The organism is Streptomyces sp. NPDC056479 (assembly GCF_042795335.1).
GTDB lineage: Bacteria > Actinomycetota > Actinomycetes > Streptomycetales > Streptomycetaceae > Streptomyces.
This window is the reverse complement of sequence record NZ_JBHTRZ010000003.1, coordinates 780,987-838,155: the sequence shown is the minus strand read 5'-3', so window position 1 is coordinate 838,155 and position 57,169 is coordinate 780,987. Positions and strand designations below refer to the sequence as shown.

Here is a 57,169-nt window from a genome sequence, read left to right as displayed (position 1 = left end):
GGCCGATTCCGGCCAGCATGCCTTCGACGACGGAGACCGAGATGGCCCGGAACCAGCGCCCCAGCTTCAGGGCGCCCATGAGGAGCTGGAGCAGGCCGGTGGCCAGCACCAGCACACCGAGGACCGGCAGTCCGAACTCCCGCACCGCCTCGAACACCAGCACCGTCAGACCGGCGGCGGGCCCGGAGACCTGAAGGCTGCTGCCGCGCATCAGGCCGGTGACGATGCCGCCGACTATGCCGGTGACGAGCCCCAGCTCGGCCGGCACTCCGGAGGCGACGGCCACGCCGACGCACAGCGGCAGCGCGACCAGGAAGACGACCAACGAGGCGGCGAAGTCCTGCCGCAGGTGGGGGAACTTGGTCATCATGCCGATCACAGAGCCTCGAACGTGTCGGTCTCGGCGCGGTGGGCGCGCACGGCGCCCTTGTGCACCTCGTAGTACCAGGCGTGCAGGGTCAGTTGACGCTCCTTCAGTTTCCGCTCGATGAACGGGTACGAGCGCAGCCGCAGCAGCTGCGTCAGGACATGGGCCTGGACGCCCTCGGCGACCTCCGGGTCCTCGGCGACGCCGGCCGGGCGCGGGGTGGCGTGCGAGAGCCAGTCGCGCACGGCCGGTACGGCGTCCAGGTCGTCGCCGCGCACCAGCGCGCCGACGGCTCCGCAGTGGGAGTGGCCGCAGACCACGATGTCGCTGACGCCGAGGACCTCCACGGCGTACTCGATGGTGGCCGCCTCGCTGGTGGGGTGCTCGGAGGCGTACGGCGGGACGATGTTGCCCGCGGTGCGCAGCTCGAAGAGCTCGCCGGGGCGGGCGCCCGTGATCAGGGCCGGTACGACCCGTGAGTCGGAGCAGGTGATGAACAGGACCTGCGGGGACTGCCCTTCAGCCAGCTTGGCGAACTCCTCAGGGCGCTGTCCGAACGTACGGGCGTTGTCGATGAGGGGCTGCATGTGTGGTGACTCCTCCTGGCGCGCCGCCATGGCGCGTCGGGGTTTACATGACAGGGGTGGGGGGACTGCTCCGCTGCTCAGCAGCGGAAGATCTGAAGCCCCGCCGGAGTGTGGGACGTCGAGGATCTCGACGTGCGCCGGTGCGCGGCGCCGGCTTCGGCCGGCTGGTGCGCGGACGCGGAGTCCCGGTTGAGCAACGGTCGGTCGGGCGCCTGAGGCCCGGAGTCGGCGAAGCGCCGATGCTCACGGGTGCGCAGTGGACCGGTCGGGTCCCCGTCACCCGACGGGACGCAGTGGCGTGACGTGAGGGTGTCGTCGCGCAGCGCCTTCCCGGAGAGCTTGATTCCGGGCTGGGCCTTGGCCTCTGCCTGACTCGCTGTGTATGCGTGTGCGAAGGCAGCGCCAGGTGCGAAGAACTGAAGGGCGAGCAGGACGGCGGCGAGGATCGAAATCGGGGTCCGGGCCGTCGTACCTCGAAACATGCGCCCCCCTTCAGTCGGTCCACACCTCATGCACGTGCCAACACTTGGTCAACCGTTGGTCAAGAAACACGTTAACCCGGCAACGTTGTTTGCAGGGTTAACTTAACGTTTCGAGCTGAAGAGAGCCTGAAAGGTGAGGGTGGCTTGGCTTGAACTCCCCCTTGACCGGGGGGAGTTACTGGGTTACCAGGACCTTGGCGTCGCGCGCCAGCGCGGTGAGTCGCGAGATCGCGCGGAAGTACTTCTTGCGGTAGCCGCCCTTGAGCATGTCCTCGCTGAACAGCTGGTCGAACGGCAGTCCGGAGGCCAGCACCGGGACTTCACGGTCGTAGAGCCGGTCCGCGAGCACGACGAGCCGCAGGGCCGTCGACTGGTCGGGAATCGGCTGCACGTCGGTGAGACACACCGCCTTCAGGCCGTCGGTCAGCGCGCCGTACCGGCTGGGGTGGACGCGGGCGAGGTGCTCCAGCAGATGCGGGAAGTCGTCGAGCGAAGCGCCCTCGGTGGCGTACGCCGCCTTCGTCACCTGTTCGTCGGAGTACGGCGCCGGCGCCTCGGGCAGGCCGCGGTGGCGGTAGTCCTCGCCGTCGATGCGCAGGGCGCGGAAGTGGGCCGACAGACCCTGGATCTCGCGCAGGAAGTCGGCGGACGCGAAGCGGCCCTCGCCGAGCTTGCCGGGCAGGGTGTTGGAGGTGGCGGCGAGCGCGACGCCCGCGTCGACCAGCTTGCCGAGCAGGGTGGAGACGAGGACGGTGTCGCCCGGGTCGTCGAGCTCGAACTCGTCGATGCAGAGCAGACGGTGACCGGACAGGGTCTGCACCGTCTGCTGGAAGCCGAGGGCGCCGACGAGGTTGGTCAGTTCCACGAAGGTGCCGAAGGCCTTGAGGGAGGGCTCGGCCGGTGTGGCGTGCCAGAGGGAGGCGAGCAGATGGGTCTTGCCGACGCCGTAGCCGCCGTCGAGGTAGACACCGCGCGGCCCTGCCGGGGTCTTGGGGGCCTTGGGCCTGCCGAACCCGAGGAAGCCGCGCTTGGCCTTTCCGGCGCCGCTGGCGTGCGCACCGCCCAGTCCGGCCGCGAAGCCCTCCAGGACGCGGACCGCCTCTGTCTGGCTGGGCTGGTTCGGGTCGGGGAGGTAGGTGCTGAAGCGGACCGAGTCGAAGCGGGGCGGCGGCACCATCTCGGCGACCAGCCGGTCCGCCGGGACGTGCGGCTCACGGGTGCACAGGGACTGCGGACTCGCTTCGGCTATCGGGCTCCGCCCGGAGGCGGCGGTGGAGGACGACACGGGTCACCATGCTAATCGCCGTGCCACACTCCATGACATGCGACGCCTGTTCCCTGTGACCGATGAGACAGCAGCGAGGGCCTCCGGCGGTCCGGCCGGGGGCGAGGGCGGCGGGGAACCGGTCGACGGGGAGTGGAGCCTCGCCGAGCTCGCCGTCGCGTACGCCTATCCCGAGCCCGGCCCCGGCGGCCGGCAGCCCTGGCTGCGGGCCAACATGGTGTCCACGCTGGACGGGGCGGCCCAGCACGACGGCCGTTCGCAGCCCATCTCCACCGCGACCGACATGCGCATCTTCGGCACGCTGCGGGCGCTGGCGGACGTGGTGCTCGTCGGCGCCGAAACGGTACGCCTGGAGGGGTACCGTCCGGCACGCGTACGCGCGGAGTTCGCCGAGGCGCGCGAGGCGGCAGGACAGGGTCCCGCGCCGGCCATCGCGGTGGTCAGCGCGAGCCTGGACCTGGACTACGACCTGCCCCTGTTCACCTCACCGTCCGTGCCCACCCTGATCCTGACCGGTGCCGCCGCGGCCCCCGACCGGGTCGCGGACGCGGAGAAGGCGGGCGCCCGGGTGGTGATCGCCGGTGACGGCGTCGGTGTGGACCCCGTCCGGGCCGTTCAGGCCCTCGCGGAACTCGGGCACACCCGCCTGCTGACCGAGGGCGGGCCGCGGCTGCTCGGCCAGCTGGTGGCGGCCGAGGTGCTCGACGAGCTCTGTCTGACGATCTCCCCGATGCTCACCGCGGGCGACGCCCAGCGCATCGCCGGCGGGCCCTCGGTGGCGGTCCCGAAGCGGTTCGCGCTGGCGTCCCTGCTGGAGGAGGAGGGCTTCCTGTTCGGCCGGTACCGGCGGACGTGAGGTTAGGCGGTTCGGAAATGGGTTCTATGAATGCCGTGCCCCTGAAACGGCGGAATCTACCGTTCCGGTTAGCTTTCGCCGGGCACACTAAAACTCGCAGTCCCCGTGCGAGCACGGGGCAGGATGGTTTCCGCAGAAGGGGCGCCCGGTGTTCACAAGCGTTTTGATGATCGAGAAGGCCCTGACATCCGCCGACGTGGAGTTCGTCACCACCTTGCACGGTGACGAGGAGGTCGCCTTCCACGTGCTGCTCCAGCCGCGTGGCGAGCAGGCCGACAGATTGCTGCGCGCCATCGACGACATCGCGCTCGGCGAGCTGGACGAGGCGGTCCGGGAAGGGGAGACCCCGGAGGGCCAGGAGGCGCTGAGCACGGGGGAGCGGGCGCTCGAGGTGTCGCTCACCGCGCTGCGCACGGCCGGGGCGGAGGCGGGCGGGCGGCTGCTGGAGGACCATCCGCTGGACGCGCTCAGGGCTGTGGTGGACGAGGTCGGGGCGGACGAGGTGATCGTGCTGACCGATCCCCACTATGTCGAGGAGTTCTTCCACCGGGACTGGGCTTCAAGGGCTCGGCACAGGGTGGGGGTGCCGGTGCTCAAGCTGTTCTCGCACAGCAAGGCGTAGCGCCCCTGGGCGTCGCAGTCGGCGCCAGCCAATAGGCTGAGGGCTCACCGTCGTATCGCACTTCTGGGAGAACACACATGGCACCCGGCATTCCCACCGCCATGGACCGACCGCACTTCATCGGCATCGGCGGGGCCGGGATGTCGGGGATCGCGAAGATTCTCGCGCAGCGTGGGGCCAAGGTGGCCGGCAGTGACGCCCGGGAGTCCGCGACCGCCGAGGCGCTGCGTGCCCTCGGTGTGACCGTGCACATCGGGCACGCGGCCGAGCACCTCGCCGACGACGCCAGCTGTGTCGTGGTGTCGTCGGCGATCCGGCAGGACAACCCCGAGCTGGCCCGCGCCGCCGAGCTGGGCATCCCCGTGGTGCACCGCTCCGACGCGCTCGCCGCGCTGATGGGCGGGCTGCGTCCGATCGCCGTCGCCGGCACGCACGGCAAGACGACCACGACCTCGATGCTGGCGGTCTCCCTGACCGAGCTGGGCCTGCAGCCGTCGTACGCCATCGGCGGCGACCTGGACGCCCCCGGCTCGAACGCCCTGCACGGCGACGGCGACATCTTCGTGGCCGAGGCGGACGAATCGGACCGCAGCTTCCACAAGTACGCGCCCGACGTCGCGATCGTCCTGAACGTGGAGCTCGACCACCACGCCAACTACGCGTCGATGGACGAGATCTACGAGTCCTTCGTGACGTTCTCCGATCGCATCGCCGAGGGCGGCACCCTGGTGATCTCCGCGGACCAGGAAGGGGCGCGGGAGCTCACCAGGCGGGTCACCGCTTGCGACGTGCAGGTGGTGACGTACGGCGAGGCCGAGGACGCCGACGTACGCGTGCTGTCGGTGCTGGCGCAGGGGCTGAAGAGCCAGGTCACCGTCCTGCTGGACGGCCAGGAGCTCACCTTCGGGGTCTCGGTCCCCGGCCGGCACTACGCCCTGAACGCGGTGGCCGCCCTCGCGGCGGGCGTCGCCCTCGGGATCCCGGCCGCCGAACTGGCCCCGGCGCTCGCGGCCTACACCGGAGTGAAGCGGCGCCTTCAGCTGAAGGGGGAGGCCGCGGGCGTCCAGGTCATCGACTCCTACGCCCACCACCCGACCGAGATGACGGCCGACCTCGAGGCGATGCGCGCGGCCGCCGGTGACGCCCGGATCGTGGTCGTCTACCAGCCCCACCTGTTCTCCCGCACCCAGGAGCTCGGCAAGGAGATGGGCGACGCCCTCGCCCTGGCCGACAGCTCGCTGGTCCTGGACATCTACCCGGCCCGCGAGGACCCGATTCCGGGCATCACCAGCGAGCTGGTCATCGAGGCGGCCCGGGCGGCAGGCGCCCAGGTGACGGCGGTCCACGACAAGAGCGAGGTGCCCTCGCTCGTCCCGGGAATGACGGAGCCCGGTGATCTCGTTCTCACCATGGGCGCGGGCGATGTCACCGACCTCGGCCCGCTCATCCTGGACCGCCTGTCGAAGTGAGGGGCAACACCCATGTCGTACGACGTCGAAAAGCCGGACGAGCAGTGGCGCGCGGAGCTGACCCCGGCCGAGTACGCCGTCCTCCGCCAGGCCGCCACCGAACCCGCCTTCACCGGTGAGTACACCAACGCCAAGACGACGGGCGTCTACTCCTGTCGTGCCTGCGGCGCCGAGCTCTTCACCTCCACCACGAAGTTCGAGTCGCACTGCGGCTGGCCGTCCTTCTACGACCCGAAGGACACCGACGCGGTGGAGCTGATCGAGGACCGCACGCACGGGATGGTGCGCACCGAGGTGCGGTGCGCCCGGTGCGGGTCGCATCTCGGGCACGTCTTCGAGGGCGAGGGGTACGCGACGCCGACCGATCAGCGGTACTGCATCAACAGCATCTCGCTGCGGTTGACTCCCGACGAGAGCTGACCGCTTCAGGGGTGGGGCGGCGCCGCCCCACCCCCCGCGCGCTGGCACGCGGGATGCGGGTGTTCCTAGACTCGTAGGACGGAGGTCCGGCCTCGGCGGTCTGTCCGGTACGGGAAGGCGGTGACGCCTCATGGCGTACGTCGCGGTGAGTGCGATCAGCCATCCCGGGCTGCTGCGGGAGCGCAACGAGGACAGCCTGGCCGTGGGGCCGTGGACGCTATGCGGCACCGTGACCGAGAATCCGCAGACTCTGGTCTTCCCGCTCGGCACGCCCCTCGTCGTCGCCGTCGCCGACGGTCTCGGCGGGCATCCGGGCGGCGATGTGGCCAGTTCGCTGGTCGCCCGCCGGATCGCGGCGCTGGGTCCGGCCATGGGCAGCGAGGTGGCGGTCCGTGAGGCCGTGAACGCCTGCAACCTCGCCGTGTACCAGGCGGTGGACGGCGAGGAGGGGGGCGAGCTGTCCGGCATGGGGACGACGGTCGCCGGGGTCGTCGTGCAGCCCGGATCGCTGCTGGTGTTCAACGTGGGCGACAGCCAGGTCTTCGCGACCTCCGACGACGGGCTGCGCCAGCTGAGCGTCGACGACAGCCCGCCGCATCCGCCCGGCCGCACCACCACCCTCGTCACCCAGTGCCTCGGCGGCTCGCTCACCTACCGCGCCGTCGCTCCGCACGTCATGACCGAGCCCCTGTCGTCCGGCGACCGCTATCTCATCTGCTCGGACGGTCTGACGGACCCGCTCACCAGGGACGTACTGGAAGAGATCCTGCGCGAGCACGAGGACGGCCGGGCGGCCTTCGAGCTGTGGAAGGCCGCCATCGAGGCGGGCGGACCCGACAACATCACGGTGGCCGTGGTGCGGGTCGGCGAGGAGTGAGCGCGCAGCCCCCGGCTCAGAGGATCTTGCGCTGGACCATGATCGAGAGAACGAGCGCGCCGGGCAGCAGCGGCACCCAGACCGTCAGGACGCGATAGCCGATGACGGTGGCCGCGGCCAGGCCCATCGGGGCGCCGAAGGTGACCATCGTGAAGACCAGGGCCGCGTCCACCGGGCCGATGCCGCCCGGTGCGGGCACGGCGCCGACGGCGGTGCTGGCGAGGAGGAGGGCCAGCGTCACCTGGGTCCAGGACAGCGGCAGGCCGAGCGCGAAGCCGACCGAGGCGATCACGCTCGCCTGGAGCAGCGGAGTGGCGGCCGCCCCGCCCCACAGGGCGAGGATCCGGCTGGGCCGGGTGTGCAGGATGCGTGCGTCGGTCAGGGCGGTGCGTACGAAGCCGAGGAGGGGGCGGCGCAGCGGTCGTACGGTCGTCACGAGCACGGTCGCCGTGCCGAGGACCGCCACCACGCCCGCGGCCACCAGGAACAGCGTCCGCCGGTCCGGGACGAGTTCGCCGAGGTGGAGCAGCTCGGGGAAGCCTATGAGGAAGCCGAGCAGCACGACCGTCTTCGCGATCGGTTTGACCAGCGAGTACAGGGCGAGCGAGGCGGTGCCCCGGGCCAGCGGTATGCCCTGGCCCTGGAGGAAGCGCAGGGTGACGGCGTGCGCGCCGATGCTCGCCGGCAGCACGTGATTGGCGGCGCCGGCCGCGAACTGGGACGCGAGCAGCAGGCCCGGCGGCAGCCGGTCGGGTATCGACCCTTGGCGGACGAGCGCGGCCACGACCCAGCCCGTGCAGGTGAAGAACAGGCCGGCCAGCAGCCACCAGGGGTCGGCGGCGGCGAGCCGGGCGGCGCCGTCGCGCACGGTGCGCCAGTCGGCCGCCGCCCATGCCCCGATCAGCAGGAGCGGGAGCAGGGTCAGCGTGTGACGGGCGAGGCGTGCGGGGGCGTAGGGGGAGCGGGCGGGAGCGGCGGGGGCGGGGAGTGCGGGCAGCGGTCCGGGGAGATCGCTGAGCGGGAGCGAGGACACGGCGCGGTCGTCCTTCCGCGTCGCACCGCGCGGACGCGGGGCGGACGGCTAGAGGGCGAGGGCAGGAGGGGACGACGAGAACGTGCCCGTCCGGCATGACGCCATGGTGTCCGGGAGCCGAAGGGGCGTCGGCGGGTGGGCGACGCGAGCGCGGTCGCTCGCCGGGTGAGGTCCGGCGGCCGGCGGGTACGGCTGTCCACATGGCGAGCTGGTGAATCAGTCATCCACCGGATGGTTGACTTTCGGCTGATCGAGCCGGAGCATGCGAGGGGTGAGCCACTTCGAGCACACGTCCCTCGGGGCGGCCGGCCTCCCGGCCGACCTGGACGAAGCCGCCCACCGCTGCCTCGTCGCCGGATTCGACGGGGCCACGAGCGTCCCGGACCCGCTCAAGGAGCTCGTCGACCGCGGCCTCGGCGGCGTCATCCTCTTCACCCGCAACATCCGCGACGCCCGGCAGGTGCGCCGCCTCACGGACGAGCTGCGCGCGATACGCCCCGACGTGATCGTCGCCATCGACAACGAGGGCGGCGGCATCGGCCATCTGGTCGCGGCCGGCGCCCCCGGCGCCCCCGACGTCCCCGGCTCCTACGCCCTCGGCGTCGTCGACGACCCGAACCTCACCGCCCGCTGCGCCGACGCCCTCGCCGCGCACCTGGCCGGCCTCGGCATCACCGCCGCCTACGCCCCCGTCGCCGACCTCCGGCACCGGCCGGACAACCCGATCGTGCGCACCCGCTCCTTCGGCGCCGACCCCGAGCTCGCCGCCCGCCATCTGCGCGCCTGGATCACCGCGACCGAGGCCCGCGGCATCGCGTCCTGCGCCAAGCACTTCCCCGGCCACGGCGGAACCGTCACCGACAGCCACCTCGGCATGGCGGTCGACCCACGGCCGTACGACGCACTGGGCGTCGACCTCGAACCGTTCCGCGCGGCCGTCGACGCGGGCGTACCGATGCTGATGAGCGCCCATGTGGTCTTCCCGGCCCTCGACCCCAACCGGCCCGCCACGCTCAGCCGCCGCATCCTCGGCGATCTGCTCCGCCACGACCTCGGCTTCGACGGCGTCCTCGTCAGCGACGCGCTGGAGATGAAGGCCATCGCCGACGAGTACGGCGAGGCGGCCGGCGCACGCATCGCGCTCGCCGCGGGCGCGGACCAAGTGATCGTCGCCGTCTGCGACCTGAACGTCACCCTGCACTGCCGGGACGCCGTGCTCGACGCGCTGCGGACCGGAGTCCTGGCGGAGGAGCGGATCCAGGAGGCCGCGGGACGGGTGCGACTTCTCGCCGGGCGGTACGCGACGCCCCCGACCTCGGACCCGGCCGGCTGGGACGCGGACGCCGGGATCGAAGCCGCGCGCCGGGCCGTCCGGAGCCGGGGCGTGCCGCCCGCCGTGCGCGGGGCCCATGTCGTCGACCTGTTCCCGCCGCCGCACCCCGCGCTCAACTGGGGCGGCGAGGACCTGCTCAGCGAGATGCGCGCCGCCGACCCCACGGCCACGGGCACCGCGGTGACGGGCGAGTGCGCGGACCCGGACTCCCTCGTCGAGGGGATCGTGCGCCGCTGCGGGGCCGCTCCGCTGGTCGTGGCCACGTGCGACGCCGGGCTGCACCCCTGGCAAGTGCGGCTGCGGGACGCCCTGTCGGTCCGACGGCCGGATGCGGTGCGGGTGGACACAGGGCTGCCGGAGGGCGGCGTGCTGTGCTCGTACGGGCGGGGGCGGGTCAATCTGCGCGCGGTGGCCGAGGTGCTGGCCGGCCTCTGACGGCGGCGCTGTGCGTACTCCAGTTCCGGGAAGTCGGCCGGCGACCGGCCCGCGTCGTGCGAGCACCACCGGGTCACGGCCCACAGCCCCGTGCACTCGGCCGCGTGCCCCACGATCGCACGCGCGCGTGCCGGGTGGTAGTCCTGCCAGGAGTGGAAACAGCCGTGGCGGGGCGCGTGGTTGACGCCGAATCAGAGCGTATGGATGGGATCCTCCTCGGGTCGGGCCCGCCCGCGGGTTCGGCGTTCGGCTCTTGTCCGTCGCGAATGCGCCAACCGCCATGGTCGTCAATGAACAGTGATGTGAACCCGGCCTCGCCCGACCTCGGTCCGGCGTACGTCGTCGGCCTGGACGCCGGTGGCACCCGTACGCGCGCCGTCCTGGCGCGGCTGGGCGGCGGCGGCCCCGAGGGCGAGGGCGTCTCCGGGCCCGGCAACGCGCTGACCGTCCCGGGCCACCAGCTGACCGAGCACCTCGCCGAGGCCCTCGCGCTCGCCGTGCCGGAAGCGCTGCGCGGCAGGGTCGTGGCGGTGGCGGGCGGGTTCGCGGGCGCCTCGCGGACCGCGCCGGACGAGCCGGGGCGGATCAGGGCACACGCCGCGCTCACCGTCGCACTGAGCCGGCTGGGCATCGAGGCCGGTTCGGTCGAGATCCACAGCGACATCGAGGCCGCGTTCGCCTCCGCCGCCGGCACTCCTGCCGACGGGCTCGCCCTGGTGGCCGGTACCGGCGCGGTGGCGGTGCGCATCACCGGCCGCGTCTGCGCCGAGACCGTCGGCGGCGACGGCTGGCTCCTCGGCGACGACGGCGGCGGCTTCTGGATCGGGCGCGAGGCGGTGCGGGCGGCGCTGCGCATGGCGGACGGCCGGGGCGGGCCGACGGCACTGGGCGCGTCGGTCGGGCGGGCGTTGGAGGTGCCGGAGGACGTCGTGCCGCCGGACGCTCCGGGCCCGTACGACACCGGGACCTGGACCCGGGCCCGGCGCGAGGCCTACCGCATGCATGTGCTCCCCGCCGTCATGGACGGCCCACCGGTCCGACTGGCCCGCCTCGCACCGCTGGTCGCGGAGGCGGCCCGGCACGAGGACACCGTCGCCGCGCGCATCCTCGAAGCGGCCTCCGACCACCTCACCGACACCGTCCGCGCCCTCGAACCCCGCCCCGGCGAGCGGATCGTCGCGTCCGGCGGCCTGCTCGGGCCGGCCGGCCCGCTCACCGGCCTCCTCGCCACCCGGCTCCGGCCGCTCGGACTCGCCCTCGACTGGGTGGTGGACGGCTCGCGCGGTGCCGTCGCCCTCGCCCGTCTGGGGTATGGCGGATGAGCGACTCGGCAGCCCGCCCGCTCTACGGCGACCCCACCGCCCCCGTCGAGGCCCGGGTCCGCGCGACCTCCTCGCCCGCATGACCCTGCGTGAGAAGGCCGGCCGGCTCAACCAGCGCATGTACGGCTGGGACGCCTACTGCCGCGCCCCCGGCGGCCGCTGCGAGCTCACCGACGCCCTGTACGCCGAGACCGACCGTTTCGAAGGACAACCGGCTGCCCTCAGCGGGTGCGCCGGGTCTTCACCGTGTGCTGCGGGGTGATGTGGTCGGTCAACGCCAGCGAGGCGCTCGCGCGCTGGTAGGAGAGCTGGGCGACCCGGACGTAGAGACAGTCGATCAGCACCAGGACCGAGTGCCGGCCGCCGATGCCGGTGAGGAAGTTGGTCTCCGAGGCGGTCGAGATGAGCCGGATGTCGGCGGCCCTGGCGAGTGGTGAGCGCGGGTCGGAGGTGATCGCCACCGTCGTCGCCCCGCGCTCCTTGGCCAGCTCCAGCGGCTCGACGGTCTCCCGGGTGGCCCCGGAGTGCGAGATGCCGATGGCCACGTCCGCCGGGGTGAGCAGGGCGGCGGACGTGGCGGCGGCGTGCACCTCGGTCCAGCCGCGCACCGCACAGCCGATGCGGAACAGCCGGGTCTCGGTCTCCTGCGCCACGGCCCCGCTGCCGCCGACGCCGTACACATCGACACGGCGGGCCCGCGCGGTGGCCTGCGCGGCGCGCTCGACGGCGTCGAGGTCGATCCGGTCGATGGTCTGCTGCACGGCCCGCAGGTCCGTGTTGCCCACGACCTGCACGACCCGCTCCAGTGAGTCGTCGGGGGAGATGTCCGGGCCGATCTCGGCGGTGCCCCAGTCGGAGGCCTGGCCCCGGCCGCGCTCCTGGGCCAGCTCGATCAGCAGATGCTGGTAGGAGTCGAGTCCGACGGCGCGGCAGAAGCGGGTCACCGTCGCCTGGGAGGTGCCGGTGCGGCGGCCCAGCTCGGCGGCCGAGCAGTGCGTGACGGCGGCCGGATCCTCCAGGATCAGCTCGCCGACCTTCCGCAGGGAGCCGGCCAGCCGGGGCAGCTCGGTGCGGATCAGTGTGGTGACGTCCGTCGGGGGCATGAAAAGAAGGTATCAGCCACCGGATGTCCCACCGGTTGAATACCAGGACCGGTTGGACGCCCGAGATGAGGGGCCGGTCGCAGCTCGTTGCCCGTACCGTGCGGTGTGTGATTTATTGATTCATCGATGCAGTTGTGCAGGGTGGTTTCATCCATCGGGTTCCAGGTTCCATCAGGTTCCATCAGTGGGGAGTGACGCGTGTCCGACGAGTCCGTGAGCGCCCGGCGCTTCGCGCACGAAAGCATGGCCGTCCTCGACCGCCTGACCGAGTCCGCCCGCGACGACGTGGCCCGCGCCGCCGGACTGATCGCCGACTGCGTCCGCACCGACGGTGTGATCCAGGCCTTCGGCACCGGCCATTCCCAGGCCATCGTCCTCGAACTCGCCGGCCGGGCCGGCGGACTGGTGCCGACGAACCGGCTGAGCATCGCCGACCTCGTCCTGTACGGGGGTGAGGCCCCGAGCGCCCTGGACGATCCGCTCCTGGAGCGCCGGGCCGGGGTCGCCGCCCGGATCTACGAACTGGCCGCCCCGCGCCCCCAGGACCTCTTCGTCGTGATCTCGAACTCCGGCGTCAACAACGTCATCGTGGAGATGGCCCTGCAGGCCAAGGAACAAGGCCACCGTGTCCTCGCCCTCACCTCCCTCGCCCACACCCGCGCCGTCCCCGCCGGACACCCGAGCGGCATGAAGCTCGCCGACCTCGCGGACGTCGTCCTCGACAACGCCGCCCCGCGCGGCGACGCGCTGCTGGAGCTGCCCGGCGGGGGCGCGGTGTGCGCGCTGTCCACGCTGACCGGCGTGCTGCTCGTCCAGATGGCCGTCGCCGAGGCCTCCGCCCTGCTCCTCGCCGCCGGGGAGCACCCGCCGGTGTATGTCTCGGCCAATGTGCCGGGCGGCTTCGAGGGCAACCTGGAGCTGGAGAAGCGATACGCCGGACGGATCCGGCGCACCGCGAGCTGATCACTCCGCGCGAGGTGAATGTATCCACCTAGGGGCGCTAGAAGTGCTGAATGCTTGATTCAGTTGCCGCTCGAACATACACGGCGGCGACAACGGGCGCACACTGGAAAGGTGCTGTCGGTGCTCAAGGGGGTGTCGGCATGGCTGCCTCGGAGTGCACGAAGGTGCGGCTGTGGCGGTGGCGGCGCAATCCGCTGAGGCGGCGCTGTGACGTCATCGAGGGCTGGGTCGTGTTGTGCGGATGGCTGCTCGCGGTGGTCGGCGCCGTGTTCGGCGGTCTCGCCGCCTCGGACGCGGTGGTGCGTTCGGCGGAGCAGCAACGGGCCGAGAGCCACAAGGTGACGGCCGTACTCGTGAAGGACGCGGAGGATCCGGGGCCCGCGAGGGTGACCACCGACCATCTGGTGTGGGCCACCGTCCGCTGGACCGACCCGGACGGCGCGGTCCGTACGGACGACGCGCGGGTGCCGCCCAAGACGAAGGCGGGCGGCAAGGTCGAGGTGTGGACGGACCGCACCGGCGTCCTCCCCAAACAGCCGCTGTCCGAGACCGAGATCCTGCTGCACTCGGTCGCCGGCGGCATCCTGGCCGGCGCGGGCGCCGCCGGCGTCGTCCTGGGCTCCGCCTGGGTGGTACGGCTGGGGATGGAGCGGCGGCGCCTGGAGCAGTGGGCCGCGGAGTGGGAGCGGCTGGACACGCCGTGGGGATGGAAGACCGGCTGACCAGGCGCGATCAGGTGCCCGGATGAGCAGGCGCGATCGGGTGCCCCGGAGGGAGTCCGGGGCACCCGATCACTTGATCGTCACTTCACGTCCGCGCTCGGCAGCGCCGACGGGGACGCGGTGTTCAGGTCCTCGAGGCCCTTGGGGATGGCGAGCGTGAGCACCGGCGAGCCCGGCTGGGGCGCGGGCGGCGTCATCTGATCCTTGGGGAGCTTCGGCGGCGTGGTCTGCTGGAAGTTGTTGGCGTCGAAGTTGACCAGTCCGGTCTTCTCCAGGATCGTCATGTGGTCGAGCACGGTGTCGTTCGCCAGGTCGGCCAGCTGACGGACCATGCTGTTCTGCGTGGTGCCCCGGATCTTCGCGATCGCCGGGAAGATCTGCCCGTGCGTCACCCGCATGATCGCGACACCCGTGGCGTCGAACTCCTTGCCCGTCTTGGAATCCACCGTCGCCACGAACTGCTGCTGCTGCGGGCTGGCCTGGTTGGGCAGCGTGATGTTCAGCTCGGACGCGAGCTTGCGGCAGGCGAGGTCGAGCCGGGCATGCCCGACGACCAGGTGCTGACCGGCCTCCTTCATCTCCGGGGTCGTCCCGCGCTGCATCGCCATCATGCCCAGCGGGTGCTCCCACAGCCCGGCGGCGCGGACCTTGACGACGAAGTCCCGGTCGGCCTCGGTCAGCGGGCCGTACTGGGTGTTGGCGATGACGCGGTCCTGGTTGGCAGAGGTGGTCTGCACGCCCAGCATGGCGGGGTAGGCGAGGGCGGAGAGGGTGAGGACGAGAGCGCCTCCCACGAAGACGGTGCCTACCATGCGGCGTGAGATGGGCATCATGTCTCCTGACGTGAACGGCTCGGTACCCCCTGAGGTACGGATGGATCCCGCGAAACAATCATCGCGGCGCGAAAAAACTTGCGGCCCGCGGTGCGTCGTCCGTCACATTCCACCGCGAATCGCGCGTACGGCAGCCGCCGTTCGGCCGCTACGACGCCCCGCGGCTCCCCGTGACCAGGCCGGTCACCTGACGCACCCACTCGGTCGGGTGGGTGACGTGCGGGATGTGCCCGGCGCCTTCGAAGGTGTACGTCGTCGACTGCGGCAGTGCCCCGGAGAGCCTGCCGACGATCGAGGCGAACCAGGGAGGGCTCTCGCTGCCTTTCGTCAGCAGGGCGGGCCCCGGGTAGCCGGAGAGACGGTCGAGGTCGAGCTCGGCCCACCCCGGGTCACCCTGCTCGTCCGCGAACGTGGGCGCGTTGACACGGAACGTCTCCCGCACCCGGTCCGTCATCCGCTCCCACTCTCCGGGGCCGAACGCGATCTCGTTCACGAACTGCCGTGCTCCGGAGATCACTTCACCCGCTCGAAGCCGGTCGACGACGGCCGCCATACGCCGGCCGGTGTCGTCCATCAGCGGCCGCGACCCGGGATCGTCGGCCACGATGCCCATGAGCGGCGGCTCGTGCGCGAAGATGCCACGGAAGAGCTCGGGGCGCCGTCCGGCCAGCCCCAACGCGGTGGACGCGCCGAAGGAGTTGCCGGCGACGAAGGCGGGGGCGAAGCCGAGGGTCCCCATCATTTCCGCGAGGTCGTCCTCGTCCTCGCGCCGTGAGCCCTGCCCCGGCGGGCGCTCGCTCCGGCTGTGTCCGCGACGGTCGTAGACGAGCACCCGGTGGTCCCGGGTGAGGTCCTTCATGACCGGCACCCAGTTGTAGTGGTCGCCCCAGGACCCATGGACCAGGACCAGCGGATCGCCGTCGCCCGCCACCTCGTAGAAGATCTCGACGCCGTTGACCACGACCTGTGGCATGTCCGCATTCTCCTTCGTTCGATGAGTGGATCCGGTCGTCGGGCCGATCAGCGCAGGTGGCGTTCGAGGAAGGTCATGGTGGCGTCCATGGAGTCAGGCCAGCGCGGCCCGAAGGTGTGCCCTTCACCCGGGTACGTCCGCAGCTCCACGTCCTTGCCCGCCGCCTCGAACGCGGCGACGGTCGTCCTCGTCCAGGCCAGGGGGCAGGTGTCGTCGGCAGTGCCGTGATGGATCATCAGGGGCTCGGTGACCCGGTCGACATAGGTGACCGGCGAGACCTGCCGCCAGAACTCCGGGTTCTCCTCGGGCGTGCCGTGGGCGGCCTCGATCTCCTCGACGAGCGGGTCGCCCTCGGGCCGTTGGAACTGGTCGATGTTCTCCTCCGGGCGGGAGCTGACCGGCGCGAAGACCACGGCCGCGTCGACCAGTCCCGGCGCCACGACCAGCGCGTTGTACACCACACCGCCGCCCATCGACCGCCCCAGCAGCCCGATCCGCTCGTCGTCGACGTTCGGGCGGGCGGCGGAGCGCAGGGCGAGTACGGCCGTGATGACGTCCTCGGTGTAGCCGAGGCGCAGGTTCACGTCGTTGTCGGGGTCGTCGTCCGAGCCCGCGTGGTTGCGGTAGTCGGTGTGCAGGACGACATAGCCGTTACGGGCGAGGAGGTCCTGTTCCCGGGGCATGCCGCGGCCGGTGGTGTAGACGTCCGGGTCGATGTAGCCGTGCGCCAGGACCAGCGCGGGGAACGGGCCATCGCCCCGGGGGACGTTCATGATCCCCGAGATCGTCAGGCCGTTGGACCGGTAGGTGACGGCGTACTGCGTGTAGGCGTCGGTACGGACCCGTACGGCACCGAGGCGCAGGTCCGAGCCGCGGTGCTCGCGCTGGATCAGGGCCGGGATGGAGACCGGGTCGGCGGGGGAGGGAGAGGGCGTCGCGGTGGGTCCGCTGCCGGCTCGGGCCGACGTCGACGGGGTGCGCGTGGGCGCGGTGCCGTCGCCGTCGGCTCCGGTGCAGCCGAGGGCGGCCACCAGCGTCAGCCCGGCGGCGAGACCGGTGAGGCCCCGTAGTGACCGCATGGATCGAGTATGGCGCGGATGGGCGGGGCCGGCCCTGTGAGGTCGAGGTGGGCCGCACCGACGCCCCGCCGCGTGCGCGCCCACCTCGTGCTCGGCGCGTCAGGCCGACGTCTCCTTGACGACCGCCGGACCGTACGGCCCCTCGGCCGCCTTGAGCCGCTGCATGGCGGTCAGCCGTATGGCGAAGTACATGGCGGCAGCGGCGGCGACGATGTGCAGCCCGTCGGCCGCCATGTACTGCACCACCCCGTCGTTGATCTCCGTCAATGTCTCGGCGTTCTTGTACTTCGTGCCGGCGAACCGATTGAACAGGACGCTGAAGACGAACAGACCCCACCAGAGGTTCACCGGCCAGATCCGCGCCCGGTACCGCTCGCCCTCGGCCGGCAGCGGAGTGGCGGCCCCCCACATGTCGAGGGCGACGCGGTACGGCATCCAGAGGTTGACCAGCGGAATGAGCCAGGCACCGATGGCCCACCCGGGCCCGTTGCGGAACCGGTCCGGTGCCATGAGCCCTGTGTTGCGGCGCATACGGAAGAACCAGACGACGAAGACGATCGCGGCGGGCAGGTACACGATGACCTGGTATCTCCCGGCCGTCTCGTACAGCGAGGCAGCGGCGTCCAGGTCCTGCTGCGGAGCTGTGACGAAGCCGCCGTCTGCGTCGATCACCGCCCGGAGCCGGAGTCCGGCGACGAGGCTGAACACGTCGGTGAGGGCGACCAGGGCGAGCCCCCCTACGGCCGCGGCCAGCAGGCCGCGGGAGGACCCGGGTGTTCCTGCGGGCAGCAGGGGACGTGGACGTACGTCATTGGATGCGGACATGCTGATGAGCCCCCCACGGGCGAGAAGAGATACAGGCCGCGGGACAAGGCGCGGCCGAGGCACGATACGCCGATCACTTGCATCCCGTCCATGACAAATCCGCAGGTCGAGGCCTCGATGCTCAGTCGAGACCGTCGAGACAGTCGGCGACGAGCAGAGCGAACTCGTCGGGTGTGGCGAGGCGGATCCCGAGGTCTTCGGCCTTGGCACGCTTGGATCCGGCGGCTTCTCCGGCGACGACGAGGCTGGTCTTCTTGGACACGCTGGAGGAGGTGCGGCCGCCGGCCCGTTCGATGAGTTCGTTCACCTGGTTGCGGCTGAGCTTCTCTAGGGGACCGGTCATGGTGCCGGTGACCACCACGGTCATCCCGGCGAGCGGGCCGGCCGGGGTGTCGGGCGCGGCGGTGTCGGTGCCGGTGTCGGTGGCCTGCGCGGGCGCGAAGGTGGTGCCCGGTTCGGTCATGTTCACCCCGGCAGCGGCGAGTTTGTCGATCAGCCCGGCCAGTTCGGCGAGTTCGGCGACGATGGCGGGCGCCTTCTCGGCCCCGATGCCCTCGACCTGCTGCAACTGGTCGGCGTCGGCGGCACGGATGTTGTCCATGGCGGCGAAGTGCCGGGCGATACGGCGTGACATGGAGCGGCCCGTGCCGCGGACCCCAAGGGCGCACAGCACCCGTGACAGCGGGCGTGTCCTGGCCGTGGCGAGGGCGGCCAGCAGGTTGTCGGTGCTGGTTTCGCCCATGCGGTCCAGTCCGAGGAGCTGGTCGCGGGTCAGGGTGAACAGGTCCGCGAGATCGGCGACCAGACCGGCCTCGACGAGCTGCACGACGCGGGTGGCGCCCAGGCCCTCGATGTCGAGCTGGTCGCGGCCCGCGGCGTAGGAGAGGGAGGCGACCAGGTGGCAGTTGCGTCCCTGCTCGCACCGCCAGCGTTCCTGACCGGTGTCGATGGCCGAGCCGCAGCGGGGGCACGCCTCGGGGAAGACGATCGGCTTCTCGTCGCCGGTGCGCAGGTGGGCGACCGGGGCCTCGATACGCGGAATGACGTCGCCGGCGCGGTGAACCATCACCTGGTCGCCCAGACGCAGGTCACGCCGGGTGATGTCGGACGGGTTGTGGAGCGTGGCGTAGGTGATGGTGGAGCCGTCGATCTCGACCGGTTCCAGGACGCCGCGGGGGGCGATGATGCCGGTGCGGCCCACGTTCCACTCGACCTCCAGAAGCCGGGTGATCTTCTCCACGGCCGGCAGTTTGTAGGCGATCGCCCAGCGCGGGGCCCGCGACCCGGATCCGGCCGCCTTCTGGTCGGCGGCGAGGTCGGCCTTGATGACGATCCCGTCGATCCCGAACGGCAGCTCGGCGCGCAGCGCGGCTATCTCCCGCACCCGGGTCAGGACCTCGTCCGTGGTGGCGGCGGTGACGCCGGGGACCGGGGTGGTGGCGGTGGTGTGGACGCCCAGCCGCCCGGCAAGGGCCATGAGCTCGCTGTGCGCGAGGCCGTCCAGCCGGGCGGCCAGTGGCTCGTCGGTGTCGGGCAGCGGGAGCAGGCCGTACCCGAAGAAAGTCATCGGGACCGTGTAGGCGCGGTCCCTGGCGCGCAGGGTGCCCGCGGCCGCGTTGCGGGGGTTGGCGAACGGCTGCCCGCCGTGTGCGGTGCGCACCTCGTTGGCGTGCTCGAACTGCGCAGCCGTCATGAGGACTTCGCCCCGCACCTCCACGCTGACCGGCTCGGCCAGGGTCTCGGGCAGGCCCTCGATGGTGCTCATCGCGTGCGAGACGTCCTCCCCGGCCGTCCCGTCGCCGCGGGTGATCAGCCGTGTCAGCCGTCCCTGTGTGTAGCGGGCCGCGATCGCGAGTCCGTCCAGTTTCGCCTCGACGCTGTATCTCTCCGCCTCGTGCCCGATACGGCGGGCCAGTGAGGCCGTCCAAGCCGTGAACTGCTCGGCCGAGAACACGTTGTCCAAGCTCAGCATCGCGACCGTGTGCGGCACATCGCCCTCGACGGCGCCGCCCGCGACCTTCCCGGACGGCGAGTCGGGCAGCACCTGGTCGGGATGCCCGGCCTCCCACTCGGTGATCCCTCGCACCAGACGGTCGTAGGTGTCGTCGTCCAGCGGCGACGTGCCGTCGGTGTAGTAGGCGGCCGCGGCCTTCACCACGTCCTCGACCGCCCGGGCGTAGCCGGAGGCGTCCACGATCTGCGCAACTGGTGTCGTCATGCCCGTCATCCTGCCTGCCACCACTGACAACGCCCCTGCCGCACACATCCGGGCCCGGCCGTAGACCGGTTCGCCCCGGCGACCACGCGCTCCCGAGGCCGAGGCAAGTCATTGTGAGGCGTGTCACGTAAGGTCTAGGGTGATAGCGCTTGACGAAGCCCGCCGGGCCGTGGGTCGAGTGGCGGCGTGCGATCGGGTCGGCTTCGGGTGAGGGAAGTGGTCCCGTTGTCCGTGGCCTGGGACGACATCGGCGGTCTCGTCGATGCCCACGAACGATTCCTCGCCGGCTCACTGGTCGAGTCGGACGTACGGGACTCGGTGCTGGACTCCTGGAAACGATGCCGCTCCGTCGGGCTGCAGCCACACCGTCTGCTGGTCCCCTATACCGAGGGCGTCACCCTGGACGACCGGTTCCTGCGCGCCGCCGGCCCGGTTCTGGGCGATCTGACCTCGGCCCTCGCCGAGGTGAGCATGACGATCGCGCTCTGTGACGGACAGGGCCGCATGGTCCAGCGGCTCGGCGGTGACCGGCAGCTGCGCGAGAAGCTCGACGCCGTGCAGTTCGCCCCCGGGTTCGACGCCTCTGAGCCGGTCGTCGGCACCAACGGCGTCGGCACCGCCCTCGTCGAGCGCGGCCCCGTCTACATCGCCGGCCGCGAGCACTTCGCCGACTGCCTCCAGCCCTTCGCCTGCGCGGGCGCGCCGGTCCGGGACCCGCTCAGCGGACGCATCGAGGCCGTCCTCGACATCACCTGTCTGCGCGACCAGGGCGATCCGGCCATGGTCCGGATGGTCCGCGAGGCCGCCCGGGGCATCGAGGCCCGGCTGCTGGACCAGGCCACCCAGCGCGAACGCGCCCTTCTCGCCGCGTACCGGCGCGCCGACGGCCACGCCCAGGGCTGGCCGAGACAGCCCGAGGAACCGCGGCCCGACCCTGACGGCGGCGGCCTCGACCGGATCGACATGGCCGTGCTGCGGGAGAAGGCCGAGGAACTCATCGCCTCCCCGCACCGCACCTTCGACGAGGTCGCCTTGCCCGGCGGCCGCACCGCCACACTGCTGCTCCGCCAGGTCAGAGGCGCGACGGGAGAGACCGGCGTCGCCGTCGAGGCCCGCGTGGCCGGGGGCCCGCGCCTGCGCCACGTCGGCCTGACCGCTTCGCCTGCGGGGGCACGGTCGGCCGCCACGGGCGCTCCGGCGGCAGCGGCCCCGCATCTGCGCGTCGGAGCGTCGGCACAGGGCCCGGCAAGCCCGGCGACCCCTCAGCGCAAGGTCCCGCCGAAGCGGGCCTCCACACCCCCCGCGTCCCCAGCGCTCCCGCCGCACACAGCGAACGCCCACGACCCGTCGGCCATCCACACCGCACCGGTCGCACAGGCCCTCACAGCCCCACAGGCCACGCCTGCGTCTCCCGCGCCCACCGCACCTGCAACCGCCCACCCCGACGGCGAATCCGCCGGTGCCGACGGCTGGTTGCTGCTGATCGGGGAGCCCGGGGTCGGGCGGCTGGCCGTGCTGGCACGGCGGCGGCTGGAGCTGCTGCACGACGCGAGCGTGCGGATCGGCACCACGCTGGACGTCACCCGCACCGCCGAGGAACTCGCCGAGGTGACCGTCTCCCGGTTCGCCGACTTCGTCGCCGTGGATCTGCCCGACTCGGTGCTGCGCGGTGAGGAGCCGGAGGCGCTCGGCGGCCGGACCGCGCTGCGCCGGGTCGCCATCCGGGCCGTACGCAGGCAGCCGCACAATCTGTACGACGTCGGCGACGCCGTCGAGTACGTACCGTCCACGCCGCAGGCCCGCTCCCTGGAGACCAGGCAGTCCGTCATGGAGCCCGTGCTGACGGAGGCGGGCGGCTGGATCGCGCAGGACCCGGAGCGGCTCGAACGCGTGCTCGCCGCAGGCATCCACTCCCTGATCACCGTGCCGCTGCGGGCCCGCGGCACGACCCTCGGCGTGGTCAGCTTCTACCGCTCCCTGCAGCCCGCGTCCTTCGAGGACGACGACCTCTCCCTCGCCCAGGAACTGGTCGGCCGCGCGGCGATCTGCATCGACAACGCCCGCCGCTACACCCGCGAGCACAACACCGCCCTCGCCCTCCAGCGCAGCCTGCTGCCGAGGGGCCGCTCCGAGCAGAGTGCCGTCGAGGTCGCCTACCGTTATCTGCCCGCACAGGCCGGCGTCGGCGGCGACTGGTTCGACGTCATCCCGCTCTCCGGCGCCCGGGTCGCGCTCGTCGTGGGCGACGTGGTCGGGCACGGTCTGCACGCCGCCGCGACGATGGGGCGGCTGCGCACCGCCGTGCACAACTTCTGTTCCCTGGACCTTTCCCCCGACGACCTCCTCACCCACCTCGACGACCTGGTCTGCCGACTGGACAGGGGCGAGGGCTGGGCGGCGGAGAACAGTCCGGACTCCGGCATCGTCGGAGCCACCTGTCTGTACGCCGTCTACGATCCGGTGTCCCGGCGCTGCACCCTCACCCGCGCCGGGCACCCCCTGCCCGCCGTCGTCGCCCCCGACGGCACGGTCGAGTTCGTCGACCTCCCCTCCGGCCCGCCCCTGGGCCTGGGCGGGATGCCGTTCGAGACGGTCGAGCTGGAGCTGGCCGAGGGCAGCCGGCTGGTGCTCTACACCGACGGCCTGGTCGAGGACCGGCACCGTGACATAGACGCCGGCCTCGACAAGCTCCGCGCGGTGCTGGCCGGCGACCACCGCTCGCCGGAGGGGACCTGCGACGCCGTCCTCGACGCCCTGCTCCCGGCCCGTCCCGGCGACGACGTGGCGCTGCTCGTCGCCCGCACCCACACCCTGGGCGCGGATCGTGTGGCCCAGTGGGAGCTGCCCAGCGACCCGGCGGTCGTCTCCCGTGCGCGGATGGCGGTCACCGGCCAGCTCGCCGCGTGGGGCCTCGACGACCTGGCCTTCACCACCGAACTGGTTGCCAGTGAACTCGTCACCAACGCCATCCGCCACGCCACCGGCGGCCCCGTCCAGCTCCGTCTGCTCCGCGACCGCGCCCTGATCTGCGAGGTCTCCGACGGCAGCGGCACCTCGCCCCGTCTGCGCCAGGCCCGGAGCACGGACGAGGGCGGCCGCGGGCTGTTCCTGGTCGCCCAGCTCACCGAGCGCTGGGGCACCCGCTACACACCCCAGGGCAAGATCATCTGGACGGAGCAGCGGTTGCCATGACGCCGTGACGCTGCCGCTGGGGGGCCGCGAACTGGAACCGGCGTCGATGCGGGCGCTGCTGGGGGCTGCCGCCCCCAGACCCCCGCTTCGGCCCTGACGGGGCCTTGTCCTCAAGCGCCGGACGCGGGCCGGCCATCGGCGGCCGGCTGAGTCGTGCCGGCCGCCGCCGGCCGGCGGCAGGTGGCCGGCCGCGCGGCGCCGGCCGGGGGCTGAATTTGCGGGCCGGCGTTGAGAGATGGGCCCATCTCAATGTGCTCCTGGCAACCCCGGCCCGGTGCATCGCACATCCGTCGCCGGCACCGATCCGTCGACGAGATAAGCCGCCACCGTGCCGTCCACGCACCCATTCCCCCGGCTGGCGAACACGCCGTGGGAGTAGTCGTTCTCAAGGGTGACCAGGCGCGAGTCCGGCAGCAGCTTCCGCAACTCGCGCGCGCCCTGGATCGGCGTCACCGGGTCATGCGCCGAAGCCACCAGCAGGACCGGCGGGGCGGCCGGACCGCCCAGTGGTGTACGGCGGTTGGAGCGGTGGTGCCAGTATGCGCAAGCTGTGGCCTCCAGGCCGGTCAGCACCGGCTGTGCGTCCAGTCCTCGTAGGCGGCGGATGTCCGCCAGGATCTCGCCCGGCGTCGGTCCAGGGCCGTCCGCGCACTTCACGATCCGGTTGGCCGCCTCGTAGTTGCGGGACTCCGGGCTGTCGAAGGCGGAGGCGGGACGCAGCCCGTCCACGTCCCCGTCCATGAGGTAGGCGCGCAATCCGTCGGCCAGGCCGGTCCAGCGTTCGGTGCGGCCGAGGGCGCGGTAGACGGTGCGGTCGAACTCCGCCGGGCCGAGGCCACCGGCCGGACGGGCGGTGAGCCCTCGGCGGGCCCGCAGATACGACCGCCGTACGGCGTCCGTGTCGTCGCCCAGCCCGAAGCGGTCCGCGTGTGCGGCGGTCCACGAGAAGAACGTGTCGCGGGCGCGCAGCAGCGCCCGGCTCTGGATCACGTCGAAGTCGTACCAGTCCCAGGGCCCGACCACGCTGTCCAGCACCATGCGGTCCACCCGGTGCGGAAAGCGTGCGGTGTAGGCCGCGCCCAGGTAACTGCCGTACGAGACGCCGAGGAAGCTCATGCGCGGCTCGCCCAGGGCGGCGCGTATCGCGTCCATGTCGTACGCCGTCTGCTCGGTGGAGAGATGCGGCAGCAGCCGGGTGCCCGCGCCCGTCGCGCAGTCGTCGGCCAGGTGCCGCTGTGCGGTGAGGTAGGCCCGCTCGGCCCGGGGGCCCACCGGGACCGGGTCGGTGCCCGGGGTGGTGAACAGGCCGCCCATCGCGCCGCAGTCGACCGGCGCGCTGTGGCCGACGCCGCGCGGGTCGAAGCCTATGACGTCGTACGAACGCCGCACGCTCGCGGGGAGTCTGGCGCGCTTGGTCACCGCGTAGGGGAGCCCGGAGCCGCCCGGGCCGCCCGGGTTCACCAGCAGGATGCCGCGCCGCTCGGCGGGGGTGCCGGAGGCGGGGACGCGGGAGACGGCGATCTCGATGCGCGGGCCGGACGGGTGCCGCCGGTCGAGCGGGACGGTGAGGTGCCCGCACTCCACGCGGTCCGGCGCGGGCGGGCTCGGTACGGAGGCCGGGCAGCCGCCGAAGGTGAGGGAGACCGCGGCCCGGGCGGGGGTGGCGGAGGGGAACAGGGCGGCTGTGGCGGCGAGGGCGCACAGCAGGGCGGTGGGGCGTGGCGGTCGGGACATGGCTTCTCCGGAGCGAGGTGAGAGCGGGGTGGGAACGGGGTGAGAATGGGGTTGGCAAATGAAAATCATTATCGATAACGTGTGCGCGTCAAGTCCGGCACTCCCTCCGTCGAGGGGTGGCCCGGGCTGCCCTGACGACTGAACTCAAGGCGTGAAAAGGGGAGTTGTGGCTCATCTGCTGGTGGTCGAGAGCTGGGTCGGGTCGATGAGCAGGCTGCTGCCACGCGCCATCCGCGAGGGTGGGCACGAGTTCACCTTCCTCACTCGTGACCTGCATCACTATCTGCGCTCGGCGCCCGAGGGGACGGCGCATCCGCTGCTCGGCGCCCGCAACGTGGTCACCGCCGAGACGAATGACGTCGACGCGCTGCTGCCCGAGGTGGAGCGACTGCACTCGGTGCTGGGTTTCGACGGGGTGATCACCTCCTGCGACTACTACCTGCCGACGGCGGCCCAGATCGCCGCGCGGCTCGGGCTGCCCGGCCCCGGCCCCGAGGCGGTGGAGAACGCCTGCCGCAAGGACGCCACCCGCCGTGTCCTCGCCGACGCGGGCCTTCCCGGACCGCGCTTCGCCGTGCACGGGGAGTGGGCCGACCTCGCGAGGGCCGCCCGGGAGATCGGCTATCCGCTCGTCGCCAAACCCGTCGACCTGTGCGCGGGCATGTATGTGCGGCGCATCGAGCACGAGGCCGAACTGGCTGAACTCTTCCGGCTGTTGACGGACTTCCCGGTCAACGCCCGTGGGCAGCGGCGCACCCCGGCCGTCCTCCTCGAAGAGTTCCTCGACGGACCCGAGGTCAGCGTCGAGACCGTGTCCCACGCGGGCGCGGTGCACATGGTCGGCGTCACCGACAAGAGCGTCGGCGGCGCGCCCGCCTTCGTCGAGACCGGCCACATGTTCCCGGCCGCCCTGTCCCTCGCCGACCTCGAGGCCGCCGAGCAGACCACGCTCGGCGCGCTCAAGGCGCTCGGGCTGACCGACGCCGTAGTCGCGCACACCGAGATCAAGCTGACCTCCGCCGGACCGCGCGTCGTCGAGGTCAACCCGCGACCCGCCGGCAACCGCATCACCGAACTCGTCCGCCATGTCACCGGCATCGACCTCGCCGCCGCCTTCGTGGACGTCGCCCTCGGCCGCAGGCCCGACCTCGGGCGCACCGACACCGGGCTGCGCAGCGCCGCCATCGGCTTCCTCGTCCCGGACCGCGCGGGCACCCTCGAAGCGCTCGGCGGTGGACGACTGGCCGAGGAGACAGGTGTGCTGGAGGTGCAGCTCGCCGAGCCCGGCAAGGCGGTGAAGGCGGCGGGCAGCAACAACGAATACCTCGGCCACGTCATGGCCGGTGACCCCGAAGGGCTCGGCGCCCGCGACCGGGTCGAGCGCCTGCTGGTCGGGCTGCGCGCGGGGCTGGTGATCCGATGACCGCCGTCAGCGCCCGTCCGACGACGCCCGGTCGGACGTACGACGAGCTCGTCGCCGGTGTCCGCGCGGGCGCCCTCGGCCCCGACCCCCGCACACTGAGCGTCGCCGTCGCCTTCACCACCCGGCAGGCCGTACGGCACGACGGGCGCGGCACCGGCTACCGCAACGAGGTCCTCAGCCTGCGCCTCGCCGAGGCCGTCGGGTCCTGCGCGGTCGAGCCGGGGGAACTGCCCGACAGTGCGCTCGACGACTGCGTGGGCGCCGATGTGGCCCGGCTCCTCGGCCATCCGCTGCCCGCGGTGCGGGTGGCCGCCCTCGACGCCTACCTGATGCACATCGCCCCGCACACGCCGGAGCGCGGGGCCCGGCCCCTCGCCCTGCCCGCCGGGTCGTCGCTGGAGAAGTCCCGGGCGCGAGCGCGGGCCGTGGCCGAGCTGCTCGACCTGCCGGCCGGGGGCCGGGTGCTGGTCGTCGGTGTGGTCAACTCCTTGCTGGAGGCCCTGCGTTCGCGTGAGCTCGGCTATGTGCCGTGCGACCTCAAGGGCGGGGTGACCGAGTGGGGCGAGCTGATCGTCACCGACGCGCTCGCCGCCGTAAGGAGCTGTGACGCGCTGCTGGTGTCCGGGATGACCCTGGGCAACGGCACCTTCGAACCGCTGCGTGAGCACGCGCTGCGGCACGACAAGCAGCTGGTGATGTTCGCGCAGACCGGCAGCGCGGTGCTGCCCCGCTTTCTGGGGCACGGCGTGAGCGCGGTGTGCGCGGAGCCGTACCCCTTCTTCTGGCTCGACGGCGGACCCGGCGTGGTCCATCGCTACCGCTGTTCCGGGGGTGGGCGATGACCGCGACCGCCCTGCGCCCCACCGCGCGGCCGGAGTTGCTCGCCCTGCTCGGCCGTACCCCGGTCGTCCGCGTCACGGCCGAACTGCCGCACGCCCACCCAGGGTTCTGGGCCAAGCTCGAGGGGCTCGCGGCCGGCGGCATGAAGGCGCGTGCGGCCGTGACGATGCTGCTCGGCGCACGCGAGCGCGGCGAACTGCGCCCCGGCGCCCCCGTGGTGGAGTCCACCTCCGGCACGCTCGGCATCGGGCTCGCCTTCGCCGGGCAGGCGCTCGGCCATCCCGTCGTACTGGTCGGCGACAGCGAACTGGAGCCGTCCATGCGGCAGTTGCTGCGCGCCCACGGCGTCCGTCTGGAGATCGTGGACCGTCCCGCGCCGCAGGGCGGCTGGCAGGCGGCCCGGCTCGCCCGACTGCGCGAACTGCTCACCGAACTCCCCGGCGCCTACTGGCCGGACCAGTACAACAACCCCGACAACACCGCCGGTTACGCATCGCTCGCCGCCGAGCTCGGCGCCCAGCTCGACCACCTGGACATCCTGGTGTGCAGTGTCGGCACCGGCGGCCACAGCGCCGGCGTCATCGGCCCGCTGCGTAGGCGCTGGCCCGCGCTCCGGCTCATCGGCGTCGACGCGACCGGCTCGACGATCTTCGGCCAGCCCGCCAGGCCCCGGCTGATGCGCGGCCTCGGCAGCAGCATCCACCCGCGCAACGTCGCCTACGACGCCTTCGACGAGGTCCACTGGATCGGCCCCGCCGAGGCCGTCGACAGCTGCCGCAGGCTCGCCCGCGGCTGCTTCGTCAGCGGCGGCTGGAGCACGGGGGCCGTGGCCCGCGTCGCCGCCTGGGCGGCCCGCGTCCATCCCGGCGCGGTCGTCGCCACCGTGTTCCCCGACGGGCCGCACCGCTATCTCGGCACCGTCTACGACGACGACTTCCTCACCGCCCACGGCCTCGACCTCGCCGGCTCCGCCACCCGGCCCGTGGAGATCCCGCACCCGTACGCCGCCGAGGCGAGCGGGTGGGGGCGATGTGCGCGGGTCGCCGATCCACTCTCCTTCGGAAGGACGCAATGAAGGCCCGACTGCGCACCGTACGTCTCGAACTCACCGAGCCCCTGCGCATCTCCCGCTCCGTCATGACCGCCCGCGACGCCGTATGGCTGGGCGTCGAGCACGACGGAGTGACCGGCTACGGCGAAGCCGTCAGCAGCGTGTACTACGGGCTGGACGCCGACACGCTCGTACGGCTGATCTCGGCGGTCGGTCTGGAACGGTTCGCCGACCCCGAAAGCGCCCTGGCGGCCCTGCCCTCGAAGGCCGCACCGCCCGCCGTCATCGCCGCCGTCGAGTCCGCGCTGCTGGACCTCGTCGGCAAGCGGGAGGGTGTGCCTCTGCACCGTCTGCTGGGGACGGAGACGTCGTTCGGTGCCGCCACCGCGCGCACCATCGGCATCACCCCGCTCGCGCACGCGGCCGCCGAGGCCCGGCGCCTTGCCGCGAGCGGATTCGGAACCGTCAAGGTGAAGGCGGGCTCGTCCGACACCGAGGACGATGTGGAGCGCGTGCGGGTCATCCGGGACGCGGCCCCTCGACTACGGCTGCTGCTGGACCCGAACGGGGCCTGGAGCGTGGCGGAGGCCGAGCGTCTGCTGCCCCGGTTCGCCGCGCTCGGCGTAGAGGCCGTCGAACAGCCGCTGCCGCCCGGCGACCCGGATGCCCTGGGCTCCCTCGCCGAGAGGTCACCGCTGCCCGTCATCGCCGACGAGGACGCGGTGAGCGTGGCGGACGTACGGCGGCTGGCCGGGCGGGTCCACGGCGTGAACGTCAAGCTCGCCAAGTGCGGGGGAGTCCGAGCGGCCCTGCGGATCGCGGAGGCGATCGAGGGCAGCGGGACGGAGCTGATGCTCGGCTGTCTCACCGCCAGCACTCTCGGCATCGCTCCCGCCGTCCACCTCGCCGACCGCGCCCGCTGGGTCGACCTCGACGGGCATCTGCTGCTCGGGCACGACCCGTGGCGGGGGATCGGCGGTGCCGACGGCTTCGTACGCCCAAGTGGTCTGCCCGGTCTGGGAGTCGAGGAGGTGGCGGCCCATGAGGACGTGGCATGAGATACGCGGCTTCCCGCTCGCCGTCCGGCTCCTGCTCGTCAACCAGCTCGGCGTCAACACCGGCTTCTACCTCCTGATCCCGTACCTCGCCACCCACCTCGGCGAGAATCTCGGCCTGTCGGCGGCGGTCGTCGGGATCGTGCTCGGCGTGCGGAACCTCAGCCAGCAGGGTCTGTTCATCATCGGCGGCTCGGCCTCGGACCGGCTCGGGGCGCGGGGCGTGATCATCGCCGGGTGCGCGTTGCGGACCGTCGGGTTCGCGCTGTTCGCGCTGGGGGACGGGCTTGCGGTGCTGCTCGCCGCGTCCGTGCTCAGCGGGCTCGCGGGGGCGCTGTTCAACCCGGCCGTGCGGGCGTATCTCGCGCAGGAGGCGGGCGAGCGCAGGGCGGAGGCGTTCGCGCTGTTCAACGTGTTCGCCACGACCGGGGCGCTCATCGGGCCGCTGCTGGGCAGCGCCCTGCTCCTCGTCGACTTCCGTACGTCCGCGCTGACCGCCGCAGGGATCTTCGCCGTGCTCACCGTGGCCCAGGCGCTCGTCCTGCCCGCGCGGAAGGCCGAGCCGACCGGAAGCGGTGTCCTCGGGGACTGGCGGGAGGTGCTCGGCAACCGGGCCTTCCTGGCCTTCGCGCTCGCCATGGTCGGCATGTTCACCCTGGAGAACCAGCTGTATCTGCTGCTGCCGGACGGGGCGCGCGAGGCCACGGGCTGGGACGGGGCGGCCGGACTGGTCTTCCTGATCGGCACGGTGGCCAACCTCGCGCTCCAGTTGCGCATCACGCGCGCCCTCAAGTCCCGTGGTGCCAGGCCGGCTTGGATCGTCTGCGGGCTCGCGGTGATGGGGCTGGCCTTCCTGCCGCCCCTGCTCGGCGGACCGCTCGTCCTGCTCAGCGCGCTCCTGCTCAATCTCGGCATCATGATCTGCTCCCCGTTCGTGATGGAGCTGATCCCGGGCTTCGGCCGCCCCGAGCTGACCGGCACGTACTTCGGGATCTTCTACGTCGTCTCCGGCATCGCCGCCGCCGTCGGCAACGCGGTCGTCGGCTGGGCCATGGACACCGCGGAGAGCCTGCCCTGGATCTGCTGTGCCGTCGTCGGGCTGGCGTCGGCGGGCGGTGTGGCGTGGCTGCACCGGCGCGGGGCGCTGCCCCGGGTCGCCGAGCGGACTTACGCATGACCGGCGGCAATCTCCTCACCGACCACCCCGCCCTCTACGAGGCCCGCTTCCCCGACCCCGACCGGCTCGCCGGACGCTGGGCCGAGGACTGCCTGCGCCGCCACGGCGCCGGCCCGCGCGTCCTCGACATGGGCTGCGGCACCGGCCGCGACGCCGCCCATCTGCACTCCGCCGGCCGTACGGTGACCGGCGCCGATCTCTCCGAGACGATGCTGGCCCACGCCCGCGCCCACCACCCGGGCCCGGCATACGTCCGGGCCGACCTGCACGGCTTCGACCTGCGCGAGCCGGGCCGGGACGCCTTCGACGCCGTCGTCTGCCTGGACAGCTCCCTGCTGTACTGCCACACCAACGCCCAGCTCGACGGCTTCCTCGCCTCCTGCCGCCGCGCCCTCGCGCCGGGCGGGCTGCTGGTCGCGGAGATGCGCAACGGGGCGTACTTCCTGGGCCGTACGGATCTCCTCGACAGCCCGTCCGTCAACACCTTCGCCTGGCAGGGCAGGGCCTTCCGGTCCACGACCACTCTGACCGTCGACCGTACGGCCCAACTCCTGCGCCGCAGCCGCATATGGACGGCCGACGACGGCTCACCGCCCGTCGAACAGCGCTCCGCATGGCGGCTGCTGTTCCCGCAGGAGCTGTGCCACTTCCTCGCCGCGCACGGCTTCGAGGTGCTCGAACTGCACGACGGGCCGGGGCCGCGCACCGAACCGCCTTGGGAAAAGGGCGAGTTGCCCCGCACCCGTACCGGCACCGACGCGGACCGACTGCACGTCGTCGCGCGCCTGCACACCCACTGACACGAAGGACCACTCATGAACGACGAACGCTTTCCCGGCCTGGGCCGACGCGGTTTCCTCGCCGCCACCTCGGGCACCGCCGCCGCACTCGCCCTCACCGGATGCGGCGGTCCCGCCGAGCCGGCGGCGTCCGGCGGCACCCCCAGGCGCGGCGGCCGGCTGCGGGCCGCCTTCGCCGGCGGCGGCGCGAGCGAGACCCTCGACCCGCATCTGGCCAACCTCTTCGCCGACGTCGCCCGCGCCAAGGCCCTCTTCGACAAGCTGGCCGACTACGGCGCCGACCTCTCCGCCCGGCCCCGCCTGGCAGAGAGGTGGGAGTCGAACAAGAAGCTGGACCGCTGGCAGGTGACGCTGCGTCAGGCGGTCTTTCACGACGGGAAGCCGGTCACCGCCAAGGACGTCCTCTACAGCTACCGCCGCATAGCCGACCCGAAGCAGGCCTTCCGAGCCAAGGCGTCCCTCGAGCCGATCGACCTCGACGCCAGCCGGGCGACCGGCGAGCGGAGCATCGAGTTCGTGCTGAAGCGGCCCACCGCCGAATTCCCCAACGTCCTGGCCGCGTTCGGCGCCTACATCGTCCCCGAGAACGCCACCGAGTTCGACAAGAAGCCGATCGGCTCCGGCCCCTTCCGGTTCGTCTCCTTCGCCCCCGGCCGCTCCGCCGTCTTCCGCCGCCACGACGACCACTGGGACGGTGCTCCGCTCCTCGACGAGATCGAGTTCGTCGTCGCCAACGAGGAGTCCGCCCGCGTCAACGCCCTCCTCGGCGGCCAGGTCGAGTACGCGCACGAGCTCAACCCGACCACCGCCCGGGCGTACGAGGGCCGCGGCCGGATCGAGATCGTGCGGCTGCGCAACAGCGCCATGCAGGCGTTCTGCATGAAGACCGACCGGGCGCCCTTCGACGACAAGCGGGTCCGCGAGGCGTTCTTCCTGATCGCCGACCGTCAGGAACTCGTCGACGGCGCGCTGTCCGGCGCCGGCGAGGTCGGCAACGACCTGTTCGGCAAGGGCTACGAGTACTACGCCGCCGACCTGCCGCAACGAACGCAGGACCTCGAGCGGGCCCGTGCCCTTCTCAAGCGGGCCGGCGCCGAGAAGCTCAAGGTCACGCTGGACACCTCGGCCGTCGCGGCCGGGTTCACCGAGGCCGCCGGCATCTTCCGGGACCAGGCCGCGAAGGCGGGCGTGACGATCGACGTGAAGACGGGCAGCAAGGACTCCTACTGGAGCGACATCCTCGACGGCGGCACCCTGTGCTGCTACCGCTCCGGCGCCATGCCCATAGAGGCCCACCTCTCCCAGCGGCTGCTCACCGGCTCCACCACCAATGCCACCAAGTGGCGGCACAAGGACTTCGACGCCCTCTACCAGCAGGCCCAGTCCCTCCGCGACCAGGCCGAACGGGCCGCCGTCTACGAGCGCATGCAGCGCCGGCTCCACGCCGAGGGCGGTTTCCTCGTCTGGGGCTTCGCCGACTGGATCATCGGAACGGCCCCCACGGTCAAGGGAGTGGAGACCAAAGCCCCCGCCAACACCCTCGACTGGGCCCGCTTCGACAAGGTGTGGCTGGCGTGAGGACGCAGCAGGCCCGGCGAAGTCGGCCGCGGTTCGGCAACGCCCTGAAGGGGCGCGGGGCTGTATCGATATGCGGCTCCGCCGCGGGGCGCGACAAGCCACGACGGCGCCGCACCCGAACGAGTGCCTTCGTGGCTCGGCGCCTGCTCCTCGGCGCAGCCCAGACCGTGGCCGTCGTGCTGCTGGTCTTCGCGCTCACCGAGGCGCTGCCGGGCGACGCGGCGGTCGCCCTGGCCGGGGACCAGCCGGACCCCGCGCGCATCGCCGCGATCCGCGAGGCGATGGCTCTGGACCGGCCGGCCCACGAGCGGCTGGCCGACTGGGCGACGGGCCTGCTGCACGGCGATCTCGGTACGTCCCTGACCTCCGGCCGCCCGGTCACCGGGTACCTCGGCGACGGCTTCGGCCCGACCCTGCTGCTGGCCGCGCTCACGCTCACCCTCCTCGTCCCGCTCGGCCTCGGCCTCGGCGTACTCGCCGCCCGTCACGAGGGCGGCCCCGTCGACCGGCTGGTCGGCTCGGTGACCCTGGCCGTCTACGCCGTCCCCGAGTTCGCCCTCGGGGTGCTGCTGGTGACGGTCCTCGCCCTCAAGCTCGGCTGGCTGCCGCCCACGGCCGTCGGCCACGGCACCGACCTGCTCGCCCATCCGGCGGTGCTGGTGCTGCCGGTGCTGGTCCTGCTGTCGCGCCCGGTCTGCTCCCTGTCCCGCCTGGTCCGGGCCGGCATGGTCGACGCCCTCGCCTCCCCCTACGCCGCCCACGCCCGCCGCTACGGCGTCCCCGGCGCCCGGGTCCGCTACGCCCACGCCCTGCCGAACGCCCTGGCCCCGGCGGTGCAGCAACTCGCCCGCACCGTCGACTGGTTGCTGTGCGGGGTGATCGTCGTGGAGGCCCTCTTCGTGATCCCCGGCCTCGGGACGGTCCTCCTCAACGCGGTGGCCGAACGCGACGTACCCGTGGTGCAGGGGCTGGCCGTGGTGTTCGGCGTGCTGACGGTCGTACTCAATCTCGGTGCCGACCTGGTGGTCCACCGGCTCACACCCCGCGCGGGGGTGGCCGCATGACGCGGCGCCGTTTCGCGCTCGGTCTCGCCCTCGTGGCAGTGCCCCTTGCTCTCGCCCTCCTCGGCCCGCTTCTCGCGGGCGTCCCGGGCCCCCGCGCCGTTTCCTTCACGCTCGGTGACGGACACCGGCTCGGCACCGACTTCGTGGGCCGCGATGTCCTGCGACAGGTCCTGCTGGGCGGTCGTACGGTCGTGGTCACCGCACTGGCGGCGACCACGCTCGCGTATCTCGTCGCCGCCCCGGTCGGGCTCGTCAGCGCGCTCACCCGTCTGCGCCCGCTGGAAGACCTGCTGATGCGGCCGTTGGACGTGCTGCTCGCTGTGCCGTCCCTGTTGCTGATCCTGCTCGTGGCCTCCGTGCTCACCCCGGGCGCCGTGGGGCTCGCGCTGCTCGTGGCTCTGGTGAACGTGCCGGACGCCGCCCGGATCGTGCATGCGGCGGCGGGCGAGGCCGCGGCGCGCCCCGCCGTCGAGGCGCTGCGCATGCAGGGCGAGACCTGGTGGCGGATCGCCGTCGGCCATGTCGGCCGGTCCGCGCTGCGCACCCTCGCCGCCGACGCCGGGATCCGGCTGACCGGCGTGCTGTATCTGGTGTCGACGGCCGCGTTCCTGGGTGTCGGTGTCGCGCCGGACGCCGCCGACTGGGCGGTGATGGTCGACCGCAACCGCACCGGCCTGCTGGTGCAGCCCTGGGCCGTGGTGGTGCCGGCACTGCTGATCGTGGCGCTGACGATGGGCACCAACCTGCTCTTCGACGCAGCACTGGAGAAGAGAGGGCGACGCCCGTGAACCAGGAGACGGAACCCGTCGCCGAGATCCGCGGCCTGCGCGTCGAGATCGACGGCCGTGCGATCGTCGACGGGGTGAACCTGCGGGTGCCGCCCGGGAAGGTGACCGCGCTGGTCGGTGCGTCCGGCAGCGGCAAGACCACGACCGGCCTGGCACTGCTGGGGGAGTACCCGGCGGGCGCCCGTGTCTCGGGTGAGGTACGGCGGCCCGGAGGCGGCCCGGTGGGCTACGTCCCCCAGCACCCCGCCGCCGTCCTCAACCCGGCCCGCCGGGCCGGAGCCCTCCTCGACGACATCGCCCGCCCCCAGGTCCGCCACCTGCCCCGCGCGCAACGCCGCACGGCGGCCCGCGCGCTGGTCCTGCGTGCCCTGTCCGACGCCCAACTCCCGGATGCCGAAGTCGTGTTGCGCCGCCATCCGCACCAGCTGTCCGGCGGCCAGCAGCAGCGTGTCGTCCTCGCCCAGGCCCTGCTGCTCGGCGCCCGCGTGATCGTCGCCGACGAACCCACCACCGGGCAGGACGCGTTGACGAAGGGCCGGATCGTCGAGCAGCTGGCGGCCGTCGCCGCACGCGGTATCGCCGTCGTCCTGCTCAGCCACGACCTCGACGTGGTCCGCGCCCTCGCCGACGAGGTCCTCGTCATGCGCGCGGGCCGGGTCGTCGAGTCGGGGCCGGCGGTGCGGCTGTGGACGGCGCCCCGGCACGAGTGGACCCGCCGGCTGCTCGACGAGCGGCGCGCCGTCCCGCCGGTCGCGACGAACACCATCCGGAACCAACCAACCTTGGAGGTACGGGACTTGACCGCCGTACACGATCGCCGGAACGTCGTACTCCGCGCCCCGCGCCTCGTCCTCCACCCCGGTGAATGCCTCGCCGTGGTCGGCCGCTCAGGCAGCGGCAAGACCACGCTGGCCCGCTGCCTCGCGGGCCTGCACCGCGAGCACGACGGGGAGGTCCTGCTCGACGGCACACCGCTCCCACGCAGCCTGCGCCACCGCAGCCGGTCCCAACTGGCCGCCGTGCAGTACGTCTTCCAGGACGCCCGAGCCGCTTTCGACGAGCACCGGCCCGTACTGGACCAGGTGGCCCGCACGGCGGTACGGCTGCGGGGCATCGGCGAACGGGCGGCCAGGGACGAGGCGTCGGCCACCCTGCACCGCCTCGGCCTGCCGGCGGAAGCGGCCCTTCGCCGCCCCGGCGCACTCTCCGGCGGTGAACTCCGGCGCGCCGCCCTCGCCCGCGCCCTGCTCGCCCGCCCCAGGGTGCTGATCTGCGACGAGGTCACCTCCGGACTGGACACGGTCACCCGGCGCGGCATCCTCGACGTCCTCGCGGGACTGGTGGGCGAGGGTGACGGCCGGGTGGGTGAGGGCCGGGCGGGTGAGGGCGGCGGCCTGTCCCTCGTCCTCGTCACCCACGACCTGGACACGGCACGGCTCGCTCATCGCCTCGCCGTACTGGACGCCGGGGAGGTCGTCGAACAGGGGTTGGCACAACGGATCCTGACGGAGCCTCGGCATCCGTTCACGATCTCTCTCCTGGAGACGACGGAGCGGCTGGAGGCGGGGACCCGTGGCTGAGAGCCGACCTCCGGGCACCTTCGCGGAGGAGACGGGAAGGTCTCCGCGAGCGGCCCGGAGGTCGGCGGCTGGGGGCGCGCCGGGGCCTATGACCTGGTCGGCAGGCGCCGGCGGCGTGGGCGGGCGGTTGCCTGGGCGAGCAGGGCGTGGATCTGGCGCACCGCCTCGCCCGGGTGGGTGGCGGGGGCGGCGAAGGGCAGGCGGACGTCGAGGTGGGAGGCCGGTGCCTCCAGCCGCAGCACCAGACCGTGCCGGTCGAGCCGCAGCGGCCGTACGTCGGTGGCGCCGAGCCGCTGCCGGGCCGGAAGCAGCCGGGCGAGCGGCGCCACGGTGTCGGCGTGGGCCGCGTCCAGCCGGGCCAGCATCTCCGCCTCGTGGGTGGCCAGTGGATCGGGGGCGGCCAGGGTCAGTTCGTCGAGGCCGATGACGGACGTCCCGTCCGCGTCCGTGAGCACGGCCCGCGCCGGATGGAACACCACGGCCTTCGGGCCGAGGGCGGTCAGCCAGCCGCCCAGCGTCAGCCGGGCGCGCACCCGTTCGCGTACGGCGACGGGGGCGACGTCGGTGAACTCGACCAGGGCGGCCAGGTCCCCCTGTGGTGCCACGGCGAGTTCGGCGGCGAGAAAGGCGTCCGGCGGGTTCTGCAGGAGCAGCCGTGCGGCGGCGTCGACGGTGTGCAGGCCGATGAGCTCGACGCGATGGCCGTGTGTGGTGACGGTCAGCGAGCCGGCCGCCGAGAGCACCGAGCGGGCACGCTCGGCGGGCGTCGGCTCAGGGCAGGTGGCAGCAGGCATGGGAACCTTTCGAGCACATAGGTTTGACCACATCGAGTTGGACTTAGGTAAGCCTAACCTTATCCAACCTCAAGTGTGTTCACCAACCCGTCAGCAGCAGGTGATTGACGAGCAGCGCGAGCACGGCCTGCGCCGCGAGCCAGGCACGCGGTCTCGTCAGGAACGCACAGGCGGGCAGCAGCCACAGCGCGAACGGCAGCCAGATCCGCTCCGTCTCCGCCTTGCTCATCCCTGACAGATCGGCGACGAGCATCGCGACCAGCGCGCCGAGCACCAGCACGCCGAGGCGGAACGCGGCCGTACGCTCCCGGCGCAGCAGCACACTCCCCGTCCGCCGCAGCCCCGCCGCCGTCGCCAGGCCCACCACCAGCACCTGGCAGGCGAGATTGGCCCACACCCAGTAGGCCTGCGGCCGGGTGCCGCCGGCACCCTGGTCGTAGCGGGTGACCAACAGGCCATACGCCTCCCACCAGTAGAAGCCCAGCGCCGTGAACACGACCGGCGCGACCGCGAAGCCCGCCAGCGCGAACGGCAGGGGCCGTGCGCGCCGGGAGCCCAGCACCAGGACGGCCGCGGCGATCACGACGTACAGCGTCAGGCCGTACGACAGAAAGACGGTGAGGCCGAACAGCAGCCCTGAGGCGAGGCCGGTCCACCGCGGCCGGTGCCCCGTCACGGCGAGCGCGAGCAACGCCACCGCCCAGGCCGCGACCGCCGCGAAGTAGCCGTCGGCGGAGGTCCCCATCCACACCGCGGCCGGCACCAGAACCAGGAACGGTGCGGCGCGGCGGGCGAGCCTCTCGTCGACCAGCGCGCGAAGGGTGACGAGGATGCCCAGCGCGGCCGTCGTCCCGAGGGTGATGCACCAGACCCCGGCCCACGCGCCGCCCCCCAGACCGACGCGGTCGAGGTAGACGAAGGTGAGGGTGGCCGCCGGGGGATGCCCGGCGATGTGCGCGGGCCAGTGCTCCGGTGCGGCGCCGACCACGATGTGCTCGGTGAAGTGCCGCAGCGTTGCGGGGATGTCCCGGAAATCGTCGATGACCTGCAGGTACTCGTAGCGGGTCGTCAGCCGGCGGGCGATGCCGCGCTGCCAGCCGTCGACCAGCGCCAGCGACCAGGTCCAGGCCGTGCCCGCCCCCCAGACGGCGAGCAGCAGCCGCCGCCAGGGCAGCCGCGCGGCCAGGGCCGGGCCGTACGCCACGACGGCGACCGCGACGGCGATCGCGGCCGGGGTGCCCGGGCCGAGGTGCGGTGCCCAGTAGGCCAGGAGCGGCGGCCAGTTCACGAAGAGGGTGCCGTCCCGGTCCTCGATCACGGTGCCGAGCACGGCGGCCGTGGCGAAGAGCAGGACGGCGGCCGCGACGGCGTACAGATCGCGGCGCAGCTCCCGGCGGGCGGCCGGGCGGGTGTCGGAGGGAGCCTCGGTCAGAAGATCGCTGGTCACGTCTCAGACGCTAGGACGCCGGCGGTCCGCCGGACGCGGGACAGGCGCCGACGTCAGAGATTCGTCATGGTTCGGAGCGGCTTTCCGGGCACCGCCCCGGCCTACGGTCGTCGCATGGCTCGGTCTCCCTTCTCTCCTTCCTTCTGGCGCAGCCCGCTGCGCGGCCCCTGGCTGACCTCGGTGCTCGGCGTCGTCCTGCTCGGCGGGATCACGCTGCTGTTCGTGACGGGGCTGGTGTCCTACGCCGCCTACAACCCGAATCTGGCGCCGGTGAACGACAAGACCCCGGACAAGGGCATCCTGGGCTTCTACCTCTTCTCCTGGCCGACCGACCCGCACTGGCTGTACCGGCTCAACCAGGGCGTCCACGTCACGCTCGGCATCACACTGATCCCGGTGCTGCTGGCCAAACTGTGGTCGGTCGTGCCGAGGCTCTTCACCCTGCCGCCGGCACGCTCCCTCGCACACGCGCTGGAACGGCTCTCGCTGCTGCTCCTGGTCGGGGGCGCGCTGTTCGAGTTCGTGACGGGCGTGCTCAACGTCCAGCTCGACTACATCTTCCCCGGCTCCTTCTACACCCTGCACTTCTACGGGGCGTGGGTCTTCATCGCCGCGTTCGTCGCGCACGCGGCGCTGAAGACGCCGATGGCGTTGCGCAATCTGCGCCAACTCCGCGAGGAGAAGAACGACTTGGTCCCGCCGAGCCCCGCCGAACCGACCGTCTCCCGGCGTGGCGCCCTGTGGTTCGTGGGCGGCGGCTCGCTGCTGCTGTTCGCCACGACCGTCGGGCAGAGCTTCGACGGCGTCCTGCGCCGCACCGCCCTCCTCGCCCCGCACGGCGGCGCCGAACCGGGCAGCGGGCCGGGCGGCTTCCAGATCAACAAGACGGCCGCGTACGCCGGGATCCGCCCGGCCGACACGGACGAGGAGGCGTGGCGCCTGGTCGTCGTCGGCCGCGACGGGCGGACGGTCCGCCTCACCCGCACCGACCTGCTCGCCATGCCGCTGCACAGCGCGGCGCTGCCCATCGCCTGCGTGGAGGGCTGGTCGACGTCGGACCAGTGGTGGCGCGGGGTACGGCTGCGGGACCTTGCGGCGCTGGTCGGCTATGACGGTGATCCGCCGGACGTACTGGTCGAGTCGCTCCAGCAGCGCGGCGCCTTCCGCCGGGCCGCGCTGCGCTCCAACCAGGTCGCCGACTCCCGCTCCCTGCTCGCTCTGTCCGTCAACGGCGAGACCCTGACCCCCGACCACGGCTACCCGGCGCGGATCATCGTGCCCGCCGCGCCCGGTGTGCTCAACACCAAGTGGGTGGCGCGGCTGACGTTCGGAGAACTGTGATGCGACGCCCCAAGCTGATTCCGGTCGGTAGTCCTCTCCAAATCCTGTTGCTCGCCTGCTCGTTCGCGCTCGCCGGATACGCGGGGGTACGGCTGCTGGAAGACGACTGGTTCGAGGTCGCGCTGTGGTTCGTGGGGGCGGCGATCGTCCATGACCTCGTCCTGGTGCCGCTGTACGGCGCGGCGGATCAGGCGCTGCTACGCGGATCCGAGGCGGTCGACCGCCGGAGCCGGGTGCCGTACGTCCGCGTCCCCGCCGCGCTGTCCCTGCTGCTTCTGCTGGTGTGGTTCCCGCTGATCACCGGCCGGGTGGCGGACCGCTACGCCCGCGGCACGGGCATGTCCACGGACGTCTTCCTGGCCCGCTGGCTGCTGATCACGGCCGCGCTCTTCGGCGGCTCGGCGGTGCTGCTCGGGCTCAGCCGATGGCGATCCGGGGGTGGGCCGCGGGCGTCATCCAGCTCATGATGCGGTCCATGGTGGCCCGGGGTACGGATACACAGCCCGCGGTGGCGCCGTTGCCGTTGACGTGGAGGAAGATGCCGGCGCCGCGGCCCGGGGTGGCGGGCCAGCGGTTGAAGTTGATGACGAGGGCCTTGGCGTACTGGGTGGGGTAGTTGATGAGGTGTTCGCTGCCGCGGTCGCCGGACTCGCTGAGCGGGAAGTCCGCGCCCGCTTCGCCGTGCATCGAGTTGTAGAACCTCGACTCGGGGTCCTGCACCCACCAGTCGTCGTTCGTGACCACGTGGTACGGCATGGCGGTGCCGTCGGCCACGTGGCCGAAGCCCTCGGTGATGGTGTAGGTGCCGGTCGGGGTGGTGTAGGTGCTCTGCTGCCGGGTGGCCCCGTCGGTCACGCCGTTGGAGCCGACGCGGGCGGCGCTGGTGCTGAACTGCGCCTTCCAGCCGGAGGATCCCTTGGCCCAGGCGGTGACGGTGGCGTAGGAGCCGCCGGCCTTCACGGTGATCAGCTGGGTGGCGTCGCCGGTCTCCACCGGCACCGGGAATTCGGGTGCGGCCGGGGCCGGAGCGCCCGCCGTGTCGCGGGAGCCGCTCGCGGATCCGGCGGTCCCGCTCGTGGCGCTGCCCGCCGGGGCGGCTGACGCCGAGGCCGAGGCCGAGGCGGACGCGCGGTCGGAGGCCGATGCGGAGGGGCTGGCGGAGGGGGAGCCGGAGGCACTGGGCGATGCGGTGCGGCCGGCGGGCTCCTCGGGTGACCGTGACACCCCGACCGAGTCGGCGGCCACGGTCTGCTGGTCGTCCTGCCCGGCGCAGGCGGAGGTCATCGCCAGGGTGCTGAGGGCTGTGGCGGTGATCAGAACCTGCCGGGGAAGGGCTTGCACGGGGAACTCCTTGCTGGGCGCTGTGGCGGGGTGGGTCAGCTCGCGGTCGCGGGCTCGGCGGGCAGGGCGCCGGTACAGGTGGCGCGTCCGAACGTGCCGCTGGCGGTGGCGCTTTGGACGTGCCGACCGCGGATCGCGAGGGTGCAGCGGGCCTGCCCGCCCTTCTCGGTGAGCACGATGCTCACGATCGGGTCCCGGCCGACGGGGACGTCGACGGTCTTGGACCAGGGCAGGGCGGCGGCTTTGACGACTGTGGCCGTTCCGGCCTCGCTGCGGGCCTGGTAGGAGATGTCGGCGGAACCCTCGCCGGTCACCTCGTAGGTCACGGAGGCGGTCGGGGCGCGGTGCTCCGCCTGCCTGTCGGCGCCGTCGCCGGAGTCGACGACGCCGTACACGACGAGGCCCGCACAGGCGGCCAGAACCGCGCCGGCCACGACGAGGCCGGACCGGTCCGCACGCCGGAAAAGCGATGGCGTTGTGGATTCCCGTGTGTCGTCGGCCATGGAATTCCCCCTTCGAATACGGCTGCTTCGCGCTGCTCAAGATGAATCGACGGGGTTATACACGACGCTGTCGGCGGGTGGCCAGCGAGGGGATATATCGGGCACCCGGAGGGCCGTGTACGTTCAACGGTTCGTCAATGGTCCGTATTGTCCGAGGACTTGACACGGCGTCACCAAAATGAATAGAAACCCGGCGCCCCTGCCCATGGCCTCGCTTTCCGTGGGTGGGATGAATTCTGGCGGCATGTTTATGCCATGGCGCACGAGGAAAGGTTTGGCGTGAAACCCAGACTGGGCAGGCTGATGGCGTGCCTGGTGGTAGCCGCGGTGACGAGCACCGCGTTGCCCCAGGTCGCGTATGCGGCGCCCGCTGATGACGGTGACGACAAGGGGATTTTCGACACCGTCAAGGGCTGGTTCGCGGATGACGACGAGGGCGGCGGCGGACTGGACGAGCCGCCGTCCCATGACGAATTGGGAATAGCGGATCGGGAGAAGGTTTCCTGGGCCAAGGACGACCCGAAGGCGAAGCGGGTCAGAGAGCTCGCGGGTAAACGAACGGCAAACGCGCGGTTCTGGCAGCTGTCGGACGGTCGCGTCGAGGCGGAATTGTCGGCGGTGCCGACGTCCTACCGCTCGGGGTCGGGCAGGAAGGCGTCCTGGAAGCCGGTCGATACGACGGTCCGCGCGTCGCAGGCGAAGGGTTTCGACTTCGCCAACATGACGAATGAGGGCCGGAGCTGGTTCGGTGCGGAGGCCGACCGGCTGGTGCGCTTCCAGTCACCGGACGGCCGGTCGGTCACCCTCGGCGTCGAGGGCGCTGATCGCACGCTGAGACCGTCGGCCAAGGGCTCCACGGTCACGTACAAGGACGCGGTGCACGGCGCCGACCTGCAGTACGTCGTGGGTCCGGGCCGGGTGAAGGAGAACATCACCCTCGCCGAACGCCCGGACGGCCCGCTGAAGTTCACCTTCACGCTGGACACCGACGGACTGATACCGAAGGTCCGCAAGGACGGCTCGATCGCGCTGTACGGCGAGCTGCCGAACACGCCGGTCATGGTGATCCCCGCGCCGTACATGACGGACGCGAAGAAGGCGGACGCCTCCGTCTTCGGCCAGACCTACAGCACCAAGGTCACGCAGAAGCTCACCCGGGACGGCAAGTCCTGGAAGCTGACGGTCACTCCGGACGCGAAGTGGCTGGCCTCGAAGGACCGCCAGTACCCGGTCGTCATCGATCCGACGATCACCATCGCGCCCTCACCGTCGCAGTCCCAGGACACCATGGTCCTGTCGGACCAGCCGTCGACCAACTTCAACACCACCTGGAAGCTGTCGGCCGGCCGCACCTCCACCACGGCGAACTCCCGCTCGCTGATCAAGTTCCCGCTGGACGAGATCCCGTCGGGCACGAAGATCGACTCGGCGCGGCTGGAGATGTACTACGACCAGGCGCACACCACCGCCACCACGAACACGCAGATCGGTGTGTACCGGGCCACGAAGGCGTGGGACGAGACGACCGCGACCTGGGCCGGCACCAGCGACCTGGTGGGTGAGCAGTCGTCGACGACGGTCCAGGTCGACGACGGGGACGCGGGTACGGCGGCGGTCGGGACGTGGTCCACCTCGGCGCCGACGACCAACGCGGTCGGGGACACGTTCCGCTTCAACCTCGACTCGATCACCGGCGACAAGTTCACCTGGCCGGTGCGGGTGCCGGAGACGGCCTCCTACCGGGTGGACGCGCACTATGTGCAGGGCGCCAACCGAGCCGTCGCCGCCCCCTACACGGTGACCGCGGCAGGCGGCGCCACCAGCACGTACAACGTCAACCAGACGTCCGGCACCGGCGGTGTGTGGACCTCCCTCGGCGGCGACACCAACGAGCTGAGCTTCAACAAGGGCGGCGCCTACAAGGTCGAGCTCAAGGACACCTCGGTGCCGGCCAGCCAGGCGCTGATCGCGGACGCGGTGCGGCTGGTCGACCCGGCGAGGATCACCAAGTCGGCCGGTCAGTACAACCGCTGGCACAGCTTCCCGGTCGGCGACACGGTGCAGAAGTGGGTCGACGGCACCGCCACCAACCATGGCTTCGTGCTGAAGGCGACCGACGAGGCGGCCAACCCCCTCGGCGGACCGCGCTACGAGTCCGGTGACGGTGACTACGGCGGCGAGACCGCCACGATCCCGCGGCTGACGGTGACGTACGGCAAGGTCGGCACGACGCTGAACTCGCCGACGGTGATCCATGGCACGGGCCCGGAGCTGTCCTGGAAGGCATACTCGAACACCACCGGCGATGCGGACCTGAACATCGCCGAGTACCAGCTGCACCGCTCCACGCAGCAGGCGTTCACGCCGTCCGCGGCCACGCTGATCGCGCCGATCGACAAGACGGCGACGACGTACACCGACACCACCGCGACCCCGACCCCGGACTCCTCCTCGGTGGAGATCGGGCGGTCGTACTACTACCAGATCGCGGTGAAGACGGCCGACGGCCAACTGCTCGGCTCACCCACCCGCATCGTCGGCGTGCCGAAGGCGGGCCGCACGATGAAGCTGATCCAGGGCACCGCGGCCGGCACCACGGACACCACGCTGTCGTCCGCGACCCCGACCACCAACCAGGACACCATCGACTCGGCGGGCGCCGGCCAGAACTGGCTGACGGTGGGCAACAACTCGCCCACCTACGGCAAGACCCGCTCGGTGATGAAGTTCCCGACGAGTGACCTTCCCACCACCGCCACCGTCCTGGAATCGCGGCTGTTCATGTGGGGCGCGGAGACCACCACCGACACCAACGGTGCGATCTACGAACTCCACGGCCTGACAAGGGACTTCAACGAAACGCAGGCCACCTGGAACAGCGCCGCCACCGGTACGGCGTGGACGGCGGCGGGCGGCGACTTCTCCGCCACGGTCTCCGACACGGTCGCGAGCGTGTCGGAGGTGGGCCGTCATTGGTGGGACGCCACGTCGCTGACCCAGGGCTGGGTGAAGACCCCGACGTCCAACAAGGGCGCGATGGTCAAGCTCAAGGACGAGACGTCCACCGGCCCACAGGAGAGGACGGTGTTCCTGTCCTCGGAGACCTCCGACCAGCAACTCGGCCCGCTACTGCGCGTGATCTACGTCGACTCGACGACCGAGGACACGTACTACGCGCCGCAGACCCCGGCCCGGATGACCCCGAACTCGACGTACACGGTGGACTTCACGGTCACCAACACGACGAGCGCCGCCTGGGCGAGCGGCGAGCGGCAGCTGTCGTACACCTGGAAGCTCCCGGACGGCACGGACGTGACGACCGGCGGCAACCAGCTGTCGACGGCGATCCCGGCGCTGTCGCCCGGCTCGTCGGCGACGATCCAGGCGCAGGTGAAGACGCCGATCAACTCCGACTCGGGCAGCAAGCGCACCGAGTACGTGCTCGGCTGGGACATCAAGAAGGTCTCCGACGGCAGCTGGCTCTCCGCCGGCACCGGCGGGATCCCGTCGCTGAAGCAGAACGTGGCGGTGGAGGACCCGACGTCCAACGCCCTCGGTCTGGAGAAGTTCTACTCCTACACCGGCAAGAACACTGGTGCCGGGGCGACGTTGATGAACAACCTCGCTTCAGGCAACACGGTGTGGTCGTACAACGCGTTCAACAATCCGGGGCGCGGTCTCAACACGTTCTTCCGTGTCGCCTACAACTCGCTGGACACGTCCGACACCGTGTCGGGTCACGGGTGGTCGATGCAGGCCGCAGGCCCGATCCGGCTGGGTGCGCCGTTGGAGTTCCATCCCAAGCCCAACCCCACCGAGATCCGGCTGCCGGACGGTGACGGCACCACGCACGTCTTCCGCTGGGACGCCGCCAACAGCGCGTGGAAGGCTCCCGCGGGTGTCCACTTCAAGCTGGCTGCCAAGGCTGGCCTTGACTGCACGCCCGCCAAGGACCCGGTGCCGGACGCCTGGACAATGACGCGTCCGGACGGCACGCGGTTCCTGTTCGGCTGCGACGGCTATCTGACGTCGGTCGTCGACAGGAACGGCAACACGCAGACGTACACGTACGAGGAGCGCAAGTCCAACAACAAGCCGACGAAGTTCCTCAAGTACATCACCGACCCGGCGGGCCGTCAGAGCCTGATCGTCACCTACTGGGAGAAGGGCCAGAACGGCTACCAGTACATGAACGACTCGGGCGTCCTGACCACGGACACCGGCAACCTGAACAATTCGAAGATCTACGACCACATCAAGTCCGTCACCGACGTCTCCGGTCGCAAGGTCGAGTTCTACTACACCACCAAGGGACTGCTCGGTCAGTTCACCGACGGTGTGGGCAGCTCGCAGCCGAAGGTCTTCAAGCTGACCTATGACGCCACTCAGGGGAACAAGAACGTCAAGCTGGTCGAGGTCGCGGACCCGCGCGGCAACGCCACCAAGCTGGCGTACCACGCCCCGCAGACCGGCGACGACCCGAAGTACCACTGGTGGACCAAGACGATCACCGACCGGCTGGGCGACGACACGGGCTTCACCTACGCAGTGAACGCCACGAACACGAAGTTCACCGACACCAGGGTGACCGACGCCGAGACACACGCCACGACGTACGTGACCGACGACTTCGGGCGCTCGGTGCAGACCACCAACGCCAAGTCCCAGACGACGAAGATGAGCTGGGACGCGGACAACAACGTCACGTACCTGGAGGAGAACAACGGCGCCAAGACCGCCTACTGCTTCGACCAGAAGACCGGATACCCGCTGTGGATGCGGGACGCGGAGAACAACAAGGCAGGTGTGCCGGCCCCGTCGGAGTGTGCTCCGGGCACGTACCCGACGAACACGGTCAAGTACGACTACCAGACCCGTATGGACGGCTACTCGGCCGACTTGTTCGCCAAGACCTCGCAGGAAGGGCGCAGGTGGCAGTTCACCTATGACTCCTTCGGCAACCTGAAGACGGTCACCGACCCCAAGGGCGTCGCCACCGCGACGGCCGGTGACTACACGACCTCGTACGAGTACGACTCCTACGGCCAGCTGACCAAGGCCACCGACGCCAACGGCCACTCGGCGGTCAACACTGGCTTCGGGCCGACCGGTTATCCGGCCACGATCACCGACGCGCTCGACAACCCGATGAAGTACGAGTACGACGCGCGTGGTCAGGTCCTCAAGGTCACCGACGCCAACCAGAAGGTGACCACGCAGACGTACGACACGTTCGGGCGTCCGAAGGTCTCCACGGTGCCGAAGGACCAGGCGAAGGGTGAGCTGATCACCACGCCGGAGCCGCAGTACGACGCCAACGACAACGTCACCAGGGCGACATCGCCCACGGGGGCCGTCTCCACGGCGGTGTACGACGAAGCGGACCAGATGGTGTCGGCAACCGCGCCGGCGAACAACAGCACCGACCCGCGAACGTCCACGTACACCTATGACAAGGTCGGAAACCTGAAGACGTCGACGGAGCCCAAGGGCTCGCTGACGACGGCGGACGCCATCGACTACATGACGACGAACCTCTATGACGAGATCTACCAGCTGACGTCGGTTCAGAACGCGGCCGGAGACAAGATCTCCTACGGCTACGACGACGTCGGCAACGTCAACAAGGTCGTCGACCCGAAGAAGAACGCCACCGCCGACCCGAGCGACCTCACCTCTTCGTCGCTGTACGACCTGAACCACCGGGTCACCCAGATCACCGACGCGGCGGGCAAGATCACCAAGCAGTCCTACGACAAGGACGGCCTGGTCGTCACCAAGACCGACAAGGAGAACAACACCACCACCATCACGTACGACGAGCGGGGCAAGCAGACCGAGGTCAAGGTGCCGCACAAGGGCACCACCTTCCGCACCACTCGCTTCGAGTACGACCAGGTGGGCAACACCACCAGGGTCATCACACCGCGTGGTACGGCAACCGCCAACCCCGATGACTTCGCGGTGCGCACCGAGTACGACGAACTCAACCGTCCCAAGCGGCAATACCAGCCCTACGACCCGTTGGACGCCCGGTACAACAAGGCGAACGTCTACTCGGAGACCACCTACGACGCGGTCGGCCGCGTGGTGAAGAGCTCGCTGCCGCCGTCCGAAGGAGAGACGGTCCGCAACGACACCACCTTCACGCACTTCGACAACGGCTGGGTCAAGTCCTCCACAGACCCGTGGGACATCGTCACCACGTTCGAGTACAACAACGTCGGCCAGCAGGTGAAGCGGACGCTGACTTCGGCCGGCGGGTCCTCGGACCGCACCATGAGCTGGGCCTACTACCCCGACGGCAAGCTGAGGTCGAAGTCGGACGACGGTGTGCCGGTCGGCAAGTCGGTGGTCCTGGTGGACAACTCCGACACCCAGAACACCTCGTCGACGGGCACTTGGACGAAGGCCTCGGTCACCGGCCAGCACGGCTACGACCACGCTACCCACGCGGTCGGCGCGGGCACGGACGCCTTCACCTGGACGCTCAACATCCCCAAGGACGGCACGTACACCGCGTACGTGAAGTTCCCGAAGGTGACGGGCGCCGCAACGACCGCGAAGTACACGGTGACCCACGACGGCGGCACAGTCGACAAGACGATCGACCAGAACGCGACCGCCAACCAGGGCACCTGGGTCTCGCTGGGCTCCTACTCCTTCAAGCAGGGCAACGGATCCAAGCTCCAGCTGTTCCAGAACGGCACCGGCGCGGTGGTCGCCGACGCAGTGAAACTGGTCCGGGACACCACGGGCGAGACGGACAGCGAGAAGAGCTCCTTCGCGTACGCCTACGACGTCAACGGCAACATGACGTCCATCGACGACACGTCGTCCGGTGCGAAGATCGATGCCTACACCGTCACCTACACCGGCCTCAACCAGGTCGCGAAGGTGACCGAGGCGCTCGCGGGCCAGGACAAGAAGGTCACGTCCTACACCTACGACGCCAACGGCCAGACGGAGACCGTCGGTCACACCGACCAGTTCGCCAAGTACACCTACGACCTACGTGAGCTGGTCAAGACCGTCTCGGTCGGGAAGACGTCCACGGACCCCGCGCCGAAGGTGACGTCGTACACCTACACCGACCGTGGCCAGACACTGAAGGAGACCAAGGCCAACGGCAACACGGTCGACTACGGGTACCTCCTCGACGGCGCCGTCCACACCAGCGCGGAGAAGAAGCCGAACGGCACTCTCGTCTCCTCCCATACCTATGCCTACGACGCCAACGGCAGCAAGGCGCAGGACGTGGCGAAGAAGATGAACGCCGACAACCACACGGCGTATCTCGACTCCACCACGGACTACACCTATGACCCCGCGGACCGGCTCACCAAGTCGGTCAAGACCGGCAACGGCGCGGGGACGGACACCTACGTCCACGATGACAACGCGAACGTCATCAGCCAGACGGTCAAGGGAGTCACCACCACCTACAACTACGACCGCAACCGGCTGCTCACCGCTTCCGCGGGCGGCCAGAGCTCCAACTACACGTACGACCCCTTCGGCCGGCTCGAGTCGGTCACCGCGGGCGGGAACGTGATCGAGCGGAGTGTGTACGACGGCTTCGACCATGTCGTCGAGTCCCAGAAGGCTGACGGCACGGGTGCGCTGAAGTCGACGAAGTACACCTTCGATCCGCTGGACCGCACCACATCGAAGACGGCCGACGGCAAGACGACCGACTTCACCTACGTCGGTCTGTCGAACGAAGTCCTCGGTGAGGAGGTCGCGGGCAAGCTTTCCAAGTCGTACCAGTACAGCCCGTGGGGCGAGCGGTTGTCGCAGATCAAGCACAACAGCGATGGCACGACCGAGGACGGCTACTACGGCTACAACAGCCACACCGACGTCGAGACGCTCACCGACAACAATGGCAACACCAAGGCGACTTACGGGTACACCGCCTATGGGTCGGACGACAAGGACGACTTCACCGGAATCGACAAGCCCGATGCCGCCGACCCGACGAAGGAGGCCTACAACCCGTACCGCTACAGCGCCAAGCGGTGGGACGCCCAGTCCGAGACGTACGACATGGGCTTCCGCAACTACAGCCCGGGCCTGAACCGCTTCACCACGCGGGACATGTACAACGGGGCGCTCGCCGACATGAACCTCGGCACCGACCCGTTCACCGGCAACCGCTACGCGTTCAACGGCGGTAACCCGACCAGCAGCGTCGAGATCGACGGCCATTTCGACTGCGGGATCTGCAGCGACGTGGCCGACACGGCGAGCGACTGGCTCAAGAGTGCGGCGAATGAGGTTGACTCCACCGCTTCCAAGGCTGGGTCCAAGCTGACCGGTGCGTTGAGGTTCGTCGGCAAGGCGTCGGGCATCGGCACCGCGGTCTACGTCTTCCTGGACACGCTCGGCTTCGACCTCGACGGGTCGTCGACGGCATCCCGCGAGTCGAAGATCGGCGAGAGTTACAACTACAACCTGGGGCGGCTCACCACGCCGGAGAAGGATGTGGAGTGGCGTCCGTATGCCGACTTCGCCCTGCGGCAGGACAACTGCAGCAAGGGGAGCAGCGCGGTCTACTACCTGCCGCTGGACAGCCAGAACCGTGCCCAGGGCGGGCGTGCCTGCCTGTCGCCCGGTGACTACAACTACGAGAGGGACGACGGCAGCGAGGCGTTCCCCGGGGTCGTCTCGAAGATCTTCGGTACGCGCACGGAGTTCCCGATCGACTGGTCGAGCGTGCCGAAGGGCTACTACAGCCGGAAGAATGCCGACAAGAAGGGCCTCGACTACGTTCAGCGTGGTCACCTCATCGGGAAGCAACTCGGTGGCAGCGGTACCGACCTGCGCAATCTGGTGACCCTGTACAACGAGGCCAACAGTCCAATTATGGCGAGCTTCGAAAACGAAGTCGCGGCACGGGTCAAGGGAGGAGAGACGATCTACTACCAGGCGGATGCAAATTACACCGGTAGTAATCCGATTCCGGACAGTATTTCCCTCAGCTGGACGAGCCTGACCACCGGCCAGTCGAAGGTGATCAAGATACCCAACGTGCCGTAGCCCGGGTCCGGGTACCGAGGCGCCGTTGAACCGGCTCCGCCCCAAGCTTCGTCATATGCTTGGGGCGGAGCCTCTTGTTCTGTTTCCCTAGTCAGGAGAAGTACGCGAATGTCGTGGGTCGAGCAGATTCTGAACGCGGTCGGCCGCCGGCCGGAGCATGTGCAGGTGGAGTGGGCCGAGATCGAGGCTGAGCTGGGTGTCCCGCTGCCCGCCGACTTCAAGGAGTTGTGCGAGGCTTTCGGGCGCGGCGAGTTCAATGGTTTTCTTTACCTGTACTCTTCGAAGGGGGGAAATCACCTCGAAGTGATCGACGCCCTGAAGAGATTGCACCGGGCCATCGGGCGGTTTCCCGACTCCGAGAGCGTCTACGAGCCGTACCAAATCTTCCAGCCTGGGCGTGGCGGCCTGATCCGCTGGGCGGGTGCGGCTGCGGAAGGGTATGAGTACTTCTGGCTGGCCGACGACGCCAGTGCGCCGGAGAGCTGGCCGATCATCGCGCGGACGGATTTTTCGGAGGAATGGCACCGGTACGAGATGAGTGCGGCGGAGTTCATTCACCGGGCGCTGACGGATGGGGACTTCAAACCGTTCAGCATGGTGCGCTATTCGCGGCAGCCGCACTACGAGTCGTACGCTGACGACGAGGAGTGACAGGAGAGGCGGGGCCGAGTACTCGACGGAGCCGGCCCCGCTGGAAGAGACATCCTGTCACCGCGAACCCGGCGCGTGAACCAAACGTCCCGTCGCCGCAGACGAAGAAGCGCCCCAAAGGTTGTACATCTGCTGTGACTTACCTGTGTGCGCATCGTCACGCCCGTGACCCGTGATGATCGTGAGGCGGCATCCGCTTGATCGACCGGGAGTACCGGAAGCAGGTCTCCCGGCTGATCGAGCGAAGGGGTGGGGGTCCCATGAGCCCAGAGGGCGGACGTGGCACGGGCACCAGGAACATGCGGTCGTGTGCGGCGGAGTTCGTCGCCCGAGTCACCGCCCGCAACCGGTTGCCGCTGGACTACTCCGTGGCCAGCCTGCGCGTCGTGGACTTCCTGATCGACGGGTTGCGCAAGGGCGGTACCGGACGCGAGCAGGTACGGGACACGCTGTTCGGGCTCGGCGCCTACGTCGGTGAGGTGCTCGTGCGTCGCGCGGGCGCGGTGTGGGTGGACTTCGACGCCGACCAGCGCGACTACTTCGGGCAGGCGGTCGGCGTACGGATGCCGGACGGCCGGGTCTGGAACCCGCTCGGAAAGGTCCGCAACCGCTTCGAACTCGGCGGACCCGCAGAATCCCTCCAGACCTTCTATCTGACTCTGCACGGTCGGGCCAGGAGAGTCGTCGCGTGAGAAGAACATCTGCCGTGCCGGCGGTGCTGCTCGCCGCCGCGCTGACCGGCTGTGCGGGCTCCACGGACGAGGGGAAGCCCGTGGGGTCCGCACAGCCCACCACCCCGAGCCGTCAGGCCGCCCCCGCCGACCCCCAGCCCCGCACCACCACCGAGTTCCTCGCCCGCGCCGAGGAGGCGATGGCAGGGCACAAGGGCTGGACGTTCACGGTGAAGGGCCGCGAGGGGCTGGTCCTGCGGGGCCAGGAGAACGCCGCGACCTACACGGCCACCGTGCGCAGGACCACGGGCGACGCATGGGCACTGCACTCCACCGGCAGCACCCTCAGCAAGGGCGTGAGCAAGCCCGAGGAGATCTACGTCGCCGACGGGACGGCCTACGTGAAGAAGGGCACGGCCGCCTGGGAACACGGGCCCGTCACCGACCCGGAGTTCGCGGACCGGGTGGAGGACCCCCTCGCCGCCCTCCACGCGTTCAGTGGATACGGCGACGAGGTCACCCTGGCCACGCCGGACGGCCGAGTCGAACTGCGCACCCGCACGACGACCGCCCCACTGACCGGAGTTCGGGACAGGGACGTCGTACAGAAGGCCTTGCGCGAACTCGCCCCGACCCTGCGGCAGTTGCGCACAGCCGGGGTCGGTGCACCCGAGAATGAGATCGCCGTCGAGGGTGTCGAGGAGACGCTCGTCCTCGACGCCGCCACGTACCGCGTCACCACTCACACCTTCAAGTGCACCTTCCTGATCCCCTACGACGGACAACGCATCCGGTACGAGCAGGAGTTGTCCGAGCGGACTGTGGGAACGTACGACGGGACCGTCACACTGCCGAAGGGATTGGCGTGAGGAACGAGGACATGGTCGAACTGGTCTACCAACCAACCCGCGCCGACATACTCGCGGGCATCCTGGTGCGTGAGCGCCGCAAGCGCATGCATGTGGTCCGGTGGGGCTTCACGGGGCTGTTCGGGGCCGCCGCCGTGCTGCTGGTGATCGCGCCGAAGAGCTCCGTGCTGTCAGGGGTGCTCACCGTCTTCTGCGCCGCCCTGATCTGGTCGATCCCGCACCTCCAGGCCCAGCAGGTGCTGCGCGCCGTCTCCTGGCAGGGTGAGCACCGAACGTCCGTGGGCGAGACGGGGATCGCGATCGACACCGTGCACACGACCCTCGTGCTGCGCTGGTCCGCTTTTCGCGGTTACCGCGAGACCCGCGACCACGTGGCTCTGCTTGGCCGCGACCCGGGCATCCTGCTCATGGGGGTACTGCCCAAGCGAGGGCTGCACTCCGAGCAGGACGCGGAGCGGCTGCGCGACCTCTTGAGCCGCCATCTGCCCCGCGTCTGACCCGTCACGCCGCCCGAGCCGGCGCCGCGGACACCGCCGGAAAGCCTTCGGTACGCAGGACTCCCTGCCCGGCGTCCACCGCGAACACCTCGCAGCCCTCCCGGGAGGCCGCCCACTCGACGCCCTCCCTGCCCATCGCGAACGCGGCCGTCGCCACCGTGTCCGCCAGCGTCAGGGAGGACGCCACGACGGACAGGGACAGCAGACCCGTCGCCGGGCGCCCGGTGCGGCCGTCGATGATGTGGTCGCCGCGCTCGTAGCGGGCGGACGTCGCGATCGCGCCGTCGGTCAGCTCGGCAACTGTGCACAGCTTGTCGGCCTGCTCGGGGTGCCGTACCCCCACCCGCCAGGGCCCGCCGGCGGCGACCACGTCACCACCGGCGTTGAGGACGAAGCGGCTCGCGCCCGCCGCCCTCAGCAACTCGGCCGCCCGCTGCACCGACCAGCCCTTCACCACCGCGCACGGGTCGAGTCCACGCCCGGGGAGCCGTACGTCGAAGGCGCCGCCGGTGGCGACCCGGTACTCCTCGCACAGCGCCAGCACCTCGTCGAGGTGGGCGCTGACGTCCGCCCGCGCGATCTCCCCCCGGTCCAGCCGGCAGACCTCACTCTCCGCCTTGAACGGGCTGAACCGGGCATCGACCTCGCGCAGCCACGCGAACACGACGTCCGCGGACTCGTCTCCCACGTGCTCGTCGTCGACCCGCAGGGAGACCGGGAACCCCATGACGTGTTCGACTCGGTGCATGATCAGCCCTTCGCGTCGATCGCGGCCTGGAGGGACTCCTTGTAGCCGTCGCTGGTGATCGTGGCGCCCGACACCGTGTCGATGTCGGCGCTCTGGGCTTCCAGGGTTTCCGCGATGAGCTGCGGGACCGCCGCCGTGGTCTGAGGGTGGTTCGGCTGCTGGAGCATCTTCACCGACGCGATCTTCTCGCCCTCGAAGGTCGCCTGCACCTGTACAGGGCCCTTGTCGGTCTGCACGGTCGAGCCGTCGACCGTTTCCGAGGCGGCGGACGCCGAGGGCGAGGCAGCGGCCGACTCCGCGCTCGCGTCGATCGCGGCCTGGAGCGATTCCTTGTAGCCGTCGCTGGTGATCGTGGCGCCGGAGACCGTGTCGATGTCGGCGCTCTGGGCTTCCAGGGATTCCGCGATCAGCTTCGGTACGGCGGCCGTCGTCTGGGGGTGGTTCGGCTGCTGGAGCATCCTCACCGACGCGATCCTGGTGCCCTCGAAGGTCACCTCGACCTGCACGGGACCCTTGTCCGTCTGCACGATCGAGCCCTTGACGACCGTGCTGCCCGAGTCCGACCCCGACGCGGCGGAGGAGGACGCGGACGGTGTCGGGGCGGGACTGGCGGTCTCCGTGCCGAGGGACGGCTCGTACCGCCACACCGGGATCAGGCCCGCGATGCTGAGGACCAGGACAGGTATTGCTCGCTTCACGATGTCTTCCCTGTCCTTCTCAGCCGGCCAGGCTGAAACGCTCGAAGTGGACCTGCTCCTTGGGCACGCCCAGCTCGCGCAGGCTGCCGATCACCGCGTTCATCATGGGCGGCGGCCCGCACAGGAAGACGTCCCGGTCGTTGATGTCCGGGACCAGCCGCGTCAGCTCGGCCGGGGCCAGCTTGTCCGGCGTGACCGGGCCGGTCACCAGGTGCAGCTCGGCGCCCTTGGCGTGGGCGAGTTCGACCAGCTCGCCGTACAGGACCGCGTCCTGGTCCGTGGCGACCCGGTAGATCACGACGGCGTGGCCGTGCAGCTCCTCCAGCAGTGCCCGGATCGGGGTCACTCCGACGCCGCCGGCGATCAGCACGGCCTCCGGCCGGGTGCGGTGCAGCGCGGTGAAGGCGCCGTAAGGGCCCTCGGCGAAGACACGTGTGCCGGCCTTGAGGTGCCGCAGCGCCGCAGAGCCGTCGCCGGCCGCCTTGGCGGTCAGCCGCAGGTGCCTGCCGTCGGGCGCGGCCGACAGGGAGAACGGGTTCGCCTGCCACCAGCGGTCCTTCGTCAGGAAGCGCCACAGGAAGAACTGACCGGCCCGCGCGGGCAGCTTGTCCAGGTCGCGGCCGGTGATGTAGATCGAGACGACGTTGTGGGACTCGGGGACCACCGCCGAGACACGGAACTGGTGGCGCCAGTTCCGCCACAGCGGGAGGACCAGACGGCCGGCGAACACCGAGGCGAGGGCCACACCCCACACGCCGTACCAGTACGCCGTGGCGGCGGACGACGACGTGAAGGACGTACCGACCGCGACCTGGTGGGTGAACGCCAGGACCACCGCGACGTAGGTGTACAGATGGATGAAGTGCCACGTCTCGTACGCCAGCCGGCGCCGCGCGAACCGGGCCGACACCACGCCGATCACGATGATGATCCCCAGCGCGACGACGGCGCGCAGCACGCCCTCGACCGCCTCGGCGAGGTCGATCAGCTGGTTCACCGGGTCCAGGGAGGACGACTCGGCGTAGCCGAAGACGATGAAGACGGCGTGCGCGAGAAGGGCCCACAGGACGCTGAAGCCGGTCCAGCGGTGCCAGGACGTCAGCCGGTCCATGCCGATCCGGCGGTCGAGCCAGGGCAGCCGGGCCACCAGCAGCAGCTGGAAGGCCATGAGCAGCGCGCCGAGCAGGCCGGTGAGGCGGCCGATCACGATGAGCGCGTTCGAGGCGAAGCCGGCGGCGGAGAAGAAGTAGAGCACCACGGCCACGTTCGCGGCCAGCACGGCGTACAGGCCCGTGCGGGCGACCACCCTGGGGCGTACCGCCGTGGGGGGCGCAGGGGGCGATTGGACGGTCGTCACGGTGACAGCTCCTTGATCTCGTCTGTGGATACCGAGCTTGTCCGGCCGGAGCTGTCGAAAAGCTGTCGTACTTCTATCAGCTGATTATCGATGTGGTCGCGGCCGCGCACCCGCCCCTGAGGACCGGCCGCCGGTGCCGCACTATGAACGGGTGGAGAAAGTACGCCTGCTGGTCGTGGACGACGACCCGCCCATCGCCGACCTCGTCGCGACGGTCGCCCGCTACGAGGGCTGGGAGGCGGTCACCGCGAACTCCGGCGAGGAGGCGCTGCGGCTGGCCGCCGAGTTCCATCCGGACATCGTGGTGCTGGACCTGATGCTGCCCGATGTGGACGGCTTCGGCGTCCTGGACCGGCTGCGTGCCGCCGGCGCGATGGTGCCCGTGGTGTTCCTCACCGCCCGCGACGGGGTGGCCGACCGGGTGGCCGGGCTGACCCGGGGCGGTGACGACTACCTCGTCAAGCCGTTCGCGGTGGAGGAGCTGATGGCCCGCCTGCGCACCGTGCTGCGGCGCAGCGCGGGCCCCGCGTTCCAGCGATCCGTCCTGCGGGTCTCCGACCTGACGATGGACGAGGACACCCGAGAGGTCCGCCGCGGCGAAAAACTGCTCACGCTTACGCCGACCGAGTACGAGGTGCTGCGCTATCTGATGCGCAAGTCGCCCACCGTGCTCACCAAGGCGCAGATCCTCGACCATGTCTGGGAGTACGGCTTCGGCGGCCGCTCGAACGTCGTCGAGCTGGTCGTCAGCAGGCTGCGCCGCAAGCTCGACGACAGCGGCGCCCCCTTGATCCACACCGTGCGCGGCTTCGGGTACGTGATCCGGCAGGCGGCCGAGTGACCGGGCGGCTGCGTCGGGCGTATCGCGGGATGCGGCTCGGGACCCGGCTGGCGCTGGGTCTCGGGGTGCTGTCGCTGGTGGTGTTCGCGGTCGTCGGCACCGCACTGACGACGTACATGCGCGACTATCTGTCCGCCCAGCTCGACACACAGCTGGCGCATGGCCAGGTCGCCCAGTCCAAATCCATCGCGGACTACGGCACGCTCTCCGGCAAGAAGTACTACAGCTGGTACTACGCCGTGTACGACGTGGCCGACGGCAAGCCCGTGCTGCGCAGGCCCGA

General features: G+C 71.0%; 48 protein-coding genes and 1 pseudogene (2 of these 49 only partly in view). 30 read left to right on the top strand and 19 right to left on the bottom strand.

Going from position 1 to position 57,169, the window contains the following annotated elements; translation table 11 throughout:
• The 4 genes from ACFQ6S_RS15215 to zapE form a co-directional block, all read right to left on the bottom strand.
• Positions 1 to 370, bottom strand: the 5' end (the start) of a protein-coding gene (locus tag ACFQ6S_RS15215) for a SulP family inorganic anion transporter (RefSeq protein ID WP_383408479.1). It extends 1,088 nt beyond the left edge of the window; the window shows 370 of its 1,458 coding nt (coding positions 1–370); it begins with the start codon at positions 368 to 370; its stop codon lies beyond the left edge, outside the window.
• 5 nt (positions 371 to 375) lie between these two features.
• On the bottom strand, positions 376 to 954 hold the full coding sequence (locus ACFQ6S_RS15210; RefSeq protein WP_383408476.1) for a carbonic anhydrase: 579 nt from the start codon (positions 952 to 954) through the stop codon (positions 376 to 378).
• Positions 955 to 1,031: 77 nt separating this feature from the next.
• Positions 1,032 to 1,436, bottom strand: coding sequence for a hypothetical protein (locus ACFQ6S_RS15205; protein WP_383408473.1), 405 nt, complete (start codon positions 1,434 to 1,436; stop codon positions 1,032 to 1,034).
• A gap of 175 nt (positions 1,437 to 1,611) precedes the next feature.
• A complete protein-coding gene (gene zapE, locus ACFQ6S_RS15200) occupies positions 1,612 to 2,721 on the bottom strand; it encodes a cell division protein ZapE (RefSeq protein ID WP_383408470.1) in 1,110 nt (369 codons plus the stop codon).
• A 37-nt stretch (positions 2,722 to 2,758) separates the two neighbouring features.
• Here zapE and ACFQ6S_RS15195 point away from each other — a divergent pair, with 37 nt between their 5' ends.
• The 5 genes from ACFQ6S_RS15195 (at position 2,759) to ACFQ6S_RS15175 (ending at position 6,965) form a co-directional block, all read left to right on the top strand.
• Positions 2,759 to 3,577: a pyrimidine reductase family protein gene (locus ACFQ6S_RS15195; RefSeq protein ID WP_383408467.1), complete on the top strand. Its 819-nt coding sequence runs from the start codon at positions 2,759 to 2,761 to the stop codon at positions 3,575 to 3,577.
• A gap of 166 nt (positions 3,578 to 3,743) precedes the next feature.
• Positions 3,744 to 4,199: an indole-3-glycerol phosphate synthase gene (locus ACFQ6S_RS15190; RefSeq protein WP_383408465.1), complete on the top strand. Its 456-nt coding sequence runs from the start codon at positions 3,744 to 3,746 to the stop codon at positions 4,197 to 4,199.
• Positions 4,200 to 4,276: 77 nt separating this feature from the next.
• Positions 4,277 to 5,668 (top strand): UDP-N-acetylmuramate--L-alanine ligase, encoded by a 1,392-nt coding sequence (gene murC, locus ACFQ6S_RS15185; protein WP_383408462.1) that lies wholly within the window; start codon positions 4,277 to 4,279, stop codon positions 5,666 to 5,668.
• Between the two features lie 12 nt (positions 5,669 to 5,680).
• Positions 5,681 to 6,088, top strand: a complete 408-nt coding sequence (msrB, locus tag ACFQ6S_RS15180; protein ID WP_383408459.1) for a peptide-methionine (R)-S-oxide reductase MsrB — start codon at positions 5,681 to 5,683, stop codon at positions 6,086 to 6,088.
• A gap of 130 nt (positions 6,089 to 6,218) precedes the next feature.
• Complete coding sequence (locus ACFQ6S_RS15175) at positions 6,219 to 6,965, top strand: PP2C family protein-serine/threonine phosphatase (protein WP_383408456.1); 747 nt, start codon at positions 6,219 to 6,221, stop codon at positions 6,963 to 6,965.
• 16 nt (positions 6,966 to 6,981) lie between these two features.
• Here the strand turns inward: ACFQ6S_RS15175 and ACFQ6S_RS15170 are convergent, their stop codons facing one another.
• Positions 6,982 to 7,998 carry a YbhN family protein gene (locus tag ACFQ6S_RS15170; protein WP_383408453.1) on the bottom strand — a complete coding sequence of 339 codons (1,017 nt, stop codon included), beginning with the start codon at positions 7,996 to 7,998 and terminating at the stop codon, positions 6,982 to 6,984.
• 271 nt (positions 7,999 to 8,269) lie between these two features.
• Here ACFQ6S_RS15170 and ACFQ6S_RS15165 point away from each other — a divergent pair, with 271 nt between their 5' ends.
• From ACFQ6S_RS15165 to ACFQ6S_RS15155, 3 genes and pseudogenes are all read left to right on the top strand, one after another.
• The gene (locus ACFQ6S_RS15165) at positions 8,270 to 9,766 is read left to right on the top strand and encodes a glycoside hydrolase family 3 N-terminal domain-containing protein (protein ID WP_383408451.1); all 1,497 of its coding nucleotides are present in this window, start codon (positions 8,270 to 8,272) and stop codon (positions 9,764 to 9,766) included.
• A 290-nt stretch (positions 9,767 to 10,056) separates the two neighbouring features.
• Entirely contained in the window at positions 10,057 to 11,088 is a 1,032-nt protein-coding gene (locus ACFQ6S_RS15160) for an N-acetylglucosamine kinase (protein ID WP_383408448.1), read from the top strand.
• A pseudogene (locus tag ACFQ6S_RS15155) lies at positions 11,085 to 11,296 on the top strand (hypothetical protein); the annotation flags it as partial. The gene ACFQ6S_RS15160 and the pseudogene ACFQ6S_RS15155, both read left to right, overlap by 4 nt.
• 13 nt (positions 11,297 to 11,309) lie before the next feature.
• Here ACFQ6S_RS15155 and ACFQ6S_RS15150 read toward each other — a convergent pair.
• Positions 11,310 to 12,191: a MurR/RpiR family transcriptional regulator gene (locus ACFQ6S_RS15150; RefSeq protein WP_383408446.1), complete on the bottom strand. Its 882-nt coding sequence runs from the start codon at positions 12,189 to 12,191 to the stop codon at positions 11,310 to 11,312.
• A gap of 198 nt (positions 12,192 to 12,389) precedes the next feature.
• Between ACFQ6S_RS15150 and ACFQ6S_RS15145 the strand changes: the two genes are divergently transcribed.
• A complete protein-coding gene (locus ACFQ6S_RS15145) occupies positions 12,390 to 13,154 on the top strand; it encodes a sugar isomerase domain-containing protein (RefSeq protein WP_383408443.1) in 765 nt (254 codons plus the stop codon).
• Positions 13,155 to 13,294: 140 nt separating this feature from the next.
• Entirely contained in the window at positions 13,295 to 13,876 is a 582-nt protein-coding gene (locus ACFQ6S_RS15140) for a hypothetical protein (protein ID WP_383408440.1), read from the top strand.
• Between the two features lie 80 nt (positions 13,877 to 13,956).
• Here ACFQ6S_RS15140 and ACFQ6S_RS15135 read toward each other — a convergent pair whose 3' ends face one another.
• The 5 genes from ACFQ6S_RS15135 to ligA all read right to left on the bottom strand — a co-directional run bounded on the left by ACFQ6S_RS15135 (position 13,957) and on the right by ligA (position 19,804).
• Complete coding sequence (locus tag ACFQ6S_RS15135) at positions 13,957 to 14,706, bottom strand: DUF4142 domain-containing protein (protein ID WP_383408436.1); 750 nt, start codon at positions 14,704 to 14,706, stop codon at positions 13,957 to 13,959.
• A 151-nt stretch (positions 14,707 to 14,857) separates the two neighbouring features.
• A complete protein-coding gene (locus ACFQ6S_RS15130) occupies positions 14,858 to 15,682 on the bottom strand; it encodes an alpha/beta fold hydrolase (protein WP_383408433.1) in 825 nt (274 codons plus the stop codon).
• A gap of 47 nt (positions 15,683 to 15,729) precedes the next feature.
• The gene (locus ACFQ6S_RS15125) at positions 15,730 to 16,761 is read right to left on the bottom strand and encodes an alpha/beta hydrolase family protein (protein ID WP_383408430.1); all 1,032 of its coding nucleotides are present in this window, start codon (positions 16,759 to 16,761) and stop codon (positions 15,730 to 15,732) included.
• Positions 16,762 to 16,860: 99 nt separating this feature from the next.
• Positions 16,861 to 17,586 (bottom strand): DUF4328 domain-containing protein, encoded by a 726-nt coding sequence (locus ACFQ6S_RS15120; RefSeq protein ID WP_383408427.1) that lies wholly within the window; start codon positions 17,584 to 17,586, stop codon positions 16,861 to 16,863.
• A gap of 121 nt (positions 17,587 to 17,707) precedes the next feature.
• Positions 17,708 to 19,804 (bottom strand): NAD-dependent DNA ligase LigA, encoded by a 2,097-nt coding sequence (gene ligA / locus ACFQ6S_RS15115; RefSeq protein WP_383408425.1) that lies wholly within the window; start codon positions 19,802 to 19,804, stop codon positions 17,708 to 17,710.
• Between the two features lie 225 nt (positions 19,805 to 20,029).
• Here ligA and ACFQ6S_RS15110 point away from each other — a divergent pair, with 225 nt between their 5' ends.
• On the top strand, positions 20,030 to 22,996 hold the full coding sequence (locus tag ACFQ6S_RS15110; protein ID WP_383408422.1) for a SpoIIE family protein phosphatase: 2,967 nt from the start codon (positions 20,030 to 20,032) through the stop codon (positions 22,994 to 22,996).
• Positions 22,997 to 23,242: 246 nt separating this feature from the next.
• Here ACFQ6S_RS15110 and ACFQ6S_RS15105 read toward each other — a convergent pair whose 3' ends face one another.
• Positions 23,243 to 24,730, bottom strand: a complete 1,488-nt coding sequence (locus ACFQ6S_RS15105; RefSeq protein ID WP_383408418.1) for an alpha/beta hydrolase — start codon at positions 24,728 to 24,730, stop codon at positions 23,243 to 23,245.
• 166 nt (positions 24,731 to 24,896) lie between these two features.
• On the opposite strand from ACFQ6S_RS15105, the gene ACFQ6S_RS15100 reads away from it, so the two are divergent.
• From ACFQ6S_RS15100 to ACFQ6S_RS15055, 10 genes are all read left to right on the top strand, one after another.
• Positions 24,897 to 26,153, top strand: coding sequence for an ATP-grasp domain-containing protein (locus ACFQ6S_RS15100; protein ID WP_383409274.1), 1,257 nt, complete (start codon positions 24,897 to 24,899; stop codon positions 26,151 to 26,153).
• Positions 26,150 to 26,995, top strand: a complete 846-nt coding sequence (locus ACFQ6S_RS15095; RefSeq protein ID WP_383408415.1) for a Rossmann-like domain-containing protein — start codon at positions 26,150 to 26,152, stop codon at positions 26,993 to 26,995. Before ACFQ6S_RS15100 ends, ACFQ6S_RS15095 begins: the two co-directional genes overlap by 4 nt.
• Positions 26,992 to 28,068 carry a PLP-dependent cysteine synthase family protein gene (locus ACFQ6S_RS15090; protein ID WP_383408412.1) on the top strand — a complete coding sequence of 359 codons (1,077 nt, stop codon included), beginning with the start codon at positions 26,992 to 26,994 and terminating at the stop codon, positions 28,066 to 28,068. The genes ACFQ6S_RS15095 and ACFQ6S_RS15090 overlap by 4 nt, the downstream gene beginning before the upstream one ends.
• Positions 28,065 to 29,102: a dipeptide epimerase gene (locus ACFQ6S_RS15085; RefSeq protein ID WP_383408409.1), complete on the top strand. Its 1,038-nt coding sequence runs from the start codon at positions 28,065 to 28,067 to the stop codon at positions 29,100 to 29,102. The genes ACFQ6S_RS15090 and ACFQ6S_RS15085 overlap by 4 nt, the downstream gene beginning before the upstream one ends.
• Complete coding sequence (locus ACFQ6S_RS15080; protein ID WP_383408406.1) at positions 29,086 to 30,276, top strand: MFS transporter; 1,191 nt, start codon at positions 29,086 to 29,088, stop codon at positions 30,274 to 30,276. Before ACFQ6S_RS15085 ends, ACFQ6S_RS15080 begins: the two co-directional genes overlap by 17 nt.
• On the top strand, positions 30,273 to 31,076 hold the full coding sequence (locus tag ACFQ6S_RS15075) for a class I SAM-dependent DNA methyltransferase (protein WP_383408403.1): 804 nt from the start codon (positions 30,273 to 30,275) through the stop codon (positions 31,074 to 31,076). Before ACFQ6S_RS15080 ends, ACFQ6S_RS15075 begins: the two co-directional genes overlap by 4 nt.
• A 15-nt stretch (positions 31,077 to 31,091) precedes the next feature.
• A complete protein-coding gene (locus tag ACFQ6S_RS15070; RefSeq protein ID WP_383408400.1) occupies positions 31,092 to 32,654 on the top strand; it encodes an ABC transporter substrate-binding protein in 1,563 nt (520 codons plus the stop codon).
• 131 nt (positions 32,655 to 32,785) lie between these two features.
• Entirely contained in the window at positions 32,786 to 33,718 is a 933-nt protein-coding gene (locus tag ACFQ6S_RS15065) for an ABC transporter permease (RefSeq protein ID WP_383408397.1), read from the top strand.
• Positions 33,715 to 34,506 carry an ABC transporter permease gene (locus ACFQ6S_RS15060; RefSeq protein WP_383408394.1) on the top strand — a complete coding sequence of 264 codons (792 nt, stop codon included), beginning with the start codon at positions 33,715 to 33,717 and terminating at the stop codon, positions 34,504 to 34,506. The genes ACFQ6S_RS15065 and ACFQ6S_RS15060 overlap by 4 nt, the downstream gene beginning before the upstream one ends.
• The gene (locus ACFQ6S_RS15055; protein WP_383408390.1) at positions 34,503 to 36,086 is read left to right on the top strand and encodes an ABC transporter ATP-binding protein; all 1,584 of its coding nucleotides are present in this window, start codon (positions 34,503 to 34,505) and stop codon (positions 36,084 to 36,086) included. The genes ACFQ6S_RS15060 and ACFQ6S_RS15055 overlap by 4 nt, the downstream gene beginning before the upstream one ends.
• Before the next feature lie 86 nt (positions 36,087 to 36,172).
• Here the strand turns inward: ACFQ6S_RS15055 and ACFQ6S_RS15050 are convergent, their stop codons facing one another.
• Together ACFQ6S_RS15050 and ACFQ6S_RS15045 are read right to left on the bottom strand one after the other, a co-directional pair.
• The gene (locus ACFQ6S_RS15050; RefSeq protein WP_383408387.1) at positions 36,173 to 36,880 is read right to left on the bottom strand and encodes a DUF2470 domain-containing protein; all 708 of its coding nucleotides are present in this window, start codon (positions 36,878 to 36,880) and stop codon (positions 36,173 to 36,175) included.
• A gap of 79 nt (positions 36,881 to 36,959) precedes the next feature.
• The gene (locus ACFQ6S_RS15045; protein ID WP_383408385.1) at positions 36,960 to 38,327 is read right to left on the bottom strand and encodes a hypothetical protein; all 1,368 of its coding nucleotides are present in this window, start codon (positions 38,325 to 38,327) and stop codon (positions 36,960 to 36,962) included.
• Between the two features lie 114 nt (positions 38,328 to 38,441).
• On the opposite strand from ACFQ6S_RS15045, the gene ACFQ6S_RS15040 reads away from it, so the two are divergent.
• Together ACFQ6S_RS15040 and ACFQ6S_RS15035 are read left to right on the top strand one after the other, a co-directional pair.
• On the top strand, positions 38,442 to 39,668 hold the full coding sequence (locus ACFQ6S_RS15040; protein ID WP_383408382.1) for a molybdopterin-dependent oxidoreductase: 1,227 nt from the start codon (positions 38,442 to 38,444) through the stop codon (positions 39,666 to 39,668).
• A complete protein-coding gene (locus tag ACFQ6S_RS15035) occupies positions 39,668 to 40,135 on the top strand; it encodes a hypothetical protein (RefSeq protein ID WP_383408380.1) in 468 nt (155 codons plus the stop codon). The genes ACFQ6S_RS15040 and ACFQ6S_RS15035 overlap by 1 nt, the downstream gene beginning before the upstream one ends.
• On the opposite strand, the gene ACFQ6S_RS15030 is transcribed toward ACFQ6S_RS15035, so the two are convergent.
• On the bottom strand, positions 40,086 to 41,009 hold the full coding sequence (locus ACFQ6S_RS15030) for a L,D-transpeptidase family protein (protein WP_383408377.1): 924 nt from the start codon (positions 41,007 to 41,009) through the stop codon (positions 40,086 to 40,088). The genes ACFQ6S_RS15035 and ACFQ6S_RS15030 overlap by 50 nt on opposite strands.
• 35 nt (positions 41,010 to 41,044) lie before the next feature.
• A complete protein-coding gene (locus ACFQ6S_RS15025; RefSeq protein WP_383408374.1) occupies positions 41,045 to 41,512 on the bottom strand; it encodes a hypothetical protein in 468 nt (155 codons plus the stop codon).
• A gap of 303 nt (positions 41,513 to 41,815) precedes the next feature.
• Between ACFQ6S_RS15025 and ACFQ6S_RS15020 the strand changes: the two genes are divergently transcribed.
• From ACFQ6S_RS15020 to ACFQ6S_RS15000, 5 genes are all read left to right on the top strand, one after another.
• Positions 41,816 to 50,554 carry a DNRLRE domain-containing protein gene (locus tag ACFQ6S_RS15020; RefSeq protein WP_383409271.1) on the top strand — a complete coding sequence of 2,913 codons (8,739 nt, stop codon included), beginning with the start codon at positions 41,816 to 41,818 and terminating at the stop codon, positions 50,552 to 50,554.
• 108 nt (positions 50,555 to 50,662) lie between these two features.
• On the top strand, positions 50,663 to 51,205 hold the full coding sequence (locus ACFQ6S_RS15015; protein ID WP_383408371.1) for an SMI1/KNR4 family protein: 543 nt from the start codon (positions 50,663 to 50,665) through the stop codon (positions 51,203 to 51,205).
• Positions 51,206 to 51,465: 260 nt separating this feature from the next.
• Positions 51,466 to 51,897: a hypothetical protein gene (locus ACFQ6S_RS15010; protein ID WP_383408368.1), complete on the top strand. Its 432-nt coding sequence runs from the start codon at positions 51,466 to 51,468 to the stop codon at positions 51,895 to 51,897.
• Positions 51,894 to 52,745 (top strand): hypothetical protein, encoded by an 852-nt coding sequence (locus tag ACFQ6S_RS15005; RefSeq protein ID WP_383408365.1) that lies wholly within the window; start codon positions 51,894 to 51,896, stop codon positions 52,743 to 52,745. Before ACFQ6S_RS15010 ends, ACFQ6S_RS15005 begins: the two co-directional genes overlap by 4 nt.
• Complete coding sequence (locus tag ACFQ6S_RS15000) at positions 52,742 to 53,242, top strand: YcxB family protein (RefSeq protein ID WP_383408363.1); 501 nt, start codon at positions 52,742 to 52,744, stop codon at positions 53,240 to 53,242. Before ACFQ6S_RS15005 ends, ACFQ6S_RS15000 begins: the two co-directional genes overlap by 4 nt.
• Before the next feature lie 4 nt (positions 53,243 to 53,246).
• On the opposite strand, the gene ACFQ6S_RS14995 is transcribed toward ACFQ6S_RS15000, so the two are convergent.
• Genes ACFQ6S_RS14995 through ACFQ6S_RS14985 form a run of 3 tightly spaced genes read right to left on the bottom strand, consistent with a single transcriptional unit; the run spans position 53,247 to position 56,045 of the window.
• Positions 53,247 to 53,990: an FAD:protein FMN transferase gene (locus tag ACFQ6S_RS14995; protein WP_383408361.1), complete on the bottom strand. Its 744-nt coding sequence runs from the start codon at positions 53,988 to 53,990 to the stop codon at positions 53,247 to 53,249.
• Positions 53,991 to 53,992: 2 nt separating this feature from the next.
• Entirely contained in the window at positions 53,993 to 54,688 is a 696-nt protein-coding gene (locus ACFQ6S_RS14990) for an FMN-binding protein (protein WP_383408358.1), read from the bottom strand.
• A gap of 19 nt (positions 54,689 to 54,707) precedes the next feature.
• A complete protein-coding gene (locus ACFQ6S_RS14985) occupies positions 54,708 to 56,045 on the bottom strand; it encodes a ferric reductase-like transmembrane domain-containing protein (RefSeq protein ID WP_383408356.1) in 1,338 nt (445 codons plus the stop codon).
• Positions 56,046 to 56,196: 151 nt separating this feature from the next.
• Here ACFQ6S_RS14985 and ACFQ6S_RS14980 point away from each other — a divergent pair, with 151 nt between their 5' ends.
• Both ACFQ6S_RS14980 and ACFQ6S_RS14975 read left to right on the top strand, forming a co-directional pair.
• Positions 56,197 to 56,886, top strand: a complete 690-nt coding sequence (locus ACFQ6S_RS14980) for a response regulator transcription factor (RefSeq protein ID WP_383408353.1) — start codon at positions 56,197 to 56,199, stop codon at positions 56,884 to 56,886.
• A protein-coding gene (locus ACFQ6S_RS14975; RefSeq protein WP_383408350.1) for an ATP-binding protein crosses the window boundary here: on the top strand, positions 56,883 to 57,169 show its 5' end (the start). 1,168 nt of this gene lie beyond the right edge of the window; the window shows 287 of its 1,455 coding nt (coding positions 1–287); its start codon is at positions 56,883 to 56,885; the stop codon falls past the right edge of the window. The genes ACFQ6S_RS14980 and ACFQ6S_RS14975 overlap by 4 nt, the downstream gene beginning before the upstream one ends.

What these genes read in the sequence shown, in the direction of transcription:
- ACFQ6S_RS15210 (WP_383408476.1), bottom strand. Translation starts at nt 954, where the DNA reads ATGCAGCCCCTCATCGACAACGCCCGTACGTTCGGACAGCGCCCTGAG.
- ACFQ6S_RS15205 (WP_383408473.1), bottom strand. Translation starts at nt 1,436, where the DNA reads ATGTTTCGAGGTACGACGGCCCGGACCCCGATTTCGATCCTCGCCGCC.
- ACFQ6S_RS15195 (WP_383408467.1), top strand. Translation starts at nt 2,759, where the DNA reads ATGCGACGCCTGTTCCCTGTGACCGATGAGACAGCAGCGAGGGCCTCC.
- ACFQ6S_RS15190 (WP_383408465.1), top strand. Translation starts at nt 3,744, where the DNA reads ATGATCGAGAAGGCCCTGACATCCGCCGACGTGGAGTTCGTCACCACC.
- murC (WP_383408462.1), top strand. Translation starts at nt 4,277, where the DNA reads ATGGCACCCGGCATTCCCACCGCCATGGACCGACCGCACTTCATCGGC.
- msrB (WP_383408459.1), top strand. Translation starts at nt 5,681, where the DNA reads ATGTCGTACGACGTCGAAAAGCCGGACGAGCAGTGGCGCGCGGAGCTG.
- ACFQ6S_RS15175 (WP_383408456.1), top strand. Translation starts at nt 6,219, where the DNA reads ATGGCGTACGTCGCGGTGAGTGCGATCAGCCATCCCGGGCTGCTGCGG.
- ACFQ6S_RS15160 (WP_383408448.1), top strand. Translation starts at nt 10,057, where the DNA reads ATGAACAGTGATGTGAACCCGGCCTCGCCCGACCTCGGTCCGGCGTAC.
- ACFQ6S_RS15150 (WP_383408446.1), bottom strand. Translation starts at nt 12,191, where the DNA reads ATGCCCCCGACGGACGTCACCACACTGATCCGCACCGAGCTGCCCCGG.
- ACFQ6S_RS15140 (WP_383408440.1), top strand. Translation starts at nt 13,295, where the DNA reads ATGGCTGCCTCGGAGTGCACGAAGGTGCGGCTGTGGCGGTGGCGGCGC.
- ACFQ6S_RS15135 (WP_383408436.1), bottom strand. Translation starts at nt 14,706, where the DNA reads ATGCCCATCTCACGCCGCATGGTAGGCACCGTCTTCGTGGGAGGCGCT.
- ACFQ6S_RS15130 (WP_383408433.1), bottom strand. Translation starts at nt 15,682, where the DNA reads ATGCCACAGGTCGTGGTCAACGGCGTCGAGATCTTCTACGAGGTGGCG.
- ACFQ6S_RS15125 (WP_383408430.1), bottom strand. Translation starts at nt 16,761, where the DNA reads ATGCGGTCACTACGGGGCCTCACCGGTCTCGCCGCCGGGCTGACGCTG.
- ACFQ6S_RS15120 (WP_383408427.1), bottom strand. Translation starts at nt 17,586, where the DNA reads ATGTCCGCATCCAATGACGTACGTCCACGTCCCCTGCTGCCCGCAGGA.
- ligA (WP_383408425.1), bottom strand. Translation starts at nt 19,804, where the DNA reads ATGACGACACCAGTTGCGCAGATCGTGGACGCCTCCGGCTACGCCCGG.
- ACFQ6S_RS15105 (WP_383408418.1), bottom strand. Translation starts at nt 24,730, where the DNA reads ATGTCCCGACCGCCACGCCCCACCGCCCTGCTGTGCGCCCTCGCCGCC.
- ACFQ6S_RS15095 (WP_383408415.1), top strand. Translation starts at nt 26,150, where the DNA reads ATGACCGCCGTCAGCGCCCGTCCGACGACGCCCGGTCGGACGTACGAC.
- ACFQ6S_RS15090 (WP_383408412.1), top strand. Translation starts at nt 26,992, where the DNA reads ATGACCGCGACCGCCCTGCGCCCCACCGCGCGGCCGGAGTTGCTCGCC.
- ACFQ6S_RS15085 (WP_383408409.1), top strand. Translation starts at nt 28,065, where the DNA reads ATGAAGGCCCGACTGCGCACCGTACGTCTCGAACTCACCGAGCCCCTG.
- ACFQ6S_RS15080 (WP_383408406.1), top strand. Translation starts at nt 29,086, where the DNA reads ATGAGGACGTGGCATGAGATACGCGGCTTCCCGCTCGCCGTCCGGCTC.
- ACFQ6S_RS15075 (WP_383408403.1), top strand. Translation starts at nt 30,273, where the DNA reads ATGACCGGCGGCAATCTCCTCACCGACCACCCCGCCCTCTACGAGGCC.
- ACFQ6S_RS15070 (WP_383408400.1), top strand. Translation starts at nt 31,092, where the DNA reads ATGAACGACGAACGCTTTCCCGGCCTGGGCCGACGCGGTTTCCTCGCC.
- ACFQ6S_RS15060 (WP_383408394.1), top strand. Translation starts at nt 33,715, where the DNA reads ATGACGCGGCGCCGTTTCGCGCTCGGTCTCGCCCTCGTGGCAGTGCCC.
- ACFQ6S_RS15050 (WP_383408387.1), bottom strand. Translation starts at nt 36,880, where the DNA reads ATGCCTGCTGCCACCTGCCCTGAGCCGACGCCCGCCGAGCGTGCCCGC.
- ACFQ6S_RS15040 (WP_383408382.1), top strand. Translation starts at nt 38,442, where the DNA reads ATGGCTCGGTCTCCCTTCTCTCCTTCCTTCTGGCGCAGCCCGCTGCGC.
- ACFQ6S_RS15035 (WP_383408380.1), top strand. Translation starts at nt 39,668, where the DNA reads ATGCGACGCCCCAAGCTGATTCCGGTCGGTAGTCCTCTCCAAATCCTG.
- ACFQ6S_RS15025 (WP_383408374.1), bottom strand. Translation starts at nt 41,512, where the DNA reads ATGGCCGACGACACACGGGAATCCACAACGCCATCGCTTTTCCGGCGT.
- ACFQ6S_RS15020 (WP_383409271.1), top strand. Translation starts at nt 41,816, where the DNA reads ATGGCGTGCCTGGTGGTAGCCGCGGTGACGAGCACCGCGTTGCCCCAG.
- ACFQ6S_RS15015 (WP_383408371.1), top strand. Translation starts at nt 50,663, where the DNA reads ATGTCGTGGGTCGAGCAGATTCTGAACGCGGTCGGCCGCCGGCCGGAG.
- ACFQ6S_RS15010 (WP_383408368.1), top strand. Translation starts at nt 51,466, where the DNA reads ATGAGCCCAGAGGGCGGACGTGGCACGGGCACCAGGAACATGCGGTCG.
- ACFQ6S_RS14995 (WP_383408361.1), bottom strand. Translation starts at nt 53,990, where the DNA reads ATGCACCGAGTCGAACACGTCATGGGGTTCCCGGTCTCCCTGCGGGTC.